Annotated in this window: 53 protein-coding genes, 1 pseudogene and 2 riboswitches (1 of these 56 cut by a window edge); of the genes and pseudogenes, 2 read left to right on the top strand and 52 right to left on the bottom strand. The window is 28.5% G+C overall.

The annotated features are described in order from the left end of the window. From fliI to KGF46_RS08500, 48 genes are all read right to left on the bottom strand, one after another. Positions 1–1,230 carry the 5' portion of a flagellar protein export ATPase FliI gene (fliI, locus tag KGF46_RS08735; RefSeq protein ID WP_227827772.1) on the bottom strand. It extends 90 nt beyond the left edge of the window, so the window shows 1,230 of its 1,320 coding nt (coding positions 1–1,230); it begins with the start codon at positions 1,228–1,230; its stop codon lies beyond the left edge, outside the window. Between the two features lie 3 nt (positions 1,231–1,233). Further along, positions 1,234–1,974 carry a FliH/SctL family protein gene (locus KGF46_RS08730; protein WP_227856568.1) on the bottom strand — a complete coding sequence of 247 codons (741 nt, stop codon included), beginning with the start codon at positions 1,972–1,974 and terminating at the stop codon, positions 1,234–1,236. Beyond that, the gene (gene fliG, locus KGF46_RS08725; protein WP_227827774.1) at positions 1,958–3,028 is read right to left on the bottom strand and encodes a flagellar motor switch protein FliG; all 1,071 of its coding nucleotides are present in this window, start codon (positions 3,026–3,028) and stop codon (positions 1,958–1,960) included. Before fliG ends, KGF46_RS08730 begins: the two co-directional genes overlap by 17 nt. A gap of 12 nt (positions 3,029–3,040) precedes the next feature. Next, on the bottom strand, positions 3,041–4,585 hold the full coding sequence (fliF, locus tag KGF46_RS08720) for a flagellar basal-body MS-ring/collar protein FliF (RefSeq protein ID WP_227827775.1): 1,545 nt from the start codon (positions 4,583–4,585) through the stop codon (positions 3,041–3,043). A 24-nt stretch (positions 4,586–4,609) separates the two neighbouring features. Beyond that, on the bottom strand, positions 4,610–4,927 hold the full coding sequence (gene fliE / locus KGF46_RS08715; RefSeq protein WP_227827776.1) for a flagellar hook-basal body complex protein FliE: 318 nt from the start codon (positions 4,925–4,927) through the stop codon (positions 4,610–4,612). 9 nt (positions 4,928–4,936) lie between these two features. After that, positions 4,937–5,341: a flagellar basal body rod protein FlgC gene (gene flgC / locus KGF46_RS08710; protein ID WP_227839298.1), complete on the bottom strand. Its 405-nt coding sequence runs from the start codon at positions 5,339–5,341 to the stop codon at positions 4,937–4,939. A gap of 7 nt (positions 5,342–5,348) precedes the next feature. Further along, positions 5,349–5,666 (bottom strand): flagellar basal body rod protein FlgB, encoded by a 318-nt coding sequence (gene flgB, locus KGF46_RS08705; protein ID WP_227434666.1) that lies wholly within the window; start codon positions 5,664–5,666, stop codon positions 5,349–5,351. Positions 5,667–6,070: 404 nt separating this feature from the next. Further along, a riboswitch (cyclic di-GMP riboswitch) is annotated at positions 6,071–6,161 on the bottom strand. A gap of 308 nt (positions 6,162–6,469) precedes the next feature. Beyond that, the gene (locus KGF46_RS08700) at positions 6,470–7,561 is read right to left on the bottom strand and encodes a DegT/DnrJ/EryC1/StrS family aminotransferase (protein ID WP_227839299.1); all 1,092 of its coding nucleotides are present in this window, start codon (positions 7,559–7,561) and stop codon (positions 6,470–6,472) included. Between the two features lie 81 nt (positions 7,562–7,642). Then, a complete protein-coding gene (locus KGF46_RS08695) occupies positions 7,643–8,050 on the bottom strand; it encodes a sugar 3,4-ketoisomerase (RefSeq protein ID WP_227839300.1) in 408 nt (135 codons plus the stop codon). Between the two features lie 90 nt (positions 8,051–8,140). Beyond that, positions 8,141–9,085 carry an ornithine cyclodeaminase gene (locus KGF46_RS08690; protein WP_227842635.1) on the bottom strand — a complete coding sequence of 315 codons (945 nt, stop codon included), beginning with the start codon at positions 9,083–9,085 and terminating at the stop codon, positions 8,141–8,143. 19 nt (positions 9,086–9,104) lie between these two features. Further along, a complete protein-coding gene (locus KGF46_RS08685; RefSeq protein WP_227842636.1) occupies positions 9,105–10,337 on the bottom strand; it encodes an ATP-grasp domain-containing protein in 1,233 nt (410 codons plus the stop codon). Between the two features lie 92 nt (positions 10,338–10,429). Further along, positions 10,430–11,425, bottom strand: a complete 996-nt coding sequence (locus tag KGF46_RS08680; protein ID WP_227839303.1) for a peptidoglycan bridge formation glycyltransferase FemA/FemB family protein — start codon at positions 11,423–11,425, stop codon at positions 10,430–10,432. 4 nt (positions 11,426–11,429) lie between these two features. Then, positions 11,430–13,547 (bottom strand): glycosyltransferase family protein, encoded by a 2,118-nt coding sequence (locus KGF46_RS08675; protein ID WP_227842637.1) that lies wholly within the window; start codon positions 13,545–13,547, stop codon positions 11,430–11,432. Continuing rightward, positions 13,540–15,420, bottom strand: coding sequence for a bifunctional glycosyltransferase family 2 protein/class I SAM-dependent methyltransferase (locus KGF46_RS08670; protein WP_227839305.1), 1,881 nt, complete (start codon positions 15,418–15,420; stop codon positions 13,540–13,542). The genes KGF46_RS08675 and KGF46_RS08670 overlap by 8 nt, the downstream gene beginning before the upstream one ends. Next, positions 15,398–17,575 (bottom strand): glycosyltransferase, encoded by a 2,178-nt coding sequence (locus KGF46_RS08665; RefSeq protein WP_227850267.1) that lies wholly within the window; start codon positions 17,573–17,575, stop codon positions 15,398–15,400. Before KGF46_RS08665 ends, KGF46_RS08670 begins: the two co-directional genes overlap by 23 nt. A 91-nt stretch (positions 17,576–17,666) precedes the next feature. Next, positions 17,667–18,539: a flagellin gene (locus tag KGF46_RS08660; protein ID WP_227842639.1), complete on the bottom strand. Its 873-nt coding sequence runs from the start codon at positions 18,537–18,539 to the stop codon at positions 17,667–17,669. A gap of 101 nt (positions 18,540–18,640) precedes the next feature. After that, entirely contained in the window at positions 18,641–18,976 is a 336-nt protein-coding gene (locus KGF46_RS08655) for a flagellar protein FliT (protein ID WP_227839308.1), read from the bottom strand. Positions 18,977–18,978: 2 nt separating this feature from the next. After that, entirely contained in the window at positions 18,979–20,502 is a 1,524-nt protein-coding gene (gene fliD / locus KGF46_RS08650; protein ID WP_227842641.1) for a flagellar filament capping protein FliD, read from the bottom strand. Positions 20,503–20,524: 22 nt separating this feature from the next. Then, complete coding sequence (gene fliS, locus KGF46_RS08645) at positions 20,525–20,881, bottom strand: flagellar export chaperone FliS (protein ID WP_227839310.1); 357 nt, start codon at positions 20,879–20,881, stop codon at positions 20,525–20,527. After that, positions 20,881–21,276 (bottom strand): flagellar export chaperone FliS, encoded by a 396-nt coding sequence (gene fliS / locus KGF46_RS08640; RefSeq protein WP_227839311.1) that lies wholly within the window; start codon positions 21,274–21,276, stop codon positions 20,881–20,883. Before fliS (KGF46_RS08640) ends, fliS (KGF46_RS08645) begins: the two co-directional genes overlap by 1 nt. Positions 21,277–21,297: 21 nt before the next feature. After that, positions 21,298–21,510: a carbon storage regulator CsrA gene (gene csrA, locus KGF46_RS08635; protein WP_227856543.1), complete on the bottom strand. Its 213-nt coding sequence runs from the start codon at positions 21,508–21,510 to the stop codon at positions 21,298–21,300. Further along, positions 21,504–21,896, bottom strand: coding sequence for a flagellar assembly protein FliW (gene fliW / locus KGF46_RS08630; RefSeq protein ID WP_227839312.1), 393 nt, complete (start codon positions 21,894–21,896; stop codon positions 21,504–21,506). Before fliW ends, csrA begins: the two co-directional genes overlap by 7 nt. A gap of 15 nt (positions 21,897–21,911) precedes the next feature. Then, complete coding sequence (locus tag KGF46_RS08625; protein ID WP_227839313.1) at positions 21,912–22,844, bottom strand: flagellar hook-associated protein 3; 933 nt, start codon at positions 22,842–22,844, stop codon at positions 21,912–21,914. A gap of 18 nt (positions 22,845–22,862) precedes the next feature. Further along, positions 22,863–24,173 carry a flagellar hook-associated protein FlgK gene (gene flgK / locus KGF46_RS08620; RefSeq protein WP_227850266.1) on the bottom strand — a complete coding sequence of 437 codons (1,311 nt, stop codon included), beginning with the start codon at positions 24,171–24,173 and terminating at the stop codon, positions 22,863–22,865. 17 nt (positions 24,174–24,190) lie between these two features. Beyond that, on the bottom strand, positions 24,191–24,607 hold the full coding sequence (locus tag KGF46_RS08615) for a flagellar protein FlgN (RefSeq protein WP_227856544.1): 417 nt from the start codon (positions 24,605–24,607) through the stop codon (positions 24,191–24,193). Positions 24,608–24,611: 4 nt separating this feature from the next. Next, positions 24,612–24,887 carry a flagellar biosynthesis anti-sigma factor FlgM gene (gene flgM / locus KGF46_RS08610; RefSeq protein ID WP_227839316.1) on the bottom strand — a complete coding sequence of 92 codons (276 nt, stop codon included), beginning with the start codon at positions 24,885–24,887 and terminating at the stop codon, positions 24,612–24,614. Between the two features lie 151 nt (positions 24,888–25,038). Beyond that, positions 25,039–25,353: a FliM/FliN family flagellar motor switch protein gene (locus KGF46_RS08605; protein ID WP_227834892.1), complete on the bottom strand. Its 315-nt coding sequence runs from the start codon at positions 25,351–25,353 to the stop codon at positions 25,039–25,041. Positions 25,354–25,376: 23 nt separating this feature from the next. Next, positions 25,377–25,805 (bottom strand): YaaR family protein, encoded by a 429-nt coding sequence (locus KGF46_RS08600; RefSeq protein ID WP_227842644.1) that lies wholly within the window; start codon positions 25,803–25,805, stop codon positions 25,377–25,379. An 8-nt stretch (positions 25,806–25,813) separates the two neighbouring features. Then, positions 25,814–26,482, bottom strand: a complete 669-nt coding sequence (locus tag KGF46_RS08595; RefSeq protein WP_227842645.1) for a lytic transglycosylase domain-containing protein — start codon at positions 26,480–26,482, stop codon at positions 25,814–25,816. 38 nt (positions 26,483–26,520) lie between these two features. After that, complete coding sequence (gene rfbB / locus KGF46_RS08590; RefSeq protein ID WP_227861936.1) at positions 26,521–27,504, bottom strand: dTDP-glucose 4,6-dehydratase; 984 nt, start codon at positions 27,502–27,504, stop codon at positions 26,521–26,523. Positions 27,505–27,539: 35 nt separating this feature from the next. Continuing rightward, positions 27,540–28,097 (bottom strand): dTDP-4-dehydrorhamnose 3,5-epimerase, encoded by a 558-nt coding sequence (rfbC, locus tag KGF46_RS08585; RefSeq protein WP_227842647.1) that lies wholly within the window; start codon positions 28,095–28,097, stop codon positions 27,540–27,542. Between the two features lie 49 nt (positions 28,098–28,146). After that, positions 28,147–29,016, bottom strand: a complete 870-nt coding sequence (gene rfbA, locus KGF46_RS08580) for a glucose-1-phosphate thymidylyltransferase RfbA (RefSeq protein WP_227839321.1) — start codon at positions 29,014–29,016, stop codon at positions 28,147–28,149. Between the two features lie 109 nt (positions 29,017–29,125). Next, a complete protein-coding gene (gene rfbD / locus KGF46_RS08575; RefSeq protein WP_227839322.1) occupies positions 29,126–29,998 on the bottom strand; it encodes a dTDP-4-dehydrorhamnose reductase in 873 nt (290 codons plus the stop codon). Between the two features lie 202 nt (positions 29,999–30,200). Next, on the bottom strand, positions 30,201–34,007 hold the full coding sequence (locus tag KGF46_RS08570; RefSeq protein ID WP_227861935.1) for a phosphoribosylformylglycinamidine synthase: 3,807 nt from the start codon (positions 34,005–34,007) through the stop codon (positions 30,201–30,203). Positions 34,008–34,031: 24 nt separating this feature from the next. Continuing rightward, positions 34,032–35,282, bottom strand: coding sequence for a phosphoribosylamine--glycine ligase (purD, locus tag KGF46_RS08565; protein ID WP_227827800.1), 1,251 nt, complete (start codon positions 35,280–35,282; stop codon positions 34,032–34,034). A 10-nt stretch (positions 35,283–35,292) separates the two neighbouring features. Then, a complete protein-coding gene (purH, locus tag KGF46_RS08560) occupies positions 35,293–36,825 on the bottom strand; it encodes a bifunctional phosphoribosylaminoimidazolecarboxamide formyltransferase/IMP cyclohydrolase (RefSeq protein ID WP_227861934.1) in 1,533 nt (510 codons plus the stop codon). Beyond that, positions 36,818–37,411: a phosphoribosylglycinamide formyltransferase gene (purN, locus tag KGF46_RS08555; RefSeq protein WP_227842650.1), complete on the bottom strand. Its 594-nt coding sequence runs from the start codon at positions 37,409–37,411 to the stop codon at positions 36,818–36,820. Before purN ends, purH begins: the two co-directional genes overlap by 8 nt. Then, entirely contained in the window at positions 37,405–38,481 is a 1,077-nt protein-coding gene (purM, locus tag KGF46_RS08550) for a phosphoribosylformylglycinamidine cyclo-ligase (protein ID WP_227839325.1), read from the bottom strand. Before purM ends, purN begins: the two co-directional genes overlap by 7 nt. Beyond that, entirely contained in the window at positions 38,475–39,842 is a 1,368-nt protein-coding gene (gene purF / locus KGF46_RS08545) for an amidophosphoribosyltransferase (protein WP_227827803.1), read from the bottom strand. The genes purM and purF overlap by 7 nt, the downstream gene beginning before the upstream one ends. A gap of 11 nt (positions 39,843–39,853) precedes the next feature. Then, positions 39,854–40,552: a phosphoribosylaminoimidazolesuccinocarboxamide synthase gene (gene purC / locus KGF46_RS08540; protein ID WP_227452069.1), complete on the bottom strand. Its 699-nt coding sequence runs from the start codon at positions 40,550–40,552 to the stop codon at positions 39,854–39,856. 5 nt (positions 40,553–40,557) lie between these two features. Next, complete coding sequence (gene purE, locus KGF46_RS08535; RefSeq protein ID WP_227827804.1) at positions 40,558–41,034, bottom strand: 5-(carboxyamino)imidazole ribonucleotide mutase; 477 nt, start codon at positions 41,032–41,034, stop codon at positions 40,558–40,560. A gap of 471 nt (positions 41,035–41,505) precedes the next feature. After that, positions 41,506–42,216 carry an HAD family hydrolase gene (locus KGF46_RS08530; RefSeq protein WP_227827805.1) on the bottom strand — a complete coding sequence of 237 codons (711 nt, stop codon included), beginning with the start codon at positions 42,214–42,216 and terminating at the stop codon, positions 41,506–41,508. A gap of 87 nt (positions 42,217–42,303) precedes the next feature. Beyond that, the gene (locus KGF46_RS08525; protein ID WP_227827806.1) at positions 42,304–43,569 is read right to left on the bottom strand and encodes a class II D-tagatose-bisphosphate aldolase non-catalytic subunit; all 1,266 of its coding nucleotides are present in this window, start codon (positions 43,567–43,569) and stop codon (positions 42,304–42,306) included. A gap of 104 nt (positions 43,570–43,673) precedes the next feature. Beyond that, positions 43,674–43,982, bottom strand: a complete 309-nt coding sequence (locus KGF46_RS08520; RefSeq protein ID WP_227827807.1) for a PTS fructose-like transporter subunit IIB — start codon at positions 43,980–43,982, stop codon at positions 43,674–43,676. Positions 43,983–44,060: 78 nt separating this feature from the next. Beyond that, the gene (locus KGF46_RS08515) at positions 44,061–45,116 is read right to left on the bottom strand and encodes a PTS fructose transporter subunit EIIC (RefSeq protein WP_227827808.1); all 1,056 of its coding nucleotides are present in this window, start codon (positions 45,114–45,116) and stop codon (positions 44,061–44,063) included. Between the two features lies 1 nt (position 45,117). Then, positions 45,118–45,570, bottom strand: coding sequence for a fructose PTS transporter subunit IIA (locus KGF46_RS08510; RefSeq protein WP_227827809.1), 453 nt, complete (start codon positions 45,568–45,570; stop codon positions 45,118–45,120). Beyond that, positions 45,567–47,597, bottom strand: a complete 2,031-nt coding sequence (locus KGF46_RS08505; protein WP_227856547.1) for a PTS sugar transporter subunit IIA — start codon at positions 47,595–47,597, stop codon at positions 45,567–45,569. The genes KGF46_RS08510 and KGF46_RS08505 overlap by 4 nt, the downstream gene beginning before the upstream one ends. Positions 47,598–48,032: 435 nt before the next feature. Then, positions 48,033–50,276, bottom strand: coding sequence for a GGDEF domain-containing protein (locus KGF46_RS08500; RefSeq protein ID WP_227842652.1), 2,244 nt, complete (start codon positions 50,274–50,276; stop codon positions 48,033–48,035). A gap of 582 nt (positions 50,277–50,858) precedes the next feature. Between KGF46_RS08500 and KGF46_RS08495 the strand changes: the two genes are divergently transcribed. Next, the gene (locus KGF46_RS08495; RefSeq protein ID WP_227842653.1) at positions 50,859–51,692 is read left to right on the top strand and encodes a serine aminopeptidase domain-containing protein; all 834 of its coding nucleotides are present in this window, start codon (positions 50,859–50,861) and stop codon (positions 51,690–51,692) included. A 168-nt stretch (positions 51,693–51,860) separates the two neighbouring features. On the opposite strand, the gene KGF46_RS08490 is transcribed toward KGF46_RS08495, so the two are convergent. Further along, entirely contained in the window at positions 51,861–52,760 is a 900-nt protein-coding gene (locus KGF46_RS08490) for a hypothetical protein (protein WP_227854683.1), read from the bottom strand. Between the two features lie 161 nt (positions 52,761–52,921). On the opposite strand from KGF46_RS08490, the gene KGF46_RS08485 reads away from it, so the two are divergent. After that, entirely contained in the window at positions 52,922–53,401 is a 480-nt protein-coding gene (locus KGF46_RS08485) for a MarR family winged helix-turn-helix transcriptional regulator (RefSeq protein ID WP_227827814.1), read from the top strand. A 192-nt stretch (positions 53,402–53,593) separates the two neighbouring features. On the opposite strand, the gene guaA is transcribed toward KGF46_RS08485, so the two are convergent. From guaA to larB, 3 genes and pseudogenes are all read right to left on the bottom strand, one after another. Then, complete coding sequence (guaA, locus tag KGF46_RS08480) at positions 53,594–55,132, bottom strand: glutamine-hydrolyzing GMP synthase (protein WP_227850264.1); 1,539 nt, start codon at positions 55,130–55,132, stop codon at positions 53,594–53,596. Between the two features lie 223 nt (positions 55,133–55,355). Beyond that, a riboswitch (purine riboswitch) is annotated at positions 55,356–55,457 on the bottom strand. Positions 55,458–55,516: 59 nt separating this feature from the next. Beyond that, positions 55,517–56,649: pseudogene (larC, locus tag KGF46_RS08475) on the bottom strand (nickel pincer cofactor biosynthesis protein LarC). 140 nt (positions 56,650–56,789) lie between these two features. Next, the gene (gene larB / locus KGF46_RS08470) at positions 56,790–57,530 is read right to left on the bottom strand and encodes a nickel pincer cofactor biosynthesis protein LarB (protein ID WP_227827815.1); all 741 of its coding nucleotides are present in this window, start codon (positions 57,528–57,530) and stop codon (positions 56,790–56,792) included. Positions 57,531–57,671: the final 141 nt, after the last annotated feature.

Here is a 57,671-nt window from a genome sequence, read left to right as displayed (position 1 = left end):
ATGATAATAGATTGCTTCATCTATTTTTTTATTGGTACCTGAAGCATATGCACCTATATTTATCAAATCTTCTGCTTCTCTATATTCAGAGAGCATATCTCTTGCAAATGATGCTATTTTTATATCTTCTTTTGAAGCAATCTCATTCATAAGTCTACTTAAACTATTCAAGACATCTATGGAAGGATAATGGTTCTTATTTGCCAAATCTCTAGATAGAACTATATGACCATCCAGTATCCCTCTTGTAGTATCTGCTATTGGCTCATTAAAGTCATCTCCATCAACTAATACTGTATAAAATGCAGTGATAGAGCCTTTATCTGATGTCCCTGTTCTCTCCATGAGTTTTGGTAAAATGGCAAATACAGATGGTGTATATCCTTTTTGTGCTGGTGGCTCTCCTATGGCTATTCCAACTTCTCTTTGCGCCATAGCAAATCTAGTCACAGAATCCATCATAAGTATTACTTTTTTCCCTTGATCTCTAAAGTATTCGGCTATTGCAGTGGCTGTAAGGGCACCTTTAAGTCTAACTAATGGTGCTTTATCTGATGTCGCACATACAACAACAGATTTTTTCATTCCCTCTTCACCTAAGTCTTTATCAATAAAATCTAATACTTCTCTTCCTCTTTCTCCAACAAGGGCAATTACATTTACATCTGCTTTTGCATTTCTAGCAATCATGCCTAGAGTTGTACTCTTACCTACTCCACTTCCTGCAAATATTCCTATTCTCTGTCCTTCACCACAAGTAGTAAATGCATCTATTGCTCTTACACCTGTTTCCATTATATTGCGTATCTTTTTTCTCTTCATTGGGTCAGGAGGTTCATTATTCAAGTTGTATCTGTCTCCTAAAACAACTTCTGAGTTGTCTATAGGATTTCCAAGACCATCAAGTACTTTACCTAGTAAATTATCGCTACACATAACACTTAAAGGTATCCCCTTAGAAATAACTTTACAACCAGGTGCTATTAATGTTAACTCTCCTAATGCCATTAATATTACTTCTTTATCTTTAAAACCTACTACTTCACAATTCACTGTTTTGTTGACTTGATTGTATATAACACATAGCTCTCCAACAAAAGCTTTTATCCCTTCAACTTCTACAGTAAGCCCTATTATTTTCTTAACTCTACCTTCTGATATAGTAAGTTCTAAATTTTCTATTTTCTTATTTATTTTGTCAAAATCTATAGATATATCAGTTTTATACATACTTTATTCACCAAGCAATTCTTCTTTTAGTTTTTCCATAGCACAATCAATACCAACTATTATTCTTCCATTTTCCTTTTGTATAATAGCATTTCCTTCATCTATGCTATCATCTGCAATAACAAATACACTTGATTTTAATGATGTTTCTTCTTTAAATAATTCAAACTCTTTCTCTATATTATCTTTATAGAAAGAATTACATCTTACTATGAATGAACTACTTCCTTCATAATCTTGAATAATTTGCTTTAACAAATCACTCATAGATTCTTCATCTTCAAAGTGCTTTTTTAGAACAGAACTAGCCATATTAATAGCAAGTCTTATAATCTCTTTATTTTTTTCCTTTATGTACTCAGTCATTTTCTCATTAGCTTGTAATAAGATTAAATTTGCCTGATTTCTTATAGAATCTGCTTCATCTTTAGCTTTTTGGGTATACTCATTATATGACTCTTTATATCCATCCTCATATCCATTTTTCTGACCTTGACTATATCCTTTTTCATATGCTTGCTTTTCTATATTTTGTGCATTTATTTTTGCTTCTTCCAATATCTCATTCTTTTTTATCTCAGCAGATTCTATAGCTTCTTTTATTACTTCATCTCTAAATCTACAATCATTATCTTCGTTTATATTTGATTCTCCCACTCTAGCTTTATCTATTATAGATAAGTCTAGTACTCCTTTATATGATGCTTTTTCACTTTTGATAATTTTATTATTCAACAAAGTCATCACCAAAATTCCTTACAATAGTTATGGCACCTTCTCTTTCAAGTTTTCTTACAATACTCACTATTTTTTGTTGAGCACCTTCAACCTGAGTAACCTTTATGACACCAACCATTTCCATCTCTTCTTTAAGTGCTTCTGCTGCCCTAGAGGATTGATTTCTATATATAGCATCTGATATTTCATCATCCACACCTTTTAAAGCATATACTAAATCCTTCATAGTTACTTCTTTCAGTACTTTCTGTATGCTTATATCATCTAACTTGACAATATCTTCAAATACAAATATATTAGATTTAATTTGAGCTGCTAAAGCTGGGTCTTTTTCTTCAATAGTATTCAAAATATTCTTTTCTGTTTTTCTATCAGAATTAAGCAATATTTGAACTAGAGTAGCTATTCCTCCATAATCTTTAAAATCTTCACCACTTATTGAATGCATTTTATTCTCTAATGAAGTTTCAATTACACTTATAACTTCTGGAGATATTGAACCCATTGAACTTATTCTCATAGCTACCTCATTTTGTAAATCAAAATCTAAATAAGCTAAAACTTCTGCACCATTTTCAGGTTCCATATGTGCAAGTAAAATGGCTATAGTCTGTGCACTTTCATTTCTAAGTATTTCTAATATCTTCTTTACATCTAGTTTTATAATATGTTTAAAAGGTTTTGTACTTGTATCTATTGATATACCCTCAAGTAATTTACTTGCTTTGGCATTTCCCAAGGCATTACTTAACAATTCTTTGGCATATTCAAGCCCGCCTTCTATAACATAATCTTTCGCTTTATTTATTTCTACAAACTCTTTTAATATTTCTCTTCTTTCTTTTGAAGCTATTGAAGAAATATTTGCAATTTCCAAACCTATTTTTTGAACTTGTTTATCTGGTAGACTTTTTATTATATCACTAGCCACAGTTGGACCTAATGTCATTAACAGTACAGCGGCTTTTTTTAAACCTTCACCTTCTACCTTCTCTTTCTTATCATTTTCACTTATATCACTTAAATCAAACGCATTAACATTTGTAATTTCCGCGGACACTTTCTATCCCCCTTACTCATTTAACCAAGTTTTTATTATCTCTGTGACTTGGTCTGGTTTTTCTTCTGCATACATTTTAACAGCTTCCTCTAATGTCAATTCTGGGTCATCCCCTAACAGAGGATTGTCTTTCTTATCAATAGAATTAGTACTATAAACTTCATCTTCATAATCCATGTCTTCTTGTTCACTTCTCTTTTTATATATTAAGTATCCAATAACACCTACTGCAACAACTGCTACTACTCCAACAACCGCTTTTATTATATTGTTTTTGAATCCTTCTTTTTTAATATCTTCCATTTCTTGTTTAGCTTCTGCCTTACCCTTAGGGTCAAATACCATTGAAACAACGCTAAGAGTATCTCCCCTAGCTCCATCCATGCCTATAGCATTATTAACAATATCTTCCACATCAGCTTGAACACCTTTAGCTATTTTTCCATCTATAGCAACAGAAGCTGTCAATCTTTTAAGTTCTCCAGGCGCAACTATAGTATGAGTTTCAATCTTACCTGTTTCATATTCAAAACTCTCATCCAAACTATCTTCTGTATTAGTACCATTTTTATTTCCTTGGTTATTCATATTAGCATCTACACCTTGGACATTATTTGTCGCAGATTTAGATGAATTTTTTGACCTTGTTTCCTTTATAGCAACTTTATCAGGGTCAATTTTTATTTCAGTTTTTTCAGCTGTATCAAAACTCAAATCAGCATTTACTGTAGCTTTTACCTTTCCTGTACCAAATATTGGTTCTAACATGTCTAAAATAGATTTTTCTAATTGTTTATCCAGTGCCTGCTCAGATGCCTTATTTTTATCAATACTAATAGCACCATTTATCGGTTGATTGTTTTCATCAACTTCTTCATCGTCTAAGATGCCTTCAGATAATAAGTTCATTTTGTTATCAATAACTTGAACATTTTTCTCTGGTATATTTGTAACACTTCCTGATACAAGTGCCATAACAGATTTTATTTGATTTTTCTCTAAAGTTGTTCCTGGCTTTAGCATCAAATAAACTGCTGCACTTCCTGGAACAGCCTCCTTCTCAAATACAGAAGATTCACCAAATGTTATATGTACTCTACTATCTTCCACCTGAGGAAAACTCTTGATTGTTTTTTCTATTTCTCCTTGCATCATTCGTTGCTTCTTAATTTGAAACTCTTCATCAGTAAGCCCTATTGATGAACTATCATCCATAAGTGCAAATCCTTTAGAACCACTTGTCAAGCTTGGAGCTAACTCTAACCTCAACTTATCAACTTCTGTTCTAGGAACATAAATTGTACTTCCTTTTACCTTGGTATCTATCTTTCTAGACTCTAATTCTGCTGATATATCTGCAGCATCTTGAACATCTAGCTCTGAAAATAAGACTGCATACTTATTTTTGCTTGCAGATATTGCTGTAAATACTAGCGCTAAACATATAGCAACAATCCCTATACCTAATGCTATCTTAGTCCCCTTTTTTAGAGAACCTATTTTTGTCCTAGATTTAGCAACTTGCTCCTTAATCTTATTTTTAAAACTGGCTATCATTGATTATTACTCCTGTTCAAAAGACTAAATTTGTACTTTATTCATTTCTTGATATGCATCATGAATCTTATTTCTAACTTCTATTAGATATTGCATAGATAGTTGTGCTTCTTGACCTATTAACATAACTTCATGCATAGAAACATCTTCGCCTTTTATAAATTTTTCTTTCATATCATCTGCTGTCACTTGTTGAAAATTAACTTTATCAATAGTATCTTTTATTACATCTTCAAAATTCTTTTTTTCTTCTTTATTATTAGTATTTAATGGTTTAGTTTCTCCAATTAAGTTCTCTAACTGTGCTCCTTGCACTAGGTTGTTAATCTGTGTAATTGGCATAATTTATCCCTACTTTCCTATTTCCAGTGCTTTTGCTATCATAGACTTCTGAGCATTTAATGTATCTATATTAGACTCATATGCTCGTGAAGCAGTTATTAAGTCTGTCATCTCAACTAATATATTTACGTTTGGATATTCTACATATCCATTTGGCTTTGCATCTGGGTGAGATGGGTCGTATACTTCTTTAAGAGGTGATTTGTCATCTTCAACAGATGTGACTTTTACTCCTAACATACCTAATTTATTATCATAATTTTCTTCAAATGATACAATTTTTCTTCTATATGCTTCTCCATTTGGACCTCTTGTAGCATTTATATTAGCTACATTTGATGATATGATATCCATTTTTAAACTTTCTGCTGTTAATCCACTAGCAGAGATTCTCATCCCACTGAACACACTCATCTTCTAATTACCTCCCACTTATTATTGATTTTGTCATTGCTATTTTGCCATTTGCAAAACCTATCAAAGCATTATATTGTAATGTTGTCATTGCTTGATTTACTTTTTCTTCTTCTATATCCACATTATTGCCATCCACTCTTAAACCTTTAGAATTGTCTGTTTTTTCTTCTATTTTAGGCATGGCATCATTTAATGTTTCTTCAAAAGTTACATAGTGTTTCTTATAGCCTTCAGTATTTATATTTGCTATATTATTTGCTATTGCCTGACTTCTTAAATTAGTTGCATCTAATCCCATTTTTATAATGTCATATGTATTCATACTCACTCCTCCTCAAAATATATTTATCTACTATATTTAGTGATTAAAATTGAAGTTACTATATTACAAAAAATGACTTCTTTACCCATCTAAATTTATTACATTTCTATTATATTTAATATAACGATTTATTTTTTAGTAAGAAAACAAATCTTTTTTTAATTAACCTCAATGAAAATAAAAAAAAATTTTAATATGTATTTAAATATTTCTTCGTAAAGTTGCTCTTTTTTGTAAAATAGCGACTTTTCTAGATAGTCTATCTTTATTTTTACTTATAGTTGGTAAAATATGTTATCATTTGTATTTTCTACTGTAATAAAGTGAACTTTAGCAACAAAATGACTGCCAAAAAGGCAGTCATTTTCGACTAATTCTGCGTATACAGTATACTTAGTATTCTTTTTGGCAACTGGCTGACATAGTTCGTATATACAAACCTTAGCCCCTATAGCTTTGCGTCACTAGATTTATCTAGTTTTGCCTATTTAGTTTTAATTTAAGTATACAATAAATAACAATTTTTTTAAATATTTTTTTTATGTATACTTAAATATTTTATTTTAAAAACTTAGTTATTATTAATTATACAGATTATAAATACTATATTCTACAATTTTATAATAAATTGTCTGAAAATATTTTTATTTTAGAAAAATATAAGACAAATCTCATCTTCATTCTATATTTTTCCATATATTTCAATTTTATTTATGTAATCTATCAGTATCTAAAAATATCAATTAACGAATCTTAAATAAACTATACATAAAAAATTTATTTATGGTATTATTACAATTAATTTAATATTCATTTATAATTTTAATTACATAACTAACTTCTTCATCTTTCATGCCGACAAATAAAGGTATACTAACAACTTTATTTGAATAATTTTCAGCTATATTAAAACTACCCTTTTTATATCCCAAATAAGCATATGCTTCAGATAGATGAGGCGGTATAGGATAATGTATTATAGACTCTATACCATTTTTCTTTAAGTATTCCATAAATGTCTCTCGTTTTTCAACTTGTAAAACAAATAAATGCCATACATGTGTACAGTTCTTTTCTATTTTTGGAAGTATAACTTTTGAATTGTTAATTTCATTAAGATATCTATGTACGATTTTTGACTTTTCATTTTCAATTTCATTAATATATTTAAGTTTTACTCTTAACAAACCTGCCTGAATTTCATCCAATCTTGAATTATATCCAACAAATTTATTATGATATCTCTTTTCCGAACCATAATTTCTAAGCACTTTCACTTTATCAGCTATTTCTTTATTACTCGTTACTATAGCACCTGCATCTCCAAATGCACCTAAATTTTTACTTGGATAAAAGCTAAAACATCCTACGTCTCCAAATGTCCCTGTCATTTTTCCATCATATTTAGCTCCATGAGATTGAGCACAATCTTCAATTAAATACAAATTATATTTTTTACATAATTCTTGTATCTCTTTCATTTTACTTGCCTGACCATATAAATGTACTACTAATATAGCTTTTGTCTTACTGTTTATCTTTTTTTCTATCTTAGATGAATCTATATTATAATACTCATTTGGTTCTACAAATACTGGATTTGCTCCATTTATACTAATTCCCATAACACTAGCAATATATGTATTTGATTGCACTATTACTTCATCGCCTTTACCTATCCCTAATGCTCTAAATGCAATTATCAGTGAATCTAAACCACTAGCTAAACCTACACAATATTTGCTACCTACATATCTAGCAAATTCTTCTTCAAAGTACTTTACTTCATTTCCAAGGATATAATATCCACTTTCCATTACATCCATAACCTTTTTTTCATATTCTTCTTTATGGATTTTAAATTGTTCTAATAAATTATTAAACTTAACTAACATAAAGTTACATCCTTACCTATCTATTATCTATGTAGCTATGCTAAATTTATTTAATTAAGAAAATATCTGTCTGCATAGTAACTAGATAATATCTATATATTTTAAAAACTCTTCATAATCTCTGATATACTCATCTTCATTATAATGTTCAGAAGCTATTGAAATTAAAACAGTTTTCTCATCAAAATCAAACATTTCACGCCATACCCCAGGTCCTATATACAGTCCCACATCATTTTTGTTTAGAACAATGGTTGTATCTCTAACACCATCATAACATTTTATCTTAACACTTCCATTTAGGCAAACTAACACTTGCTCTAAAGTTTTATGAGCATGAAAACCTCTCTTTACACCATGTGGTACCCCATATATGTAATACACTCTCTTTATATCAAAAGGTATAACCTTATTTGATTCTAATGCAATTAAACTTCCTACGTCCTCACTTCCAATAGATTCAAACTTAATTAAATTGTACTTTTCCATAAATCTCCCTACCCTGTTTATAATAACTTTTTAATAAGATATTACTTCATATTTTAATTTACAATAAATTCTTGTTAATAAAAAAATATACTACATCCAATATTTTTCCTTTGGTTCTTTTAAGTCTATATCCTCACAATTCAGAGTTTCACATAGTTCATAGATTTTACTTGCAAATAATATATCATGTATTGATAAACCTATATTGTAAGATACTATTCTTTCATCATCATTTTCTCTTCCTTGTGATTGTTTACTTAAAACATCATGAAACTCACATGAATACTTGTATTTATCTATATTTTCTAGATGTTTCAAATGATTATAATCATCTAAATATACTTTATCAAATAAATAATCTACATTTCCAAAACCCATAACATGTACAGGTAATAGTAATGCACCTTTTTTAAACCATTCAAATTCTGAAAGATATTCATCTGTATATGTAACAGTTGAAATTACCACATCTGAATCTACAATAAGTTCTTTATGTGTATCACATATATTAAAACTAAACTGGTCATTATCCTTATATTTTTGTACAAACAACTCTGCCTGGTCTTTATATCTAAACAACTTTATATTTATATTCCTATTTTTAAGGGTATATAAAAGCATATTCATTATAGAAGAAGCAGTTACTCCTAGCCCCATAATAGCAATAGTATTAAAGTCTTTTTTAGCAAAAGTATCAATCGCTAAAGCAACCACAGCAGCAGTTCTAAAGGCTGTAATATAATTACCATCTAAAATGGCTTTTAGTTTAGCATTGTTCATATCATATAGAAATATATCTGAATTTAAACTTGGATTTCTTCCTGGCAATCTTGTAACCATTTTTATTCCACCAATCATATGATTATGATTTAAAGATGGCATTACATTGTAAAATACATGCCCTTGTTCTACCATACTTATTTTTGGTGGTAATTGACAATCTTTTTTTGTCAGAAATGATTCTTTTATCCACTCATATCCTTGCCTTTGAGAGATATTTAATGACATAATTTGCTCATGAGTTATTAACTTCATACATACCATGCTCCCTTATTTAAAAATTTTCTATCATATTCTCATTATTCTCATCAAGTATTTCTATCATTTCATGAATATATTTTTTCTTTATATTGGCATCAAATATATTATTTGCTATTCCATAAATCCTTCCACAATCTTGCCTCTCGTCTTCATATAACTCTATTGTATCTCCCTCTTTTACAAGCAACAAAATTTGAGTTACATAATCTAAGTTTTCTATTTTATCTATATTATTTATCTTCTTTATTGTTCCAGGTCTTATGTATATTGGTAATGCGTATACACACTTTGATAAATGCATATTATATTTTTTTATTTCATTAAAATCGATGTCATTATTCACACTAAAATTTGCAAATAGCCTTCCTATATCTAGATCTGTTATATGTGAAATTGCCAAATAATCACATCCTCCAGGTAATCTTGGCATAACTTCAGACACCTTTATTCCATCTGCACCCACTAGCATCTGAACATAAAATGGTCCATTCTTTATATTAAAAGCCTCTGTTATCTTTTGATATATCGACTTTATTTCTTCTTCATACTGAAAACAATACTTTGATGGATATAGTAATCTGTCTGGTTTTCCAGCTCTCCCTACATGTATATTTACAAGCTCTCTATCTCCGATATAAAATACATGTGACTCTCCATTGTAAACCCAAGCTAGTCCTTGTATTTCCTCACTTTCATAAAATTCCTCAATTATTACTTGTCCATTTTGTGAGATTTCCCTAGAATATTCAAATTTTTCTATTAACTCCTCCACATTTGATACAAAATATACACCTCTTGAACCATAACCATCAACAGGTTTTATTACAAGCGGAAAATTTAACCCTTGTATTTTTTCTAAATCTTTTAAACTTTCAAGAATACAATAATCAGTTGTAGGTATTCCATTGTTTTTAAAATATTTTTTCATAACAGCCTTATTAGTTACAGACTCAAGTTGATTGCAAGAAATCACACATGGTAAATTTAATTCATTTGCAATATAAACATATGGTTTCATTAAAGAATCTGTAAATCCAGTCAAAATTCCATCTATCTTTTTATCTATGGCTATATTTTTTATTTTATCAAAATCAAATACATCAACATCTATTGCTTCATCACAAACTTCTTTTGCAGGAGTATCAATTCTATTATCACAAACAATTGTGTATATTCCTTCTTTTTTAGCTGACATAACAATATTCTCAAAATACTTAATTGAGCCTAAAATCATTAATCTTTTCATATACAAACCTTCTTTATAAGTTAATTATTTTTCTGTAAAAGTTAAAATACTATAGATTTACTACAATCAAGAAATTCTATAAAGTATAAGTATTACTTATTTATATTTTTATAATATGTCCTATTGCAAACAGCACTTGAACCAAAACCTTCTTTAAATATAGCCAAACCTTCATCTAAATATTTTCCTCTATTTAGAGTACTAATTCCAAATGAAAAATATTTAAAGTTTCTATCTGAGGCATTTTTAATCAGATTATAGTTTAAAAATATCATTGGATAATATTTATTATATGCTGAATTTGATGCTAAGTATTGAGTATGGTAAACTCTTCCTTGAAAGTTAAATACCATACTACCACAAATCATAATATCACCAATATATACTGCATAAAATTCTACAATGTCTTTTAATCTATTATTTTTAAAGTCCAATAGTTCTTCTATTGAATGTATCAATTTAGCCCCTTTTCTATCTAAACAGTTAGATAATAATTCAAAAAAAGAGATTACATCTTTATCATCATACACTCTCTTAAAAATAAGATTGTTCTTTAAAGAATATTTAAAATCTCTTCTTTTACTATAACTAAAGTTACTTAATATATCTTCTTTATACTTATTTAGTTCTAAAAACATACTTAATTCATCATAAAACATATAACCATTCTTAAATAGAAAATACTCTAACAATGAAGCATCCTCTTTCCAAAATATTCTCGATGCATTTTTTAGAAATACTTTATTAAAATTTTCTTCTTGTAAATATAATTCTACTGTACTTGTAATAGCTTTTACATGCTTTATATCATTGAAATCATGACCTATTAAAATACCACCAAAGGTGCTACCTAAATGAGAAAAAAATATTTTTTCATCATTTTCATAAACTTCACATGCAGGTACAACTGCTATTATCTCTTTACCTTTATATATCATTAGTGAATGGTCAGAAAATTTGTCTTCTTTATGATAATTAATGAAATTTCGAGTTTGAAGGAATGTCCCATTTATAGATTTATTTTCTACAAAATAATCCCAATCCTCCTGAAAAAAATTTTCAAATTGTTTGATACAGATATTGTACATTTTATCACCTATAACTCTTTTTATTTTCTACTATATGACCATATAAGGCTACAAATAATTGATAGTTTTCAATTTCATCATTTTTATGTAAATTATACTTAACCTTATGATAATTAGCTTCATTATATATTTTGTCTATATAACTTTTTATTTCAACACAGTGTTTATCTATAACAAAATGTTTTATTTCTGATTGTTTTTCTTTTAGCTCATTCCTATCAAATTCATTAGTGTTATATCTTTTTATCATATCTATAACCTCTTTGATATTATTATAATCAAACTTATCTATAAAATCCCACATATTTGTAAAAATTGGTGAAACTTCGTTTTTGAATTTAACAGGAATTAAATCATATAAAATTGCATCTAATTTTGAAATATGACTTCCTACCATAAAAGATTCTAGATATATATCTGAGATTTTATAAAAATCATCTATCTCTTCCATAGTTCCAAAGCATAAAACTCTATCATTTGTAACACTATTTAATGTTTTCCAATAGATATTATTTGTATCAACTCCTACAACAATAATAATCGTGTCATCCGTATTTTCGATTATCATTTTAGCAATTTTAAAATAATTAATATCATTTACACTATTATACTTTCTTTCACTAGCAATAGTTAAAATTATTGTTACATCATCATCCAAATCATACTGCTTTCTAATTTCAGATTTTGAAAACAATTCTTTTTCTTTTAGTGGAATTGGTAATATTTCAGACTTCTCTATACCTCTTTTATTCAATGTAACTAATTGACTAACTTCACTAAAATCAATAACAACATCCGCAATACTTGCACCTAGCCAAAAAGCACTATCATAATGGTTAACATATAAAATAGGTATTTTCCCATCAATTCCAAAAGCTAGAACAGGTATTGTGTCCCACATATGAATATATAAAATAACTATATCAGCCCAATCGTAAGCTATTGTTCTTAAAGCTACAGCCCTTTCTAAATAGTCATCTGAAATTGAATCCAAAGATATAATTTCACCACCACTATCATTTACTGATTTTAATAACCAATCTGGCAATGTCTTTGATTGCCATGTAGTTACAATTGAATGAACAGAATCTTTATCACTATTGATCCAATTTTTAACTACTTTTGTATGACCACCTGTTGAGTATACTTCACTTAAAACATGTAATACTCTCTTTCTTTTGAAATCTTTTTTCTTAAATAATTTTATATTATTTACTTTTGGTAAATTATTGGCACATTCTAATAATGCCTTTTCACATTTTTCACAGGAATACAAACCAGTGTGATTAAAAACAGAAAAACGAGCAACTTTAGAAACAATGTCTAAAACAGTTCTATAATTCTTTAGTTTTAATTCTCTCTCAAGTTCATCTTTCATACAATCCACTACATACTTATTACTCTTAAGTATGTTACTTGCTTTATTCTTATCAAATTCATAAAAATTTTCTCTATGTAAATCAAGTTCTATGTACTCTTTTACAAATTTTATCCTATATTCATCATAGCCATTACTTATATTTGCTATCCCAGAATCATGCATACACCAAGGTTTATCTTGCTTTGGTATAATAACTTTATAGTTATTTTGATTGAATTCCATACTTTGTGACAAATCATAAAAATGCCATCCATCAAATTTATCTTCTCGCCATAATATATCATACTGAGTAATCATAATTAATCCATCTATAGCCATGACTGTATCAAAATCTCCTTCAAAGCTATTAAATTCATAAATATCCATTCTACCTGTATGACTATCATATACTTTTCCCACTTTATTATCAGAATCCCACCAAACTCCACTTACAGGTATGTCTTTCACTCCAGCTACACCAATCATTCCTACATCAATATTTTTATTAAATATATCTAAAATATCATATATAAAGTTTTTATTAATTATAAATGTATCTTGATGTAAATATACCTTATATTTAGCATCTACTTCTCTCATAGCTTTATTATAAGCAGATGCAATTGAATTAGCTCCTCTCAAAGCAATTGTTTCTATACTAAAATCTTTTGGAATATCTAGACTATTTATATATACAAGGCATTCCTCATAAAGTCTTTCATCATTTACACAGGTTATAAAACATATCTTTTCATTATTCATATTTCTTTCTTCCTTCAATAAAATAAAGTATATCTTGTATATCACTTTCACTCTGTACTTTCTCACTACTATTCTTAATTAAGTCATAAGCAATTTCAAATTCTTTTAAATCACACAATACAGTAGTTATATTGTATATTGTGTCAATATTATCTCTATCTATATTTAAAGCCATCATAAACATACTTATACTAAAATCACCCAGACCTCTATTAAATGCCTCAGCACCCAATCTATTTAGTATAGTTGTCTTATTTATTGAAAACATATCAACTAAATATTCAATATCATCAATAAAACATTGTTCAGTTATATTATAATTATCAAATATATAACTTAAATTATCATCCACATCTAACTCATTATCAATTCTCATTAAAGCATATTTTAAATTAACCATACTAACGCTAGAATATCTTCTAGTATCTACACAATTAGAAGCTTTTACTATATATTGATAACACTCATATTGTTCTCTCATATTTTCATGGCTTTCTTTACACATTGTATCGATGAATCTATTGTCATCCTCTGAAATCCTCATTCTAGTAGCACAAACACTATCTATTGTGTAATTACTATCATTAAACATTCTTATTATCTCATTTAATGTAAAAAATCTTAAGTGAGTCCTATCCAAAATTCCTGAATCAGTATATGTAAAATTACCTTGTACAATGTTTCTTAAAACGGATACATGCATAATATTTGGTATACTTGATATCAAATAACCATCCTTCTTTAGATATCTCTTTAGGTCATTGACTATCTTCCATGGATTAACTAAATGTTCAAGTACATCTCCCAATATTATATAATCGAAGAAATTTTTATTATAATCTAATTGTACTTTTTCTATATCTGCTATCAGTACCTCTCCAGTATTTTTTGCTAATTTACCTGCTGACTCACTTATTTCTATTCCATATATGGATGAATTTTTATATATATTTTTTATTTCTAAAAGAGTAGCTCCTACACCACAACCTATTTCTAAAACATTAATATTTTTCTCTACATTACAATCTATTTCAGAAATTAAGTCAGTTCGTATCATTCCACTGTATTCTGGATTAAAGCCCCATTTAGTCTCAAATTTTCTTCTATTAATATCCATTATATCTGTGTATTTATTACGATTTTCTTTAAAAGATACACTTCCAAAATGGTGTATAAAAGTATCCTGGCATAATAATAATTTGTATCCTTCTTCTAACATTCTAAAAGATAAATCATCATCTTCAAAATTTCCAGGTGTAAATAGCTCATCTAAAACACCTACATTATCTACTACAGATTTCTTTATTAACATACAAAAACCAACTAATTTAACTCTATATTTCCATGAATTGATGTTAGATTTATTTATTTCTTGAGCAAATATAAACATATCCTCAATTGATTTGTAATCCACATCAATTTGTTGATAATATGAGCATGCATTTGTTATTGGACCCACAGCTCCTATATTATCTTGTGACCATAAAGCTTTGTTCAAATTATAAAGCCAATTAGGAGTAACTATTACATCATTATTTAATAATAATATGTTTTCACCCTTAGCTAACTCAATACCTTGGTTGCACCCTTTTGGAAACCCTAAGTTTTTATTATTATATACAGATTTTATATCCGATTGTTCCTTTAGCCAATCCACTGTTCCATCAGAAGAGTTATTGTCAATTATTATTATTTCATATTTATTCTTTGGGGTAAATTTTCTAATACTTTCAATACATAATTTGGTATATTCTATTTGATTATATGTCAATATTATTATGCTTGTAAATTTTATATCTTCATTTGCACATGTATATTGCCAATCTTTTATTGTATTTTTAGATTTTTCATTAACTGTTATTGGTATGCTCATTCTCTAAGTCTCCTATTTTTAAATTTTTTAGGTATTCTATATTATATATGGTATCTTCATTTTCTACATCTAATGATAACGCCTTTTTTAACATAAAATCAGCTTTCTCAAGTTTATTTTCAAGCATATATAAAATCCCTTTTATATTTAAAATTTTGACATCATCTACAAATGTTTTTGAATAGTCTTCTACCAATAATTTCGCATCATTTATTTTGCCATTTTCAATCATATTTTCTATACTAATAATAAAGCTATCTTTTAATTCTTTAAATTCTTGACTTTCTTTTATATTTTCTTCTAATTCATTTATAAGTATTTTTATTATTTTGTTATAAAAAGGATATTCATTTAGTAATTTACTCATATTATTTATATATTCTAATTTTTCATTAGCATCATTTATTTTATTCTTAGTATCAAGTAGATTCTTAAATTCTATAGTAAATTTATCTAAATCATTACACACAAACTTTATTAATTCAAAATCACTTAGATTACTATATATGTATTTTATGTATTTATAAGAGTACATTATATAAAGATAAAAAATATCCTTATACTTTTCATCACTTAAGCTAATATTTTCTAAAACTACTTTCGATATAACTTTATATACTCTTATCTTTTCTATTTCTGATGTGTTTGGACGACTAATTATGTACTTATATAATTCTAAATTAAAACTTCTTTCCAATGCTAAAAGATATTTTAGATATTTCTCTATCCAAACATATTCCATATCATAAAAAATATCTAGTAAATCAATTTTTTCTTCAAAAGCTATTTTTATAATACATGCATAAATTATTTCTTTCTCTTCATTTAGTATTTCTTTGCATGTATCTACAGATACATGTTTATTTGTTCTTATCTGATTTAAAAGTCCATAATTACCTTCAATATCACAAAAGCTTTTATATACAGCCTCTTTTTCATCATCTTTTATATTATTTATAAATTCTTCTATGTTTCTATAAAAACTATTTCTTTCAACTTTAGAATTTGAAATTTCCTTATAATAGTTTTTTATATCTTCAAATCTATTCAATTTATATAAGGACATAAATAAGCTAAAATACACACTCTTCTTTTTTTCTATATCTTCAATATTATTGTATTCTGAAACTAGAGACTCATATTTTTCAAGTTTATAATAGACCTTTATCAGTGTAATAACAGCTTCATCTCTAAGCCCTACAGTATCAGTATCAGAAAATAAACTATTTGCTTGTGTACTTATTTCATAATTATCTAATAAATAAAGATATCTTTTATACGAATCTATACTATTCTCATATTTACCTAAATCCACTTGTGCTTGTGCAATATAATAATATATATCAATATTATTCATGTCTTTTTTAATATACTTTAAACATAATTTTTCACACTTCTTATGTTTTCCTAAATATAAATATGTTTTTACAAGGCTTGTTATCAAGTAACCAGGTGCCGATTCTAGTTTAGAGTATAATTCATAAGACTTCTCAAGATAATCTAAAGCCTCTTGATATTTTCCTAATATAATAAAATTTTTTCCTAATTGATAATTTATATATGGAGAGCTCTCATTCTCTTTTAACTCTTCAAATAATAATTTTTCATTTCTTTTTACTTTGTTTAACCTTATTTCTTCATCTTCAAACAAATATCCATAATGTTCAAAGTCCGCAACATTATTAAATATAGGATTTTTGTACATTGGTTGTTCATGCACTTTACCATGGTATTTAAAATCAACATTTTTAAAAAGTCTCAGTACTGAACAATATCCATATGATTTTTTATCATATGAGTAAAGATTTTTTAATTGTATAGAGGCAGAGTTAAATTTTTTATCAAGTCCATCTTTAAAAAATCTTACAATAGTTGAAGAATCAATTAATATTTCATCTGCATCTAATATAAGTAACCATTCACCCTTGGCATAGGATATTGATATGTTTCTCATACTAGAAAAATCATTATTCCAATTATGAAAATATACATTCTCTGTGTATTTTCTAGATATTTTTATAGTATCATCTGTAGAACCTGTATCAATTATTATAAGTTCACTATCTATAGAATCTCTTAATTTGGTTAATGATTTTAAAGTTTTTTCAAGTATCTTTTCTTCATTTTTGACAATCATAACTATACTAAGTAACATATATATTTTCCTTTCAAAGCTATATTTTCTAAAAAAGAAAAGAGTAAAGCAAAGCCCTACTCTTCTTCTCTATCCAATATACAAAATTATTTTATCCTAATAATTGTAAAACTCCTTGTGGCTGTTGATTAGCTTGAGCAAGCATTGATTGTGATGCTTGAACTAATATATTCATTTTAGATAAGTTAACCATCTCTGAAGCAACATCTGTATCTCTTATTCTTGATTCAGCTGCTGTAACATTTTCTACAGTATTATTTAAGTTGTTTTGAGTTGATTCTAGTCTGTTTTGTTGTGCCCCTAATTTTGCTCTTGATGTATTTAGATCTTTAAGAGCTACATCTAAGCTAGATACCATTTGTTTAGCTGCATCTGTTCCAGAAGCTCCATCCACATTCATACTTGCTATTGTAGAACTTGTTATTCCAGCTTTGCTCATTATACTTGCAGTATTTACTAATGCAACTTTTATTTCATTGTTGTTATTAGTTGTACCTGAAACGTTTGTTCCGTAATTAGCTCCAACTTGTAATCTTATCTCTGTTGAACTTCCATCAAGTAACTTCTTACCATTAAACTCTATTGCACTTGATATTCTTTCAACTTCGTCTTTTAATTGTGATAACTCATCTGCTATCTTTTGTCTTTCTTCAACAGTATTAGTTTCATTTGAAGATTGTAATGATAAAGTTCTCATTCTTTGTAATATGTTTCCAGTTTCTTCTAATGCACCCTCTGCTGTTTGTACAACAGATATACCATCTTGAACGTTTCTTCCTGCTTGGTCTAGACCTTTTATTTGAGCTCTCATTTTCTCAGATATTGCAAGTCCTGCAGCATCATCAGCAGCTCTCTTTATTCTAACTCCAGAAGATAACTTCTCCATAGATTTACTTTGTGCACTTACGTTTCTTCCCATTTGATTGTTTGCTATTAAAGCACTTACATTTGTATTAACTCTCATTATTTTACCCTCCTTAGTATAGTTGACATCCTTGTCATTTCTACTTTTAACTTTTTATATTAATTCTTCATTTATATAATCGGACAAGTTAACCTATAACTTTATACTTTTTTATTAAAAATATTTACTTTTTCTCTATTTAAGCTATAATACATTGTGTTTACTTGCTTAGTAAGCTTGTACTCATGTAACTCTTTTTTTACTTCTGACAATTGTTCTTGTAAAGAGTTTCTTATTCTATCATCAATTGCAATTAATTCCATATCATTATAAAGTTGTATGAAATCATTTTTATCCACTTCACTTATACTGTTTATAATATTGTGTCTCTCATTTAATCTATTACTTATATTTTTATACTCCTCTTTTTCAATCAATTTTATAATCTGTAAAGATATATCTTTATATAAATTTATTTTTTCTTCTAATTTATCCATAACTAATTACCTTGTGCTTGTGAGAAATAGTTCATTTGAGAATTATATTGATTTAATAAAGACTCCAAAGCTGAATATTTAGCATAAAGTCTTTTCTCTTTATCATTCATTTTGTCAACTAGTCTATTTATATTTCTTTCCTGTTCTGCAATTTGTTTTGAATATACATTTTCACTAGCAGAAGCAGTTTTCTCTATACCTGCTTTTTTAGTCAATTTAGAAACTGAACTTCCAGTATAATCATATACAATATCTTTCAGCCTTTCAAACATTCCTTTATCATCATAATTTGAAGAATAACCCGCTAGTGTCTTGTATACTTTATCACTATCATCTATAAGAGCCTTTGAAAAAGCATCTGCATCAAATGATATTTGACCTTTTTTGTTGTAATTTTCACTTTCATTGATTCCTAGTTTTCTTAAAGTAGTAATATTTTTTCCATCTCCAAAAAATGCAGACCTAATATCTTCAACAAAAGCTCTTAACTCATCATCATTTCTAAGTATACCTTCTTTAGCTTTCTTTTCCCATTTTTCTATTTCTTCAGTTGTCATATCTTCTTTTTGGTCATCTGTAAGAGGCGGATAATCTTTTGGTTTTTTGGTAGTAACTAAACTATAGACCTTGTCCATCAATTTATTATAATCATCCACAAATGCCTTCATATTTTTAGTGGCTTCTTCAGTATCAGTAACAGAAGTCAGCTTTGCAGTTCCTTTTGAATTTACATTATAGTCAATATTATCTATATTAAATGAATTCTGTTCTTTACTTATATGTGTTACTCTTCCATGTTCATCAGTTACATCAGCTTCTAGATTTTTTCCATATACACTTGCCACTTTATTCCCACCAGCATCAGTTGCAAATGTGATACCATTATCATTAGCTATTTGCTGAGCTAAATTGTCATTTCCACTTACTTTTAAATCAATGTTTGATGACGAACCAGTCTGTTTTCTTGAAATAATCAGTTCACCTGTCATCTCACTATAAGAAGCCTTTATATCATTATCTGCACAAAGTGAGTTTATCTTACTTACAATAGTACTTGTAGTATCTTGTTCAGATATTGGTATATTTACGTCTCCTATAGTTAAAGAACTAGCTCCATTAGCATTTGGTGGAAACTGTTGAACAAGAGGAGTACTTGCGTTTAATTTAATAGTCACTTTTGCTGGTTCAGCCATTTGAGAAACTGCAAATTGGTAATTTATTTTATTTGCACCAGCTGAGCCTTTTGCTACTATAATACTTTCATCAGAACTATTTATTCTTGTAGCAGAATATGAGTTTTTATTTATTATACTGTTAGGAGAATCTATATTTAGATACTTAGCATAAAGATCTCTTGATTCTTGTATAACATTTCTATATATTTCTTGTTTCCATTTAACGATTTGTTGAGCCTGTTTTGCTTTATCAACTTTTTCCTTATCTCTAATCATACTAGCTTCTATTATACCTTCCATATCAAAATTTCCTGAAAGGCCTGTAACTCTTATAGGACTTATACTTGACATATATTTATCCCCCCATCCATAATTATACTTCTAATTTACTATAAACTTCATGCCATGTATCTCTAATCTGTTCTACTATTGGCAATATGTCATCAATTATTTTAATATCTTTATTTACATCAGCTCTTATTAATTCAGCTTTTATAAATTCATAAACCTTATACATATCCTTTGCCCATTGTCCTACATTTTGGTCTAATGTAGTCATTAATTCTGTAAATATATTTTGAACTCTCACAAGTTCACTATGTGCTTTCAAATAATCCTTATTTAAAAGTGCTACTCTTGATATATTAGTATATTCTACTGTAGCATCTACAAGCATTAATAGTAGTTCTTCTTTTGATAACTCATTTAGTTTATCTAAATTTAAATCCATTATTTATACCTACTTCTTTCTTCTTTACTTTTTTTATCAGCTTCATGCCATGTATCTTTAATTTGCTCTATTACAGGTAACACATTATCTATTATCTGAATGTCTTTTCTAATATTGGCTCTTGAAAGTTCATATCTTACAAAATCATAAACTTTGTACATATCTTTTGCCCATTGTCCTGCATTTTGGTCCAATGTAACCATTAATTCTGTAAATATATCCTGTACTCTTATAAGCTCTCTATGTGCTCTTTGTGTATTTTTATCTACAATAGCTCTTCTGGCTATTTTTGTATATTTTACTGCCCCATCAACAAGCATAAGCAACAATTGTTCTTTTGATGCCATAAAAACAGCATTTTGCTTATAAGAACTATAAGGGTTTTCTCCATACATATATTACTTCCTCCAAGAATTTTATTTTAATGATTTTAAAATTTTTATATTTTTATTTGTAGCCTTTATATTTTCACTCTTTACTTTCTCATATATTTCTTTTCTTAGTATATTTATATTGTTAGGAGCTGATATGGCTAGTTTGACATTATTTCCATCTACTCCTACAACTTTGACTTCTATGCTCTCTCCTATAAGTACTGCTTCATCTTTTTTCCTTGAAATGACTAGCATCCACCATCACCTCTCAGTAATGGATGCCTTATTGAATATTTCTCATCCTGTAAAATTATTTGCATTCCAAAATTATTTCTTACATTTATTACTATAGGAGCTTTCATGTTCACAGTTGATTCTTCAAGCGTCTGTCCAAGAGTGATTATGTTCAATAACATAATATCATTTGGAGATTTCACTTCTAGTTTTTCAATTGTATCCTGATTTAAGACTATCTCATATTCTTTAATAATTTCAAATGGTGATACAACAATAAATCCTATACAATCTTCCTCAGTAGAATTAAACTCTTTTAAAATATCATTATTTTCTATATCTAAAAGTTCATATTCTCTTAGATTTTCAAATCCTAGTATACCTTTTTTCAATGTAACTTTCATCATATATGCGTTATTTTACTATATGTAATCTAATATAGATACATTAAATAACTTTCCTCCTGTTTGTAGAGAAGCTTGATAAGTTAATTCTGCTGCCTTTAATTGAACAAGCTTTTCTCCATAATCTATCTCTTCATTTTGCGATAAAATATCCTTCAATTGTATCAAACTATCATCATTTTTTTCCTTCATAGCCTCTACTGTATTTGCTTTTGTACCATATATAGACCTAACATTTACTGTATTTTCTATTAGTTGTTCCATGTCACCTAAACAAGTTGTTGTCAGCTCTTTTATAGCATCAGCATCTGGATTTGCTAATTTTTTTGATATATTATTTAACTCTTTAAAGGGGTCAGCCTGTGTTGGGTCAAATCCAAGACTACTCAATTTAACATTATAATCTACACTTATTCCTTGAGCTATATCCATACTCAAAGAGTCATTTAATTTATTAAGATTTAGACTAGAATTAAACTTTAAACTCACTGAACCATCAGCATTATCTATACATTCAACAGGAGGTACACCTGTATTTGAACCTGAAAATATGTATTTTCCTTCATGTGTTGCATTTAAAGCATTTGCAATTTCTTTCATTTTTTCATTAGTTGAGTTGCTAAGAGTCTTTAGTTCATCCTCTGAATATGCACCATCACCACTTGCTACTAAATTTTTCTTTATATCTGACAACAACTTTCCAAGCTGATCTAATGAAGTATCAGTAGTCTCTAACCAACTTGCTGTATCTTTACAATTCTCAACATAAGTCTCCATAGTTTTTATTTCACTTTTTGAGTTCAATATTTTTATTGCTTTATATGGATTATCGGATAGTTTGTTTATTTCTTTTGTTGTATTAACTTGTCTATTAACCTTATCTAATCTTTGTAGATTATCTTGTAGCGAGTTTAGATAACTGCTAGACATCATACCTGTACTAACTCTCATTATAAATTCCCCCTTCTATTAAATTATTCCATTTATTACAACATCCAACAGTTGCACAGCTGTTGACATAACTTTTGCACTAGCTTGATAGGAACGTTGTACTTTTATAAGCTCTGTCATTTCTTCATCCAAAGATACACCAGAAACACTCATTCGTGAGCTATCAATATTATTTATAATTTTACGTTGATTCACTTCATCTTGATTCACCTTTTTAGAATCTAAACCTACTACTTCTGCAAAAGCTTTATAGTGGTCACTTATTGTACTTACTTTTCCACCAACTGCCCCAATATCTATTTTTTCATCTTTTAGCTTAGCAATCTTTGAAGCCTCATCAGCAGTAAGCTTTAATTCATTTGGGTTACTCTTTATAGCTGGATTTACCTTTATGATATCTTCACCAGCTACATTTGACGTTATAAAAAAATCTGTTACTGTTATTCCAGCAGATGTATTATAAACATCATTTATTTGTTTAGCTAATCCATCAGATACGTCTTTTAAATCGCTTTTATATGTATCAATCTTACCATGCATTTCAAACAAGCCTTGTAAGGTTCCTGATACACCTGTTTTCCAAGTTCCATCTGCATTTTTTAATTCATTAAGTTCTAATTTTCCATCTGCAAGCATACTTTTAACATCACCATTTTCAAGGTCTAATTTAAAACTTAAGTCATCTAATATTCTATCTCTTTCATCAAGCAAATCATTTGGAGTAGAGCCAGAACCAGATATAACATCAATAGATTTATTCAAATCTTCAAGACTTTTTAACATGTCATTTATCTGTTTTATCTCAGAGTCTATATTATCATCTATATCTCCTTTTAACTTATCAAGTTTCTTATAACTCTCACTTATTAAAGTTGCTAGATTTGATGCATTTTCTACCACCAGACTTTTTTTACTATCACTATTGATATCTTTTGCTAATGATTCCCATCCTTTAAAAAAATCATCTATTCCTGCAGATATACCATAATCTGATGGTTCATTTATTATAGTTTCTATAGTATTATAATAGTCATACTTTGAAACTGTATTACCATATTTATGAGCTTCTGCTCTAAATTGGTAATCATAAAAACTATTTCTAGCTCTTGTTACATTTGTTACATGCACACCTGTACCTAATTGACCTCTTCCAATTGCATTGTTCAAACTAGGCATATACATTGGACTATTTGTTGCAAATTCTGTCCTTTGCCTAGAATAACCTTCTGTATCTAGATTACTTATATTATGAGAAATTGTCTGTATTGCTTTTTGATGCGCATTCATTCCTGAATTAGCTGTATTTAAAATGGAAAATAATCCTGCCATATTTCTCCTCCCAATATTTATTTTCTAATATTTCCATAAGAATTATAAGTTGTAGTTTGTTTATCAGCTGGTTTTATAAAATTAATCATTTTTTTCGTAAAAATAAGTTCTTTCTTTATCAGAGAATCATTTGATTCTTGTTGATTTTTAGCTAAAGCAATAATGTGCTTTAAGTCTGTATATATTTCTTTTAAATATTCATCATTACTATTTTCAACAACTTCACTCATTGAAATATCATCATTAAAAAGTTGTCTTCTCTTTATCTCTATAGATGCAAGTTCTCTACTAATATCTTCTAGCTCAGGATTTAACCTATTTAAATTTTCTATATCTTTTACAACTATATAATCAAATTGTTCTTTTAATAATTCCATCATATTATTAAGTATCTTTTTTTCTTCATATATTATAACTTTTAAGTCTGTAATCATGACTTTATCCTCGCATATCCTCTATCATTTTTTTCGCAATTTCTTCTGGTTTTATTTTGTAAGTTCCATTTTCCAATGCATTTTTTATTTCATCGATTTTTTTATTTCTAATAGTCTCATCACTCATATTTGATACACTTGCCATTTCCTTTGCAAATTTAGATAGCTCTATCTTGTCTGTTTTACTAGTTTTTTGAACTTCTTCCACTTTTTTTACACCTGATGTATTCTTTAAATAATTATTCACTACAATATTTGAACTTACATTTTTAATATCCATAGTTTCACCTCCAAAATTACATACTTATAATTTAGTTATCGCTCAGAAAACAAAAACATTTATATGATTTAAACATATTTTAAATTTTTTATAAAAATATCCCCTTAGCTAAACTCATACAGAATAGCCTAAAGGGATACTATTTAAAATGCTAATTTATATCTGAATCTTCTATTTTAGATAATCTTACAGATAATTTCTCATTTGTAATAATGCTTTCTCCATAAGCAAACAATCTATCATTTGCATATATATCTAATTTTTCATCCACATTCTTATTTAGTTTTATTATAGAGCCTTCTTTTAAATCTAATATATTTTTTATTGTTTCTGTTGTGTTTCCTATAGAAACAGCTACGTTTACTTTTGCATTAAAAACATTTTGATTTTCTTCTATAACACCAGTCTTTTCTTCTATTAGTTGCCCAAAATTCAATTCATATATATCCTCTTTTTTGCTATTCATAAAATTTTTCTCCTTGTATAACCTTATCTATACATATCTATCAACAAGCCTTGTATCATATCAACAGTAGAAACAATATCTATGTTTTCTTTTTCTTCACTAAGTAACTTACTAGTCATATCCTCAAGTTTATTGTCAACAATCTTTACATTCTTATAATACTGATGCTCCCAAAAGCTACTATTTTTATCAAGTGAATACATGTTATCTACAACAGATTTTAGGTATTCTTTTACTGCATTTTTATATATACTAATATCGCCATAGTTTTGAGTAAGTACAAGCCTTTCCCCTGCCTTTTTTACACTTTCCAGATTTCGTTTTATATCTTCTATTGAAGAAGATTGTTTTACAGAGTTTAAGTTATCATAAAATTTATTATTTTCTTTCAGTTTCTTAACCTCTATATTTCTACTTGGACTTATGTTTAGTTTATCTATATTTATACCCATAATAAAGCCTACCCTCTATAATATTTCATAACCTTAGGAATATAATTTTGTGTTTCTTTTGGCATTTTATACAAGTCAGAAATTGATTCTACCCCTCTACTTTTCATCCTTCCAGGACCACCATTATATGCCATTAATCCCATTTCTATGCTCCCTCCAAACATATCAATATATTCCTTAATGTGTCTAGTTCCAGCATCTATATTTTGCTCTATATTAAAAGGGTCTGTAACACCCAAATCTCTGCAATTTTCTGGCATAAGTTGCATAAGACCCTTCGCACCAGCAGAAGATACAGTATTTGGATTAAAATCCGATTCAACTTTAATTATTGCTTTTATAAGATTCGCATCCACATTATATTTTTTTGATGCTTGCTCTACAGCATTTTCAATTCTTGACTTTACATTTTTATCTTTTGTATCAACGTCTATAAACCTACTAGCTGTATTATTTACTACATTATCAAGCTCGTTAAATAAATTTTCAGAATTAGACAATAAATTATATCCATTAGAAGTCTGTTGATTATTTTGTGACAATGCTTTTAACAATGTCATCATAATCATATCAAATCCAGATGAATTATTATATGTACAGTTACACTGATTTGTAGTGTTGCTACCAGATAATTGAGTCAATGCCAATATATTAATTAATGAACTTATCTCATTCAATATAAAACTCCCCTTTCTAAATTTTATAAACATCCAATCTAAACTGATAGAACAGATTTCCACCAATATTCATGCTCTATATACCATTTAACTGTTTCTTTTATACCTGAATCAAAATCATATTTTGCCTTCCAACCTAACTCATTCTCTATTTTAGATGGATCAATAGCATATCTTAAATCATGACCAGGTCTATCATTTACATAGGATATTAAATCCTCAGATTTACCTAAAAGATTTAATATAGTTTTTACTACTTCTATATTACTTCTTTCATTATGACCACCTATATTATAAACCTCACCTATATTACCTTTATGTATTATTAAATCTATAGCAGTACAATGGTCGTATACATGTAACCAATCTCTTACATTTTCTCCATTACCATACACTGGCAGATCTTTATCTTCTAAGGCATTTAAAGTCATAATAGGTATTAATTTTTCAGGGAAATGATATGGTCCATAATTATTTGAACATCTAGATATGGTTGTTGGCAAGCCATATGTTCTATAGTAAGAGTTCACCAATAAATCTGCTGATGCTTTAGAGGCTGAATAAGGAGAACTTGGATTGATAGTAGATTGTTCTGTAAAAAATAAATCCTTTCTATCAATTGGTAAATCACCATAGACTTCATCTGTAGAAATCTGATGATACCTTTTTACTCCATATTTCATAGATGCATCTAGAAGCACTTGAGTTCCTATAATATTTGTTTGGATAAATAATTGTGGATTTTCAACTGACCGATCCACATGAGATTCAGCAGCAAAGTTAACAACCATATCAAATTTTTCTTCTTCAAATAAATTATATACCTGTTCTCTATCTGAAATATCTCCCTTAACAAATTTATAATTGGGCTTGTCTTGTATTTCTCTTAATGTTTCCAAGTTACCAGCATAAGTCAACAAGTCTAGATTAACAATAAAATAATCTACATACTTATTAAGCATATAATGTACAAAATTACTTCCAATAAATCCTGCTCCTCCAGTTATTAGTATTTTTTTCATATTTTTCTCCTAAATGTTAATTCTAATAAATTTTATTAACGTTCTATACAAATATCTTTAAAACTTTTTTGTTTTTTGTCCTTTGCTGATAGGAATAGTTCTTCAATTCCTTGTAAAGGCCACTCAATCGATATTTGCTTATCATTCCATATAAAACCACTCTCAAATTCTGGGTAATAATAATTTGTACACTTATAACTAAATACTGCTTTTTCTGATAAAACTAAAAATCCATGTGCAAATCCTTCTGGAATATAAAATTGCTTTTTATTTTTATCAGACAGTATTATTCCTTCCCACGCTCCAAATGTTTGTGAATCTTTTCTTAGGTCAACTGCAACATCGAAAACTTCTCCCTCTGTAACTCTGACTAATTTTCCTTGAGGATATTTAGTTTGAAAATGCATTCCTCTTAAAACACCTTTTCTCGAGCTAGACTCATTATCTTGAATAAAACACATATCAAGACCCTGCTCCATAAAATCCTTCTTATTGTAACTTTCCATAAAATATCCTCTTTCATCACAAAACGCATTTGGTTCGACTATATATAATCCGTCTATTTTTGTCTTTATAAAATTAAATTTTCCCATTATAACAAACTCCCTTAATAAAATTTATAATAAATTTTATTTACCATAATTACATATCTTCACTAGCCAAATTTAATAGATATTGACCATACTCAGTTTTTATCAGTGGTTTGGCTAATTTCATTAATTGTTCTCTACTTATGTATCCTTTTGTATATGCAATCTCTTCTAAACATGCTATGTACAATCCTTGTCTTGTTTGAACCACTTCGACATAGTTAGAAGCATCTAATAGACCTTTATGTGTACCAGTATCAAGCCAAGCCATACCTCTTCCTAGAAGTTCTACCTTTAATTTTCCTCTTCTTAAATATTCATTATTTATCGAAGTTATTTCTAATTCACCTCTATCTGATGGTTCAACAAGCTTTGCTATTTCTACAACATCATTGTCATAAAAGTATAACCCTGGTATAGCATAATTAGATTTAGGTATTTTAGGTTTTTCTTCTATTGATAAAACATTAAAATCTTTATCAAATTCTACAACACCAAACGCATTTGGATTACTAACATGATATCCAAATATAGTTGCTCCAGTTCTTTTAACTGCATTCTCTAATCTTTCACTAAATCCATACCCATAAAATATATTATCACCTAATACAAGAGATACACTATCATTTCCTATAAATTCTTCTCCTATTATAAATGCTTCTGCAATCCCATTTGGTTTCTCCTGAGTTGCATATGTTATTTTAAGTCCTAATGAACTTCCATCTCCAAATAGTTCCTCAAATGCTGTTATATCTCTTGGTGTGGATATTATTAGTATATCTTGTATCCCTGCCAACATAAGAACTGACATAGGATAATATATCATTGGTTTATCATATATTGGAAGTGTTTGTTTTGATATACATTTTGTTATAGGATATAGTCTTGTTCCAGACCCTCCTGCTAAAATAATTCCCTTCATATTTATTCCATCCTTAAAATTGTTTTTGTCATGTTATGATTATCGGATAAATAAAAGAAATATTTATATTTTATGTAATATCTTATTTTATTTTCTACAATCAGTATATTTATTTCCTATCTATGTCATATACTTTTAGATACTCTTCAATAGACTCTTCCCATACTCTAAACGAATTTAATCCTATTAATTTTAACATAAAATTATCTAGTACAGAGTATTGTGGCCTTTGAACCTTACTTTTAAAATCACTACTTTTAATTGGATTTACTTTTATATCTATATTTTTTAATTCAAATATCTTTTTAGCAAAATCATACCAACTGCATTGACCTTCACAGGTGGCATGATAAACTCCATAATTCTCTGTCTCCATGATTCTTATTATAACCTTTGCTAAGTCTACTGTACTTGTTGGACTTCCAAACTGGTCATTAACCACATTAACTTCTTTGTTTTCTAAAGAAAGTTTTATCATAGTCTTTACAAAATTATTCCCATCACCATATAGCCATGCTGTTCTCAATATAAAGTACTTATGTGAGAATTGTTCCACAAATTTTTCTCCCATAAGTTTACTTTTTCCATACACAGAATTAGGTTCAGTTTTATTATCTTCTCTATATGGATATTTAGAAAAACCATTGAATACATAGTCAGTTGATATATGAACAAGTTTAGCATTAACTCTTTCTGATGCGATTGCTAGATTTTTTGCTCCTAATGCGTTTATTTTATATGCAATTTCTATATTATCTTCACATACATCAACCTTCGTGTATGCTGCACAGTTTATAACTACATCAGGTTTGTTATATAAAATAAAATCATCTACATTAATTTGATTAGATATATCCAAATCATCTCTTGTTGTAGCTAATATAGTATATTTTGGTTGATTCATACTTTGATTGATTGATTTTAATTGGTTGACCAATTCTTTTCCTAATTGGCCATTAGACCCTGTTATTAATATTTTCATTAATTATTTTCATCCTCCAGTAAATATTCAATTCCTCTTAATAATTAATTATAACATAGCTTATATTTTGACTTGCGTAGAATATATTTTTATGTAAGTAAAAAAGAGATGTAATATCAAATGATTATCATCATATTATTACATCTCTCTAAGTCTAAATATTTAAAATATATGTTTTAATTACCAATTAATTATCAGAATCCTATCTAAAATACTTAACTCCAGATTCAAATATCTTTTGGTCTTTTTCACCTATGATATTCTTAAATACTTCCCCACCAATTCTCTCAGAATGTCCCATTTTACCAAACACTCTACCATCAGCACTAGTTATACCTTCAACACCATAGAATGAACCATTTGGATTAAACTCAATATCATAAGTAGCTTCATTATTAAAATCAACATACTGAGTTGCTACTTGTCCATTAGCAATTAATTCTCTCATAACATCTTCACTAGCAACAAATTTACCTTCTCCATGAGAAATTGCTATATTGTGAATATCTCCAACATTAGTTTGAGCTAACCAAGGAGATTTATTAGATGAAATTCTAGTTCTAGCAATCTTAGCTTGATGATGGCCAATATTATTGTAAGTAAGCGTTGGTGCACTTTCACTTGGAACTCTTATTTCTCCATATGGAACTAAACCTAACTTAATTAACACTTGGAATCCATTACAGATACCTAACATTAGACCATCTTTTTGAGTTAAAAACTCATTTATAGCTTCTTGAACTCTAGGGTTTCTAAATACAGTAGCTATAAATTTACCAGAACCATCTGGCTCATCACCAGCACTAAATCCTCCTGGTAACATTATTATTTGAGAAGATTTTATTTCATTCACTATTGTATCTATAGAATCTTCTATGTCTTTATAAGTTAAATTCTTAAATACTCTTATATTTGCATTAGCCCCTGCTCTTTCAAATGCTCTTGCAGAGTCATATTCACAGTTTGTTCCAGGGAATGCTGGTATAAATACTCTTGGAGTAGCTATACTTAATGATGATTTTTTAGCCTCTCCTTGTGATATATAGCTTATAGTCTCTATTTTTGATTTTACTTCTTCTGTTTTAGTTGGGAATATAGGCTCTAAAGTACTACAATGCGCTTTATATAATTCATCTAATGAAAGTTCTTCTCCTTTAATGAATATACTAGCATCTTTAACTGTACTTCCAAGCACTATGTAATTATATCCATCTAACATGCTCAAATCATCATTTGCTAATTCAAGTACTATATTTCCATAACTAGCTTCAAATAATTTATCATCTGTACATACTTTTTCAGCTTCTTCACTAAACTTAAATCCTATTTTATTACCAAAAGCCATTTTACTTATTGCTTCACCTACACCTGCAAATCCTAATGCATATGTTGATAAAACTTTGTTTCCATGTATAAGTTCTCTTACTTTATCTAAGTTTTTCTTTAATTCTTCAAAGTCTATAACATCATTTTCTGCTTTATTTACACATAACATTACTACTTTTGAATCTGCTTTTTTAAATTCTGGAGATACTACTTTTCTAGCATCTACTGTATCAACAGCAAATGAAACTAATGTTGGTGGAACTTCAATATCTTTGAATGTACCAGACATACTGTCTTTTCCACCTATAGCAGGTATCTCGAACTTACTTTGTGCATAAAATGCTCCTAAAAGTGCTGAGAATGGTTTGCCCCATTTTTCTGGATTATTACCAAGTTTTTCAAAGTACTCTTGGAATGTAAGTCTTGTTGTACTGTAATTTCCTCCAATGGCAACTAATTTACATACAGATTCTACTACTGCATATAAAGCTCCATGGAATGGACTCCATTTTCCTACTTTTGGATTATATCCATAAGTCATTATTGTAGAAGTATTAGTCTCTCCACCAAGAACTGGTATCTTAGCAACCATACCTTGAGTTGGAGTAGCTTGATATTTTCCACCAAATGGCATAAGTACTGTATTACCACCAATTGTATTATCAAACATCTCTACTAATCCTTTTTGAGAACAAACGTTAAGGTCTGATAATACTTTTGTAAATTTATCTTTCATACTTGCAGATTTAACATCTTTTACGATTTCATTAGAAGCAAAGAATGTATTTTCTTCATCTACTTTAGCAACATGAACATTAGTAGTTTGTTTTACTCCATTTGTATCTAAAAATTCTCTATTTATATCAACAATTGCCTTTCCATTCCAGAACATTCTTAAATATCCTGTGTCAGTTACTGTAGCTACATGTGTAGCTTCTAAGTTTTCTTCTACAGCTAATTGTATAAATTTATCTTTATTTTCTTTTTTTATAGCTACTGCCATACGCTCTTGTGATTCTGATATTGAAAGTTCTGTTCCATCAAGTCCATCGTATTTTTTAGGAACTAAGTCTAAATTTATATCTAAACTATCAGCAATCTCACCTATAGCAACACAAACTCCACCTGCTCCAAAGTCATTACATCTTTTTATCATTTGAGCAACTTCTTTATTTCTAAAGAATCTTTGTATTTTTCTTTCGTTAGGAGCATCACCTTTTTGAACTTCCGCACTACAAGTTAATATTGACTCTTCACTATGTTCTTTAGATGAACCAGTTGCACCTCCACAGCCATCTCTTCCTGTTTTTCCTCCAAGAAGAACTATTACATCTCCTGCTTCAGGTCTTTCTCTTACTACATTTTCTTTTGGTGCTGCTGCTATAACCGCACCTATTTCCATTCTCTTTGCAACAAAGTTTTCGTCATATACTTCTGCAACTTGTCCAGTTGTAAGACCTATTTGGTTACCATATGAGCTATATCCATGAGCTGCTTCTGTAGTTATTTTTCTTTGCATAAGCTTTCCAGGTAAAGTGTCCTCTAAAGTTGTTCTTGGGTCAGCACTTCCTGTAACACGCATTGCTTGATAAACATAGCTTCTTCCTGATAATGGGTCTCTTATAGCTCCACCTAAACAAGTAGCTGCTCCACCAAATGGCTCTATTTCAGTTGGATGGTTATGAGTTTCATTTTTAAACATTACTAAATATTTTTCCATCTTTCCATCAACTTCAACATCTACATTTATACTACATGCATTTATTTCTTCACTTTCGTCTAAATCATTTAACTTACCATTTTTCTTTAATTCTTTTACTGCAACTGTAGCTATATCCATTAAGCATATATCTTTGTGTCTGTTTACATATACATTGTCTCTTGAGTTAAGATACATTTGATACGCTTCTTTTACTATATCATTAAACTTACCATCTTCTATTTTTACATTTTCTATTTCAGTCATAAAAGTAGTATGTCTACAATGATCAGACCAATAAGTATCTAAAACTTTTATTTCTGTTATAGTTGGGTTTCTCTTTTCTGTATCTTTAAAGTATTTTTGAACATGTTGTAAGTCTCCTAAAGTCATTGCTAACCCTTTGTCACTTACAAATGATTTTAATCCATCTTCATTTAAATCTATAAATCCATCTAATATTTCAACTGATGTTGGTATCTCAGTTTCCATTTTTAATGTTTCTGGTTTTTCTAAAGATGCTTCTCTACTATCCACTGGATTTATGCAGTAATCTTTTATTTTGCTAAATTCTTCATCAGTTATTTTACCTGATAATATATAAACCTTTGCTGTATTGATAGCAGGTCTTATACCTTGATTTACTATTTGGACACATTGAGCTGCCCAGTCACCCCTTTGGTCATATTGACCAGGTAGAAATTCTATTGCAAATACTCTTTGTCCATTTAATTCTGGTATTTCCTCATAGTATACTACATCTAGATTTGGCTCAGAAAAGATTGTCTTTGCTGCATTTTCGTAAACATCTTCTGATATTCCTTCTACATCATATCTATTTAATATTCTTAAATCTTCTATACTACTTATGTGTAAACTTTCCACTAAATCCTTTTTTAAAGCTTTAGCCTCAAGGTCAAAACCTTCTCTTTTTTCAACTAGTACTCTTCTAACCATTGAGTCTTTATTTTCAGTATTCAACATACCTTATCCTCCATTTTAGAAAAATTATCTTCCTATGTCTGTTCTATAGTGCATCCCTTCAAAGTTTACTTTCTTTATATTTTCATAAACTTTTTCTGCTGCATCCTTAACTGTAGTTGATTTTGCAGTTATACCAATTACTCTTCCTCCATTAGTAACTAAATTACCATCAAGCATCTTAGTACCACTGTGGAATACTACTATATCATCATCCAAATTTTCAAGACCAGTTATAACTTTTCCTTTTTCATAACTGTCTGGATACCCTCCTGATGTAAGCATAACACATACAGCTTCATCATCACTATAATTTATTTCTATGTCTTTTAACTTGTTGTCAAGTATAGCTTCCATTATTTCATGTAAATCTGTTTCTAATCTAAATAAAACAGATTGTGTTTCAGGGTCTCCAAATCTTACATTATATTCAAGTACTTTCTCTCCATCATCAGTTATCATAAGACCAACAAATAAAATACCTTTAAAGTTAAGTCCATCTTTTTTGAATCCTTCCAATGTTTTTTCTAGTACTGTTTCTTTTACTTTATTTGCTAATTCTTCTGTATAGATTTCACTAGGTGAAAAAGTTCCCATTCCACCTGTGTTCGGTCCTTGTTCATAATTGTTTACCTTTTTATGGTCTTTTGCACTTGCCATAGGAACTATTGTATCATTGTCTACAAATGCCAAGATGGAAGTTTCTATACCTTTTAAAAATTCTTCAATTACTATTTTATCTCCAGCAGTTCCAAATTTCTTATCTGACATCATTTCTTTTAAAGTTGCTATAGCATCTTCTCTATTTTCAGGTATTACAACACCTTTTCCAGCAGCTAATCCGTCCGCTTTTATTACTACTGGATACCCAAAGCTATCTATTTCTGATATAGCTTCTTCTAAGTTTGTATATTCTTTATATTTTGCAGTAGGTATGTTATGCTTTATCATAAAATCTTTTGAAAAAGCTTTACTTCCTTCAAGTTGAGCACATTTTTTATTAGGTCCAAATACTCTTAAACCTTCTTTTTCAAATTCATCTACTATTCCCATAACTAGTGGTACTTCTGGACCTACTATTGTTAGACCTATGTTGTTATCCTTGGCAAACTTTAAAAGTCCTTCTACATCAGTATCACCTATATTTACACATTCTGCTACATTTGCGATTCCTGCATTACCTGGCGCACAATAAACTTTTTCTACATTTTTTTCATTGCTTAATTTCCAGCATATAGCATGTTCTCTTCCGCCACCGCCTACAACCAATATCTTCATAATATCCTCCTTAGTGTTTGAAGTGTCTTATTCCTGTAAATACCATAACCATATCATACTTATCACAAGCTTCTATTGAATCTTTATCTTTTATAGAGCCACCTGGCTGAACTACTGCTGATATTCCATATTCATGAGCTAATGTTACACAATCATCAAATGGGAAAAATGCATCTGATGCTAAAACAGCTCCTGTAAAATCTTTATCTTTATTGTTTTCAAGAGCATTTTTTAATGCCCAAATTCTTGATGTTTGTCCACAACCTAAAGCTAGAGTTTGACCATTTTTTACTATTGCAATTGCATTTGATTTCATGTTTTTTACTACTCTCATACCAAATTCCATATCTTTAAGTTGTTCATCTGTTGGTTTTGCTTTTGTTACATTTTCGCTTTTTTCTGCTAATATATTGTTTCTATCTTGTATCAATAATTTTCCATCTAAGTATTTCATTTCATATGGTTGTAAACTATTTTCTATCTTAGCTAATTTTAAGATTCTTAGGTTTTTCTTTTGTTTAAGTATCTCTAATGCCTCTGGTTCAAAATCATATGCTACTACTATTTCTAAGAATATTTCATTTAATTTCTCTGCTGTAGATTTGTCTATAGTAGAAGTTATTCCTACTATTCCACCAAAGATTGATACCTTGTCTGCTTCATAACATTTTGTATATGCTTCAAAAGCATCTTTTCCTAATCCTACACCACATGAATTAGCATGTTTTATAGCTACTGAAACTACTTCTTCACTATCTTTAAATTCTCTCATAACTTCTAAGCAACCATGTAAATCATTTAAGTTGTTGAAAGAAAGTTCTTTACCACCTAGTTGTTCATAATTTAAGATTGGATTTTTTGCATTTGATTGTGAATATAAGAAACCATTTTGATGTGGATTTTCTCCATATCTTAAAGTTTGTTCTTTTTGGAAAGTTAAATTTAATATGTCAGGATATGTATCTCCTACTTCTTCAGCAAAATAGCTAGATATTAAAGCATCATATCTTCCTGTAGTTGAGAAAGCTTTATATGATAATTTTTTTCTATCTTCTAATGTCATTGTGTCTGTTTTTAATTTTTCTATTATAGAATCATAATCTTTTATATCTACTACTACTATTACATCTTTATAGTTTTTAGCAGCAGAACGTATCATAGATGGTCCACCGATATCTATATTTTCTATCATTTCATCGTGGCTTTTTCCAGCTTTTAAAGTTCCTTCAAAATCGTATAGATTTACAGCTACTAAATCTATTGAATGTATTTTATGTTCATTTACAGTTTCTACATGAGATTCTTTGTCTCTTTTGTAAAGTATTCCACCATGTATATATGGATTTAATGTTTTTACTCTTCCATCCAATATTTCTGGGAAGTTTGTAACATCTTCAACTTGCATTACATTAACTCCATTTTCTTTTAATGTCTTAAAAGTATTTCCTGTAGATATAATTTCATAGTCTAGCTTATTTAATTCTTTAGCAAATTCAACTACACCTGTTTTGTCAGTTACACTTATTAAAGCTCTCTTACTCATTTATAAACACTCTCCTACCTTGAAGTTTTAATTTATTTTCACAAAAAAGACTTAAACTCTCTTCCAAAATCCTATGTTCAACTTCTAACACTCTTTGTGCAAGTGTTTTTGCATCATCATCTTGATTTACCTTAACTACATCTTGCATTATTATTGGTCCAGTGTCAGCACCTTCATCCACAAAATGAACTGTAGCACCAGTTACTTTAGCCCCATAATCTATTACTCCCTGATGGACTCTTTCTCCATAGAATCCAGCTCCGCAAAATGAAGGAATTAATGATGGATGTATGTTTATCATTTTGTTTCTAAACTCATTAACCAGCTTTGGGCTGATTATTTTTAAATAACCAGCCAAAACTACTAAATCTATTTTATTTTCTTTAAGAATTTCTATTATCTTGTCTTCATTAGTTTCACAAATTGCCTTTATGTTATGATTTTTAGCTCTCTCTAAACCATAAGCATCTTGCTTACTTGAGATAACTACCTTAACCTGACCTTTTATCTTTCCAGACTCAGTACCATCTATAACTGCTTGTAAATTTGTTCCTCCACCAGATATTAAAACTCCTATATTTAGCATAATTCTACACCTTCATGACTATCTACTACTTCACCAATTATATATGCTTTATCTTCTAATAATTCACTATACTTTTTATCTACATAAGAAGCATTGTCATTTTCTCTATTATTTATAAAGTTTACAACATCGTTGGCATTTTCTTTATCTACTATTAAAACTAGTCCAATACCCATGTTAAAACTCTTATGAAGTTCTCTCTCATCTACAGCATTAAAACCTTCTATCATTTTGAATATAGGAGGTTTCTCCCAAGATTTTTTATTTATATCTAATCCTAATCCTTTAGGTATAACTCTTGTTATATTTTCTATAAGCCCTCCACCAGTTATGTGAGCTATAGCTTTTATATCATGTTTAGCCAATACATCTAAAGCTAACTTAACATATATTTTAGTTGGTGTTAAAAGTGCTTCCCCAACTGTCATTCCTAGTTCTTCTACATATTGTTCCATCTTATAATCATAAGTTTCTAAGAATATCTTTCTTATGAAAGAAAATCCATTACTGTGTACTCCACTTGAAGATATACCAACTAATACATCTCCTGATTTAACATCATTTCCAGAAACAATCTTTTCTTTGTCTGCTATACCTACAGAGAATCCTGCTAAATCATAATCATCATCTCCATACATTCCAGGCATTTCAGCAGTTTCTCCACCAATTAGTGCACAACCAGACATCTTACAGCCGTCTGCTATTCCGCCAACTACTTTTTCTATATGCTCAGGAACTAATTTTCCAAGAGCTATATAATCAAGGAAAAATAATGGCTTAGCACCTTGACATATTAAATCATTTACACACATTGCAACTAAATCTATTCCAACAGTATCATGCTTGTCCATCATTTGAGCTATTTTTAACTTAGTCCCAACACCATCTGTAGATGCAAGCAAAACTGGTTCTTTCATTCCTACAAAATCTTTTAAACTGTATAATCCACTAAAGTTTCCTAAATCTCCAACTACATTTCCATCATAAGTTCCTTTAATTTTCCCTTTTATAAGGTCTACTGCTCTATTTCCTTCATCTATATCTACACCTGATTCTTTATATGTTAACATGAAAGTAGTTCCTCCTTATCAATTTTTTTAACTGGGTATTCTCCATCAAAACAAGCTTTACAGAAAGTAGACTTATGCTCTGCTGCATCTAACATTCCTTCTATATCTAGGAATTTTAAACTATCACATCCAATATATTCTCTCATTTCTTCTACGTTGTTACTTGATGCAATTAACTTAGAGCGATTTGGAGTATCTATTCCATAATAACAAGAGTAAGCGACTGGAGGAGATGTTATTCTAAGATGAATTTCTTTTGCTCCCGCTTCTCTTAAAGATTTTACTAACTGTTTAGATGTAGTTCCTCTTACTATTGAATCATCTACTAAAATTATAGATTTTCCTTTTATTACTGTTGAAAGAGGATTTAATTTTATTTTTACAGCTATCTCTCTTTCCTCTTGTGTAGGTTTTATAAATGTTCTTCCTACATATCTATTTTTAACTAGACCTTCACTTATTTTTAATCCACTAGCATTTGCATAACCAATAGCCCCTGGCCAACCTGAATCAGGAACTGGAACTACTACATCTGCTTTTACATTTTCATCTTGAGCTAATCTTTCCCCACATTTAATTCTGAATTCATATGCATTTACATTATCTATAGTTGCATCATTTCTTGCAAAGTATATGTGTTCAAATATACAACTTTTCTTAACTGGTTTATAATTTTCTGAATAAAAATATGATTTTAATTCACCATCTTTAACTACTATTATTTCTCCTGGCTCTACATCTCTTACAACTTCTCCGCCAAGTATGTCTATTGCACAATTTTCTGATGCAAATATATATTCATCACCCTTTTTACCAAGTACAAGAGGTCTAAATCCATGTGGGTCTCTAACTGCAACCAATTCATCTTGACTCATTATTACAAGAGCATATGCACCTTTGATATAGTCCATTGTTACTTTTAAACTTTCTACTATATCACCTTTGTAATATCTTGCAAGTATATATAAAATTACTTCTGTATCTGAATTAGTTTGGAACATATATCCATCTTCTTCTAGCATATCTTTTAAATAATTTGCATTTACTAGATTTCCATTATGAGCTATAGCTAATTGTCTTTTTCTGCAACTTCCAACTAAAGGCTGACAGTTAGAAACATGACTTCCTCCAGCTGTTGAATATCTAACATGTCCAATACCTATATTTCCTTTTAACTTAGATAATTCACTTTCCTTAAAAACATCTCCAACTAATCCCATATCTTTTTTGTACTTAATTTCTCCATCATCTAAAAGAGCTAAACCACAGCTTTCCTGCCCTCTGTGTTGCATAGAATATAAAGAATAATATAGTTCTTTAGTTACATCTTTATTAGAGTAAATCCCTAAAACTCCACACATACATTTGCCTCCTATTTATTATTCATTCTCGAAAGTACTTCCGTATAACCTTCTACAAGGTCTCCAAGGTCTCTTCTAAATCTGTCTTTGTCTAATTTTTCATTTGTGTTTACATCCCAAAGTCTACAAGTGTCTGGTGATACTTCATCTGCCAATATTATGTTTCCTTCTGAATCTTTACCAAATTCTATTTTAAAGTCAACTAACTTTAGGTTTAATTTTAAGAAGAATGCTTTTAGCAATTCATTTATTTTTAGAGTTTCTTCTCTTAAGAATTTTAATTCTTCTCTAGTTGCTAATTTCATTGCCACTGCATAATCGTCATTTAGCATTGGGTCACCATAATCATCATTTTTATAGCTTATTTCAAAGATTGGCTCATCGAAAACTACACCTTCTTCAAGACCAACTCTTTTGCAAATAGAACCAGCAGCGATATTTCTTACTATCACTTCTAATGGTAAAATTTCTACTTTCTTAACTAACATTTCTCTATCCGATAAACTTTTTATAAAGTGTGTATTTATATTATTTTCTTTTAACATTTCAAAGATTATTGTTGATATCTTATTATTTAGTATACCTTTTGAAGATATTTCTGCTTTTTTTTCTCCATTAAATGCTGTTGCATCATCTTTATAATAAACAACATATTCATTTTCATTATCTGTAGAATATACTTGTTTTGCTTTTCCTTCATATAATAACATTTCTGTTACCCCCTTAAATTCTTGTCGTCTTCTAGCACCTTTTGTGCCATTTCTTCTCTATATGATTTCAAATCTTCTTTTAATTTTGGGTATTTTAGAGTCATTATTTGTAATGCCAATAAAGCTGCATTTAAACCTAAATCTATTGTAACTGTTGCAACTGGTATTCCTTTTGGCATTTGAACTATTGATAAAAGTGAGTCTAATCCATCCATAGTTGATGATTTAATAGGCAATCCTATTACTGGAATTAGAGTTTGTGAAGCTATTACACCTGGTAGATGTGCTGCTTTTCCTGCTGCTGCTATTATTACATCTGTATCATCTTCTATTTCTCTTAGGAATATTGAAAGTTGTTCTGGTGTTCTATGAGCAGATAATGCTCTTGCTACAACTTCTATTCCGTATTTTTCAAGCAGTTTTATCCCTTCTTCTAATTTTGGATAATCTGATTTTGAACCCATAACTACTGCTACTTTCATTAGACTTCCCCTCTCCGTTTATAAGTTATTTTAAACTTTAAATCATTCGCATTATTATACGAATTATACATCTTAAATTTTATATTAATATACATATATTATCAACTCTTTTTTGAAATTTTTTAAAAAAAATATTCCTTGTATTTTTTTTATTCGTCCCATCGCGAACTTTATTTACTTTTTTTGATACCTAACAAAATTACTTTTCATTTATTTATTATTTTTTGATAAATAAATATATTTTATATAATTTAGAGTAAACTTACATAATATTTTTTAAATTATAATATTCATAATTCAGTAAGATACTCACTTCTATAAGATATTTAAATTAAAATCTATACTAAAAAAGGAAGTTGATTATCATAAATCATCTTCCTTATTCATGGATATACAATTTTATAGTTGTTGACTTACAAAATATCTAGTTTTTAATTTTATTTTACCAATCAATTTATATCTTATTAATAGTTAAATATCTTTAAATAATTTTTTGTACAATAATGGTATTTCTTGATAATCCAAAATTATAAAGTCAGGTTTATAAACCAACTCCTCTACCCTATGTTTCCTATGATTCATCCAGATACTCTTCCATCCAGCTTTTTTAGAACCTACTACATCATTTTTGTAAGAGTCACCTACATAATATGTATTTGCCTTATCTAAATTCATAAATTTCTCAGCCAATCTAAAAATATTAATATCTGGCTTAGAAAAACCAACTTCACTAGAAATAAAAATATTCTCTTCATCAACCCACTTTTCAATATTTAATTGCTTTAATTTCATTCTTTGATGAGAAGATGGTCCATTAGTTATAATTCCCATATTAATATTTTTTTCTTTAGCAAAATTTAAAACTTGCTCCATTTCTGGTATTAAAGTTATTTGTGATTGCTGATATATATACTCATCTTGAAAATTTTGAGCATCTTTTTCTGTAATGGCATTTCCTAATTCTTCAAAAGCTTTCATTATTCTATACACATGCATTTTTTCAATTGGCATCTCTCCACTCTCAGTCAAATGAAATACCTCATCACTATACTTTCTGCTACTTATATATAAATCCTTAACAGAAACATTCTTTATTGAAGAAAACACTTTATCATATGCAATATAAAAAGGTGTTAACTGATTGTATAAAGTATCATCTACATCAAAAATTAAATTAATCAAAATATTAGTCCTCCAAAATTTAATAGTGGTAAATATAATTATAACTATAAATACCTAGTATAACAATACTTACCACTATAAGTCCTATTATTTATTTAAAATTCTAGTAGTTACACCCTTTAGATTATAACATTCTGCATAATCACGTAAAGGACGCTTAATATGGTCTACAACAAATCTTTGACCATCAATGTTATTTTTGCTTAAATTACTATAAAGCACTTCTATCTCTCTTTTAACATCATCATTATTGAATGTATAGTGACCTGCAATATCTAATATCTCATTAGATAGTACTTCATCCTTAAATATTTCTTCAGTAGTTAAACTTTTTTGTTCTCCCATTACCCATTTTCTCCAACGTCCACATTCAATAGCATCTACAAGAAGAACATGTCTAATATTTGAAGTTTTTTCAATTAATCCTTCTTCCTTTAGTTTTCTTTCAACTTCTGCTAGCTTTAAGTATGCTCTAGTCTCTTCAGTACCATATTGAGGAGCAACATTTGTCGCAATAATTTGAGATGGTATATGCTCTAATAAAGTCACATCATCCAAATAATCTCCATTATGTTCTTTTAAACCAACTCCATACTTTTTAGCCATTTGAGCTAAATCATAAGCATTCTTAAAATTAAAAGTTCCTACTTGTTCTGTTTTTCTAGTTAGAGTCCCTGTCTGACCAACTATAAATGTTGGCATTGGTAAATCTCTCTTTTCAAGTTCAACTTTTAATCTAGTTATAAATGTTTCATATGTCTCAGTTGAAGTTAATCCTCCATTTGTTTCCTCTGTCCCAACTTCATATCCTATCTCTGGAAAATTAAGTCTTTTTCTTTCTTTTTCGCAATATTCAATTAATTCTACAGTTCGTTCTAAGACTATATCCAATGGAATCACTTTCCCCATTTCAAATGGATCTTTTGTAGGGTCAATCATTAGTAAATCAAAACCTGCCTCAATATCAGCTAAATAAGATTTTTTTCCTAATTCCATAGCTTTGTCAACAGGTAAATGGTCATTTCTTTCTTTATCTCTTTGCCATGGCCCTCCATGGTCTCTGCATAAGTAATATAAACCATCAAATCCAACTTTATCAGCTATTCTCTTAATATCTCTTGTGAAAGTTTCTTGATTCCAACCATTTACATAGCCTCCACCTAGCTCATCTGCATCTACTTGATTTCTACTGGCAATAAACATTAAAGGAAAATCATCATCTTTCGCTAATTCAAAACTCGCTTGTAACAAATTAGGTGACATAGGACCAATCCCTAAAAGTGTTGCACTTTTCCCCTCTTCTTGTAAGTCTAGTAATCGTTGTACGACAGTTTTTATTGGTAATTTTTTCATTACTATATCTCCTTTTATTCTATTTTTTAAGATGTTTTTAAAGATATTTTTAATAAAATCTTCAATAAAAACATCTTTATGTTATATGTAAAATAAATCAAACTTTATTGAAAAGTATCTTTTATTTTCTTAATTAATGCATCAGATTTTTTAATAATGTCAGACACACTCATTCTTACTACTTTCTTTCCTTTAAAACGCTCCATATTTCTAATCTCAACATCGTTAGTTAATATCACACAGGCTGCTTCTTCAATTTCCTTAGGTGACAACTCATTATCTATTCCAGAACTTCCTTGAGTTTCAACCTTTATTTCTATTCCAAATTTTTTTGCTGATAATTCAAGTGATTCAGCTGACATATAAGTATGTGCTACTCCACTAGGGCAAGATGTTACTGCTACAATTTTCATATCTTCATCTCCTTTAAATTTATAGTTCTACATGCTTTTTTTAAAATTTTATATAAGCTAATTTATTATTTCATATATCTATAATTCTTCGAATATCAATTCAATAGAATCATCTATATCTTCTTCAATTTCTTCATCTTCCTTTACATTTTTCTTTACTAATTTCATCAAGATTGCGACAACAACTGCTCCAGTTAGTACAGATGCTATATAACCCAACCTGTTATCAACAACTGGAAGTACTATCAAGCCTCCCCAAGGAGCATGATTTAAACATCCTAATAAAAAAGCCATAATGTTTCCAATAATTGAACCAGCCATAATACAAGGAATTACTCTAACAGGGTCCGCTGTTGCAAATGGAATAGCTCCTTCCGTGATTCCAACACACCCCATTAGAAGTGATGCTTTTCCTGAATCTCTTTCTTCTTTACTAAATTTTTTTGGGAATAATAATGTTGCTAACCCTAATCCAATTGGAGGTATACAAATCGCAACGCCAACCCCTCCCATTAAGTATGGAAGTGTATCAACTTGTGTTTGAGCAAAAGTCGCAGCAACTTTATTTATAGGGCCACCCATATCAGAAGCTATCATTCCTCCCAAAATACCCCCTAAAGGAATCTTTGAAACACCAGACATTCCATTTAGCCAGTTCGTCATCCATGCCATAAAAGAAGCTATAGGTTCTCCAATTAAAAATACAATTATGCCACCTGTAATCAATGTACCAAGCAAAGGATAAATAAATATGGAACCTAGAGTTCTCATTGTAGGAGCTAATTTTATTTTCTTTAGTTGTAAGACAACAAATCCTGCTATAAATCCTGCTATAATACCACCTATAAAACCAGCATTTACTTCTTTTGCTAAATATGCACCTATCATACCTGGTGCTAGCCCTGGTTTATCTGCCATACTAAATGCTATATATCCACCTAATATTGGGATAAACAAAGCTAGACCTGCAGCACCAATTTGATTTAGTTTAGCTAACCATCCAGTTTCAGGAACAGCAGCTTGCCCACTTAATGTTACTGACAAAGCAAATAATATTCCCCCAGCAACTACAAATGGAATCATATATGATGTTGCTGTCATAAGATGTTTTTGTAAAAACTTTAAAATCCTCACTTTAATCTTCCTCCCCTATCTTTTCTTTTATAAGATTATAAACTGTCTGTTCATCTGACTCTCTAATTTGATTTCTAAAACTCTCATGCATCAATAAACGTGCCAGTTTTGATAAAATCTTTAAATGAAGATTATTCTCATTATCTTTTGTTACTGATATTAAAAATATCAAATCTACTTTTTCACCTTCTTCTGTCCATTCAATAGGAACATCAAGCTTTCCAATTGTAATACAAGAATCTTTGACCCCTATACTTTGACTATGAGGTAGACCTATACCATGCCCAATATATGTTGATAATGTTTCCTCTCTTTTTAAAACATCTTCTAAAAATTGATTTTTATCTCTTAAATACCCCTCTTTTGATACTACATCCACTAATGATGTAATAGCTTCTTCTTTTGAATCTGCTTTCATTTTGAATGAGCATTTTACATTGACTAATTTACTCATACAGTGACCTCCTCCTCATATTTATGAATTAAACCTTCTGCTTCTTCTTTTGTCCTTGCACTTTCTAACATACTAATAAAATTAGTCTTATAAACCATTTTAGTTAAATTAATTATTGCTGGAATTTGCTCTTTTTTATCTCTACTTGCTAGACAAAATATAACTTTAACCTTTTTATCACCAAAACTAATTGGCTCTTTACATATTAGTAAACTTATTGAACTCACTTTAACTAATGAACTATCATTCCCATGTAATAAAGCAAACTCTTCATCTTTTACAGCATAAAAACCTACATTTTTCAAAATATCTATAATATTCTCAGCATATTGTGTTGATACAAAATCACAATCAGCAAGTATATTTGAACTAATTTTAACAGCATCTTCCCACTTCACTTCTTTATCAATTATGTTGATAGTATCAGCCCCTATTAAATCACTTAATTTAAGTTGTCTAGATAATATCCTTTCATCACTATATCCGAGCTCTTGCCATATGATACTCAACACTCTTTTTTGAGCATCTTCTTCTAAGAAATCTAGCCTTTTTTTAATTGATATATAATTAGTCAGGACATTCTTTCTTTTTATTCCTTTTTCTTCAAGTTTTAGATAATCGTTTTCTTGTAAAAATGGATTAATCTCAATAACTACTTTGGGTAAAGTTGTAGCTATCTTTGATGTTGTTATAATGAAATCGATATTTTCCCAGTCCTTATAATCTTGCAATTTATATGCTGGAATACTGTCCAATATATTTATTTGATAATCATTTATTAGAGTATCTTTTAACATAGCAATTACACCATATCCAAATCCACAAACTAATAATATATTTTTATAATTATTTCTCTCGTTTCTTTGTACGCTTCCTAAAAAGTGTATTGCTAAAAGTATTATTTCATTTTCATTTCTTATTTGATTTAACATCCTATTCTTTTGTATAGAAACCTTAGTAGCTTCAAGTACATATTGATATTTATCTGGTATAACATGGAATAGTTCTTCATAGATTTGTATGTTTTGTTTGATTCTTTCTATTAATGGAGCAATATGATTAAGCAAACCTTTATAAAGAATCATATCTTCTTTGAAATCAACACTTAGTATTTCTGACATATTGTAAATTAAATCTTGAACTATTATTTCTGTACTAATCAAATCCATATCTTCATTTAAACTTGCATATTTATTTGTAAAAAACACAAAACTTTTTAACAATAAAATTTGTTCTTTGGTCAATTTCTTTTGAATGATTTGTTCAAATTCTTGGTCAAACTTATTTTCAAAATACGGCTCACTTAATGAAGAAGATTCTAAAGGATGTTTTTCATCTGAATGTATGTACCATGTAAAAAGAAAAATATTTGAAACATACCACGTAAAAGATTCATCATTTAAAGTCCAATCCATTTGGGAAAGTAAATCTGTTGACCAGTTATATATATCATTCAAACAAATTCCTTTGAATATTTGTTCAATAATTTTCACTAAATACTGCTCAAACACACTTAAATCAGACTTTTCTTTACCAAATAGGTAAGAATATGATTTTAATATACTTAATCTTTGTTTATATATAGTGTTTTCATCTCCACTTATTTTGAAAGTCTTATCATATGTAATAGTTATTTTGTTTCTTTCTAATTCATTTGATAAAACATTAAGGTCGTTTTTAATTGAACTTCTAGAAACCTGGAATTCTTTGCTCAACTTTTCTAAATTTAGCTTATCTATTTTAAACATTGATATAATTTTCATAATAGATACTCTCTCAGTTAAAGAAAATACATAGTCATTATTATCTATATATACTACTTGGAAATCTTTAGGAATAATTAATACACCTTTATTTATCTTTTGTATTAATGGTTTCTTTAGTGACTGTAAAACAATATTTAAATTATTTATGTCATATCTAATTTTTCTTTCTTCTATACTTAGTTGTTGGCTAATCTCCCTATAACTTGTCTTCTCTTTTTCCTTTAGAAAATTCATAATGAGTAACATTCTTCCACTTATCATATTTTCCCTCCTTTCAAAATAATTAGAGTTATTAATACTGCAAATTTTATGTTATTCTGTATATTTTAGTTTTTTTATGTCTAAAAATAGTAACTATCTTTCTATATTCAGAATAATACAATAAAGCTTTAACTACAACTTACAATATTTGAAAATTGTTTTTACAAAATCTGTAGACATATTTTTATCAAAAAATATAATATTTATATTTAAAACTTTATATCATCTACTGATTACAATACATTTTAATATTACATAGTATTTTCAACGCTTTATTGATAACTACTATACATCTATAACTATATGGTCAATAGTTAAATAGTTAAAGGTTTTACTTAAAAGTAAAACTATATCTGAATATTTAACCATACAAGTAAAAAAGGCAAGCTATATATTTAAATTATATAACTTGCCTAAATATTTTATTTTAGAACTCTAATCATTAGATATTTTCAAATTTTTTATTTTATTATCATTATATGTGAATTCTTCAAACTCAGATATTGATAATGGCTTTGAGAAAACATAACCCTGAACATAATCACATCCAATACTTCTTAAGAAATGTACTTGTTCAACTTCTTCAATACCTTCAGCAATTACTTTCATGCCAAGCCTTCTACTAAGTTCAATAACAGATTCTACAACAATTTTACCACGTTCTATATCATTTTTATTCACAAAAAATGAACGATCTAATTTAATTATCTCAACTTTAAAATCCTTTAATATTCCTAATGATGAATATCCAAATCCAAAATCATCTATAGAACATTTAAAACCTTTACTATGAATATCATCTATTACATCAATAGCTTCTGGGCTTTCTAAAAAAATAGATTCAGTAAGTTCTAAGTCTATTAGCCATGTAGGCACATTATATTTATTACATATCATCTCATATTTTTCTAAGAATAATTTATCCTTTAAATGTTGCCTTGATACATTAACAGAAATTATTAATAACTCTTTACATTCTTTTATCCATTTAGAAATCAATTTACATGTTTCTTCAAGCACATACAAGTCTAATTCACATATAAATCCGTTTTTTTCAAAAAGAGGAACAAAATCACTTGGATAAATCATTCCTTTTTCTACACTATTCCAACGAACAAGAGACTCCGCACCTCTAATTTTTCCAGTTTTTATATCAACCTTTGGTTGTAAGCATATAAAAAATTCTTTATCTGCAAGACCCTTTTCCATTAAATTTGATAATTCCTTTTCAAATATCAATCTATTTTTTTCTATATCGCTATAAAAATTAAAATCACTTTTATGAGTTTTATTAAAACTTTTTCTTGCTGTATTTACATGGTCTTGTATTGTTATTAAATCTTCATTATGATTTTCAATAGTGTAAATACCTACTGATATTCTTAAAAAGTATGGGTTTTCTTTGTCTTTATTAAAATAATTAATCTCATTTTCTATTTTATACAATAATTCTAAAACTTCTAATACTGCTCGATTCTTTATAAATAGATAGAATAAGTCTGCATCATGACGACATACAAACTCTTCATCATTAATAATATTCTTTTCCAATACATTATAAATATATTTAAGTGCATTATTTCCTTTTTCACTACCAAAACAATCATTTATTAGCTTAAAATCTTTTATGTTTATTGCTATCATCATGTAGGTGCTATCAGGAGATTTAGAAATTAAAGGTTTTATTAACATACTAAATTTTGTTGAATTAATACCATTTGTTATATTATCTAAATAAGCAATATCTTCGATTTGTTTTATATATTTTCTTCTAATAGTATATAAAATCCATGTTATAATTCCAATAATAAAAATAATTATAAATGTCATTATTATTGTAAAAATGTTTAATTTATTCAATTCACCTAAAACAGCTTCTTCAGGCACTATAAGAACAAAATACCAATCATTTAAATCTTTTGTTACTGGATGATAAGTTAGCAAACACTTTACATTTTTTGATGAAGTTATTATAATTTCTCCTGATTCTTCACTCTTAAAGTCATCCATCATTTTGGGAACCCAATGCTCATTTATAGCACCTCTATATTTATGACTAATATCCTTTATCAACTCACTATTTTTACCTATAAAGAGAGGTTTCCCCTTAGTATTAACAATTTCAATAGTTCCTTCTCCATTAAAACTGTCAATACTAAGAATATTATTCACACTTTCTTTTTGAGAAACGCCGACTAAAATACTAGATACCTCATGTTTATCATCAAATATAGGTACACTGTAGAGTACAACGTCTAGTGACTCTATAAGTTCTGTATATTCTTTACCTTCTATTCCCTTTTTATATGAAACAGTATTCTCTAAGTCCAATTTTTTTCCACTTAAAAACTCTGCTTCACCTTTTAAATCAATTATCCCAATATCAGAATATTCATAACTAGTTTTTCTTTTTGCTAAGTAATCATATCGACTATCGCCTTCATATTGTTTAATAAAATCTGCCATTAGTCTTAAATCAGACAAAATAAACTCAATTTGATTGTCAACATTTGATACAATTTGTGTAGATACATCGTTTAAATAGTTTTTAGTTTGCTTATTAGATATGTTGTACAGTTTTACAGTAGTAAAAACAGTAATTACAAGAATTGAAATAATAAGTGCACATAAAATTATAGACAAAACCATATTGTTTTTTTCGTACCTTGATAATTTCATTTTTTGTCCTCCAAATTATAAGTCCATTTTTAGTATAAATACTAACTCTACAAATTTTATTACTAAAAATCTATCCACACTATATTATAATATTCTATTTACCAATATTCAACAAAACTCCTTTATATTCCAATAATAATTCACGGATAATCTCTTTATTCATTTTATTTATGTAATATTTTCTATTATATTATTGTAGAATATTGTTTAAAAATAAAATTCATAATCTAAATTTATATTTCTATTTATTCAATACTAACAAATTCTATATCCTTAATATCAACAATAGTAAAACAATAGCTTATCATAATGTACAGAGACTATTCTTTGCTCTACTACCTTTGTAAAAATATCAAGATTTTAATCTAAAATTAAAAGGTAGTTTTTAATTATCCTGAAAATAAATTTTATTATATGAATTTCACTATATAAATTTCATTCTAATATACTGCTTTATTATTAATATTATAATACAACTAAAAAATAAATGACTTTAATATGTAACTGTGATAAAATATGACCAATAAATAATTTATAATTTTATTATTCTAATATTTTACATATGAAAGAGAGGAAAAGTAAGTGAGTTGGCAACATATAAAAATACCAAACGGAAATACAGTGATTTTTTGTAATTCATTCATTAGTGGAAAATCATCTACGAATATTATTGTTACACATACTCCTATTGTAACTACGCTTGATTTACAGTTAGCATACGAACCTCTTTCGCAATATGATGTAAATGTCTTTGCCTTTGATTTTTCAGGAACAGGTAAAAGCGGTGGTAATGAAAAAGATTTTTCACGTAATTCAATTGTAAAAGACTTAGACTCTGTCATTGCGTATATAGAAAAGAATTATTCTTCCAACATACATCTATACGGAAATGCAGGTATTGGTGGCATGTTTGCACAGTATTATGCATGTACAAGTAATAAGTTAAAAAGTTTTGCCCAGTTTGCCTGTGTTGATTATAAAAATACGTCAGGGGTAGGTTATTCTTATCCCACTGTTAAATTATTAAACTTTTTCCTCAAACTCCTTCCTAATTTTCATATAACAGTAAAACCACCTAAATATGAAGGTTATAATGAAGCCCATGATAATGCGTTTTACAAAATGATTGAGCAAGACAACCCTAATATTTGGAAAAATAGCACAAAGGTAATGAATACAATGTTAGAATGTTTTGTCGCACAAGATAGTGTAATAAAAAATGGAGTTAATATTCCAACACTTGTTTTTAAAACGCTTCATGACAGATATTTCAAACCTAAGTATTTTGATAGCTATTATAATTCGTTGAGCTGTAAAAAGAAGCTTGTTGAAATTGATGATGTTCATAATAGCTACTATTTAAATAGTGAAAAGTTTTGTCAGACAGTATATGAGTGGTTTATAGAAAATCAATAGAATACAACAAAAATACTAAACATAAAATTCAAGTTTAATGATTAATATATAATAAAGTAAACTGAGTAAGAGGTATAAGTCATTACGACATCTACCTTTTAAAATTCATATGATAAAAACAATCTACCATGATATATTCTACTTGTTTTGAGCTTGCATCCTGTGAAACTAAAAATTATTATTTGACAGAATCACTATAATTCTTTTTTTATTTAACTTATCAAAATAGATAGAGATTATCGCAAGTGTCACAAAAATAGCAACTTTCGTAACCAATTCAGGAATTGGAATATAAATGCCTGCTCGTAGCTGTACAAGAGTTTGTATTGGAAGCATTACCCCAATAACTTTTAATGTTACTAATATCATTCTATATAAAACTAATGAAATATAGCTTTTCTTTTTTATTAATAGATAAATAATAATAAAAACCAAAGGGCTAATAATTCCCATATCAAGCACATAAGTAATTTCTGTAGTATACATTTCTATTCTCTCAAGTGTACTACTTGTAAATAATGAATGTAATACATCTGGTAACCATGCAACAATATTTGAAGTACCTGCTAATATCAAAAACATGTATTCTACCTTTCTTAAATGGAAAGAACAGTTATAGCAAAGTGATATTCCATAAATATCCATCAGTAAAGTAAATAGAGTGAAAAATGAAATTGAAGTTAACAAAATATATACTAGTTGTAACTGATTATGTGCAACACCAAACGAAATACTAAAAGCATAATACAAAACGATACCTAGAATTGTGAGAAAATTTGTTTTTTGTTCTACTGTATCTATATCACGAAATATGTATGAACCAATAACTGGAACAACAATTAAAAACATTACTAAGTCTGAACCTATCAATATAGGTGCCTTGAAATATGAGTCATATTGATAGATACCTGTACCATACATCTCAATAACTTGCCCATATAGGTTTATTGCCTCATATTTATTATCTATAGAGAATGAAAATATTCCACAAACTGTAATGATTAGCAATAGTATGAATATAATGGTTGCTGAAATATTTAGCCAGGTCATTTGTTTTTTCTTTATCATTTGATTTCCTCCCTAAGGTAAAGTATTTAAAGATTCTGAGTGTTGTTAGTTAAGTCAACTGAAAAATACCTTGTGTAAATTATAGTAATAAGTTACTATTTACACTATAGCAACTTATTACTATAATGTAAATAGTAGATTTCACATGAAAGGAATATCTTATGCAAATTAAAAATATGATTAAAAATTTTAGTGGTGAAAGAAATAATGAAGTTCGAGGTATTTTTGCAAGCATATTTATTTTACAGAACCGATTACAAACTATTTTTGATAAAGCAGATGAACATCTTACTTTAAAACAATTTATGCTTCTTACAATGGTAAAGCATGCTGATGAAAAAACTACTTTTACTTATCTTGGAAAACTCTTAGGGTCTTCACGTCAAAATATAAAAAAACTAGCTGTTTCTCTTGAAAGCAAAGGATTTATAGCTATTGAGCATGAACCCAATAATAAAAGAAATACTTCTATTGTATTAACAAAAAAAGCAGATGAATATTCACAAAAAGTACAGGAACTCCATACTGAGAAATTAAACAATATATTTCAAGATTATTCAAATGAAGAAATCAGTCTGTTTTATCAAATGATTACAAAACTATATACAGGAGTTGAAAGAGAAGAAAAACATTATGAGTAAAATAATTATTTATAGCACAAAGTCTAGCTCAACTAAGATATATTATGACTTTGAATTTTACGCATTCCGTTAAAAACATAAATATAACCTAAAAGAATAGTTATACAGCATGATATGTATGAAAACACGTAAAAAATGGACAGAAAAAGAGCTAGAAATGCCCTATTTAAAGGCCTTCTAGCTCACTATTAACTATTCCCACTCTATTGTTCCAGGTGGTTTAGAAGTTATATCATAAACTACTCTATTTACTCCATCAACTTCATTGATTATTCTATTAGAAATTTTCTCTAAAACATCATAAGGCATCTTATACCAGTCAGAAGTCATTCCATCAGAAGAAGTAACTGCTCTTAAACCAACTAAATAAGCATATGTTCTTTCATCTCCCATAACTCCAACAGTCTTAACATCTGGTAATGTTGCAAAAGCTTGCCATATTTCTCTATATAAACCAGCTTTTCTAAGCTCGTCCATATAAACAGCATCTGCTTCTCTTAATATATCACATTTTTCTTTAGTTACATCACCTATAACTCTTATTCCAAGACCTGGCCCTGGGAAAGGATGTCTAAATATTAATCCTTCTTCTATACCAAGCTCTAATCCTATTTTTCTAACTTCATCCTTAAATAGTTCTCTTAATGGCTCAACTATTTCTTGGAAATCTACATCTTCAGGAATTCCACCAACATTATGGTGAGATTTTATAGTAGCAGCACCATTTCCATGTCCACTTTCTATAACATCTGGATAAATTGTTCCTTGAACTAAGAAATCCATTTTTCCTAATTTATTTGATTCTTCTTCAAATACTCTTATAAATTCTTCACCAATTATCTTTCTCTTAGCTTCTGGCTCAGAAATTCCTTTTAATTTAGATAAGAATCTATCTTCTGCATTAACTCTTATTAAATTTATATCGAATTTCTCTCTGAATATTCTTTCTACATCGTCTCCTTCATTTTTTCTAAGCAAACCATGGTCAACAAATATACAAGTCAAGTTATCCCCAATTGCTCTATGAATAAGAACTGCGGCAACAGAAGAGTCAACGCCTCCACTTAAAGCACATAAAGCTTTTTTGTCGCCTATTTTTTCTTTTAATTCTTTTATTTTATCTTCTATAAATGAATCTGTAGTCCAGTCACCTTTTACTTCACATACATTGTATAAGAAATTTTCAAGTATCTTATCCCCTTCTAAACAATGTTCTACTTCTGGATGGAATTGAACTCCATATAGTTTTTGTTCTACATTTTCCATAGCAGCTACTGGACAATCTTTAGTGTTTGCAACTATAGTAAATCCTTCTGGAGCCTTTTCTATTAAATCAGTATGACTCATCCAAACACTATTTGTAGTAATCCCTTCAAATAATGATGATTTTCCATAAGTTATAGATGTTTTTCCATATTCTTTTTCTTGTTTGTTGCCTTTTCTTACAACTCCACCTAATACATGAGACATTATTTGAACTCCATAACATATACCAAGTATTGGTACTCCTAGTTCAAATATTTCTTTTGATATTGTTGGAGAATCCTCTAAGTATGCACTATTTGGCCCACCTGTAAATATTATCCCTTTAGGATTTTTTGCTTTTATTCTTTCTATGCTTGCAGTACATGGAAGTATTTCACAATATACATTGTTTTCTCTAACTCTTCTAGCTATTAACTGATTATATTGACCTCCAAAATCTATTACAAGTACTAATTCATGTTTCATAAATTTACATCTCTCCTTGTATAATATAGTTTTTATATATATTTATTTTAACACAATACAGTCTAAATTATATTAAATCTTTTTACACAAAAAACCTGTATAGTAACTTCCATAATTTCTAACAAAAGTGAAATTACTATACAGGCTTCCAAAATGACCCTTATCTTATAGCCAACACATAGGGAGTATAACTCAGCCTACACATTTACTTAACTAGGTCTTTTGGTATAATAATTTCACTCATAGTCAAGATATTTACGGTATCTTGGTAGAGACTCTCAGACCATATCTCTGAGCATATACGAGTGAGTTTATATTTTATATATTTTTTTCTGTTTACTTTTATTTATTAAGGCTGAGTATTAATTTATCAAAATTTATTACTTATGTCAATAAGTTTTCACTAAATTCTTCTTTTATTCTAAAATTTATATCAGCAAACACTTTTTTTATAGGAATATCTTCATTTTTTGCTATAGTTTTACATTCATTATATTCTGGAGTAGCTTTAACTAATTTATCTTTGTAATACCCTAGTTTTATTGTAACTAATCCATATCCTGTATCTAATTTTACAAACTTTCTATCTAAAATTTCTCTGTTGTACGCATTATATCGTACTCCAAAAGTGCTAGTTTCTAAAAGCAATATTTCAATAAATTTTTCTAAATCTACTTTATTACATAAAATCGATATTTTCGTTGCAGGTCTATTCTTTTTCATATAAATGCTTTCTGTATAAATATCTAACGCTTTCTCGTCTAATATTTTTTCATACAAATAAGAATATACTTCCGAAGACATATCATCGATATTTGCACTAATTTCATAAATTAATTCTTCTTTTTTTTTTCGCCTAATACTGTTCTTAGCATATTAGGTACTTCAAATTTCTTATGACCTATTCCATATCCAATTTGTATTGGAGAAAACTCAAAATCCTCTATAAACTCATCACACAGAACTTTTATTATTGCAGCTCCTGTTGGAGTTGTACATTCTCCTCTTACATTATTTAATTTAATTGGTACACCTCTTAATATTTCCATAGTTGCAGGTGCAGGTACAGGCATGACTCCATGGTCACATTTTACAAATCCTGAGCCAACAGACACTGTACTAGAATAAATCTTATCTATACAAAGTAAATCAACTAATATAGATGCTCCTACGATATCTACAATTGAATCTATAGCCCCTACCTCATGGAAGTGTATCTTATCTATCGTAGTTCCATGAACCTTTGCTTCTGCTTCTCCAATTACCATAAATATTTTTTTAGCATTAGATTTTACATTTTCATTTAAATCACTTTCATCTATAATTTCAAATATATCCACTAAATTCCTGTGAATATGTGTTTCTTTCGTAATTACTTTTACTGTTGTACCTGATATTCCACTTTCATTTTTTGAGCTTATATTTATATTAAATTCATCGCTCATTTTTAGTTTATGAATTTCCTCCAAAAAAATTTCCTTAGGTACACCTAAATTTAATAAGCTTGCAAGGGTCATATCCCCTGATATACCACTTACTATATCAAAATAAAGTATTTTTTCACTCATATATTTCTCCTCAGTTTTAATAATGAAAAATCTAATAAACATTAGATTAATATCGTATAATTTATGTCTAATTTATATCAATATATTTATTATAATTTGTTTATCATAGCTGCCAAATATCCTGCTCCAAAACCATTATCAATATTTACAACAGATATTCCAGACGCACAACTATTTAACATAGCCAATAATGCTGCTAATCCTCCAAAATTGGCTCCATATCCGACAGATGTTGGGACAGCTATTACTGGAACATCAACTAGACCTCCAATTACACTTGCAAGTGCACCTTCCATTCCTGCAACAGCTACTACTACCCTGGCACTATCTATTTTATGTCTCTTATTTAAAAGTCTATGTATACCAGCCACTCCAACATCATATATTCTATCAACATCATTACCTAAAAATTTAGCTGTATAATATGCTTCATCTGCTACTGGTATATCAGAAGTTCCTCCTGTTGCAATTACAATTTTGCCTTTTCCAACATTCTCTATAACATGATTTTGAATTTTAAGAATTTTAGATAATTCCTCATATTCAGCATGACTATAAATTTCTTTAACTTTTAAAAATGTTTCTTTTCTACATCTTGTCCCCAATATATTAGAACCTTTTTGATTCATTTTATCAATAATTCCTAAAATATGTTCATCACTTTTACCTTCACAATAAATTACTTCTGGATATCCATTTCTTAATTCTCTATGATGGTCTATATTTGCATATCCAAGGTCTTCATAGGGTAAATCTTTTAATTGTTCTAATGCAACATCTATATCAATGTTTTCATTTTTAACCTGTTCAAGCAATTTTCTTAAATCCATATTATCGCATCCTTTTAAACTTTGATTTATTCTCTACCAACAATTATACCTTAATTAATATATATCTAACATCATAACCTAAAAAATAACAATACCACTTCAAAGATATTATTATAGTCTAGATACTAATTATCCAAATAT

This window comes from Clostridioides sp. ZZV14-6153 (genome assembly GCF_020657855.1).
In the GTDB taxonomy this organism is placed as follows: domain Bacteria; phylum Bacillota; class Clostridia; order Peptostreptococcales; family Peptostreptococcaceae; genus Clostridioides.
This window is presented reverse-complemented; position numbering and strand designations above follow the sequence as displayed.

Bases quoted from the DNA above. Each gene is read 5' to 3' on its own strand.
- KGF46_RS08670 (WP_227839305.1), bottom strand. From the start codon at position 15,420: ATGAGCATACCAATAACAGTTAATGAAAAATCTAAAAATACAATAAAA.
- purN (WP_227842650.1), bottom strand. From the start codon at position 37,411: ATGCTAAATATAGGAGTTTTAATATCTGGTGGAGGAACAAATTTACAA.
- purH (WP_227861934.1), bottom strand. From the start codon at position 36,825: ATGAGTAAGAGAGCTTTAATAAGTGTAACTGACAAAACAGGTGTAGTT.
- purM (WP_227839325.1), bottom strand. From the start codon at position 38,481: ATGTTAACATATAAAGAATCAGGTGTAGATATAGATGAAGGAAATAGA.
- flgC (WP_227839298.1), bottom strand. From the start codon at position 5,341: ATGAGTGTGTTCAGTGGGATGAGAATCTCTGCTAGTGGATTAACAGCA.
- KGF46_RS08655 (WP_227839308.1), bottom strand. From the start codon at position 18,976: ATGGATAAATTAGAAGAAAAAATAAATTTATATAAAGATATATCTTTA.
- fliE (WP_227827776.1), bottom strand. From the start codon at position 4,927: ATGCCAATTACACAGATTAACAACCTAGTGCAAGGAGCACAGTTAGAG.
- rfbC (WP_227842647.1), bottom strand. From the start codon at position 28,097: ATGGGAAAATTTAATTTTATAAAGACAAAAATAGACGGATTATATATA.
- fliS (WP_227839310.1), bottom strand. From the start codon at position 20,881: ATGGATTTAAATTTAGATAAACTAAATGAGTTATCAAAAGAAGAACTA.
- rfbA (WP_227839321.1), bottom strand. From the start codon at position 29,016: ATGAAGGGAATTATTTTAGCAGGAGGGTCTGGAACAAGACTATATCCT.
- KGF46_RS08510 (WP_227827809.1), bottom strand. From the start codon at position 45,570: ATGAGTAAATTAGTCAATGTAAAATGCTCATTCAAAATGAAAGCAGAT.
- KGF46_RS08680 (WP_227839303.1), bottom strand. From the start codon at position 11,425: ATGTACAATATCTGTATCAAACAATTTGAAAATTTTTTTCAGGAGGAT.
- KGF46_RS08500 (WP_227842652.1), bottom strand. From the start codon at position 50,276: ATGAAATTATCAAGGTACGAAAAAAACAATATGGTTTTGTCTATAATT.
- purE (WP_227827804.1), bottom strand. From the start codon at position 41,034: ATGAAAGTAGCAGTAGTTATGGGTTCAAAATCAGATTATCCAAAATTA.
- flgK (WP_227850266.1), bottom strand. From the start codon at position 24,173: ATGGCAGGATTATTTTCCATTTTAAATACAGCTAATTCAGGAATGAAT.
- KGF46_RS08695 (WP_227839300.1), bottom strand. From the start codon at position 8,050: ATGGAAAAGTACAATTTAATTAAGTTTGAATCTATTGGAAGTGAGGAC.
- KGF46_RS08490 (WP_227854683.1), bottom strand. From the start codon at position 52,760: ATGATAAAGAAAAAACAAATGACCTGGCTAAATATTTCAGCAACCATT.
- KGF46_RS08505 (WP_227856547.1), bottom strand. From the start codon at position 47,597: ATGATAAGTGGAAGAATGTTACTCATTATGAATTTTCTAAAGGAAAAA.
- KGF46_RS08685 (WP_227842636.1), bottom strand. From the start codon at position 10,337: ATGAAAAGATTAATGATTTTAGGCTCAATTAAGTATTTTGAGAATATT.
- KGF46_RS08665 (WP_227850267.1), bottom strand. From the start codon at position 17,575: ATGTTACTTAGTATAGTTATGATTGTCAAAAATGAAGAAAAGATACTT.
- KGF46_RS08675 (WP_227842637.1), bottom strand. From the start codon at position 13,547: ATGAATAATGAAAAGATATGTTTTATAACCTGTGTAAATGATGAAAGA.
- KGF46_RS08690 (WP_227842635.1), bottom strand. From the start codon at position 9,085: ATGAAGTTAATAACTCATGAGCAAATTATGTCATTAAATATCTCTCAA.
- rfbB (WP_227861936.1), bottom strand. From the start codon at position 27,504: ATGAAAAAAATACTAATAACTGGAGGAGCAGGATTTATTGGAAGTAAT.
- KGF46_RS08520 (WP_227827807.1), bottom strand. From the start codon at position 43,982: ATGAAAATTGTAGCAGTAACATCTTGCCCTAGTGGAGTAGCACATACT.
- KGF46_RS08700 (WP_227839299.1), bottom strand. From the start codon at position 7,561: ATGTTAGTTAAGTTTAATAATTTATTAGAACAATTTAAAATCCATAAA.
- purD (WP_227827800.1), bottom strand. From the start codon at position 35,282: ATGAAGATATTGGTTGTAGGCGGTGGCGGAAGAGAACATGCTATATGC.
- KGF46_RS08570 (WP_227861935.1), bottom strand. From the start codon at position 34,007: ATGTTGAATACTGAAAATAAAGACTCAATGGTTAGAAGAGTACTAGTT.
- fliS (WP_227839311.1), bottom strand. From the start codon at position 21,276: ATGTATGGAGAAAACCCTTATAGTTCTTATAAGCAAAATGCTGTTTTT.
- KGF46_RS08615 (WP_227856544.1), bottom strand. From the start codon at position 24,607: ATGATTACAGACTTAAAAGTTATAATATATGAAGAAAAAAAGATACTT.
- fliF (WP_227827775.1), bottom strand. From the start codon at position 4,585: ATGATAGCCAGTTTTAAAAATAAGATTAAGGAGCAAGTTGCTAAATCT.
- flgM (WP_227839316.1), bottom strand. From the start codon at position 24,887: ATGGATATTAAAAATGTAAGTTCAAATATTGTAGTGAATAATTATTTA.
- csrA (WP_227856543.1), bottom strand. From the start codon at position 21,510: ATGCTAGTCATTTCAAGGAAAAAAGATGAAGCAGTACTTATAGGAGAG.
- KGF46_RS08625 (WP_227839313.1), bottom strand. From the start codon at position 22,844: ATGAGAGTTAGTACAGGTATGATGTCTAGCAGTTATCTAAACTCGCTA.
- rfbD (WP_227839322.1), bottom strand. From the start codon at position 29,998: ATGAAAATATTAATAACAGGGTCTAATGGCCAATTAGGAAAAGAATTG.
- KGF46_RS08485 (WP_227827814.1), top strand. From the start codon at position 52,922: ATGCAAATTAAAAATATGATTAAAAATTTTAGTGGTGAAAGAAATAAT.
- KGF46_RS08605 (WP_227834892.1), bottom strand. From the start codon at position 25,353: ATGAATAGCAAAAAAGAGGATATATATGAATTGAATTTTGGGCAACTA.
- KGF46_RS08525 (WP_227827806.1), bottom strand. From the start codon at position 43,569: ATGAAAAAATTACCAATAAAAACTGTCGTACAACGATTACTAGACTTA.
- guaA (WP_227850264.1), bottom strand. From the start codon at position 55,132: ATGAAACATGAATTAGTACTTGTAATAGATTTTGGAGGTCAATATAAT.
- fliD (WP_227842641.1), bottom strand. From the start codon at position 20,502: ATGTCAAGTATAAGTCCTATAAGAGTTACAGGCCTTTCAGGAAATTTT.
- KGF46_RS08730 (WP_227856568.1), bottom strand. From the start codon at position 1,974: ATGACTTTGTTGAATAATAAAATTATCAAAAGTGAAAAAGCATCATAT.
- KGF46_RS08660 (WP_227842639.1), bottom strand. From the start codon at position 18,539: ATGAGAGTTAATACAAATGTAAGTGCTTTAATAGCAAACAATCAAATG.
- purF (WP_227827803.1), bottom strand. From the start codon at position 39,842: ATGTGTGGAGTTTTAGGGATTTACTCTAATAAAGATGTAACTAAAGAA.
- flgB (WP_227434666.1), bottom strand. From the start codon at position 5,666: ATGAATACATATGACATTATAAAAATGGGATTAGATGCAACTAATTTA.
- KGF46_RS08600 (WP_227842644.1), bottom strand. From the start codon at position 25,805: ATGGGTATAAATATAGATAAACTAAACATAAGTCCAAGTAGAAATATA.
- larB (WP_227827815.1), bottom strand. From the start codon at position 57,530: ATGGATTTAAGAAAATTGCTTGAACAGGTTAAAAATGAAAACATTGAT.
- purC (WP_227452069.1), bottom strand. From the start codon at position 40,552: ATGTTATTATATGAAGGAAAAGCAAAACAAGTATATTCTACAGATAAT.
- fliW (WP_227839312.1), bottom strand. From the start codon at position 21,896: ATGATGAAAGTTACATTGAAAAAAGGTATACTAGGATTTGAAAATCTA.